The organism is Halobacillus litoralis, from assembly GCF_020524085.2.
Taxonomy (GTDB): domain Bacteria; phylum Bacillota; class Bacilli; order Bacillales; family Halobacillaceae; genus Halobacillus; species Halobacillus litoralis_E.
On the sequence record NZ_CP129016.1, the window covers coordinates 2,968,325 to 3,025,995 of the forward strand.

The window sequence follows — 57,671 nt, forward strand, 5'->3', positions numbered from 1 at the left end:
GACAAAAATGTACGCCCTTGTAAGTTAATAACGGCGACCTCACCCTTAGGGGTTTTTACAAAAGTCATCCCTTTTCATGGTGTGCCCTCAGGGAAATTGGCAGGCCGGATGAGGTATTCTGCATCATCAATAAAATCAAAGATCTCCCTTTTATCCCATGCATGGTTGCCGAGAGTTACGGCTTGTGCTCCTTTTTCAAGGAAACGACGGTAAATTTTTTCGGTAATGCCTTTTCCGGACGCTGCATTTTCACCGTTTACAATCGTCACAGCGGGCTGATATTTCTGCTTTAGTTTTGGCAGATATTCATCAATCATTTCCCGCCCCGGTGAACCTACGACATCACCTATAAATAAAATCCTCATATAACAAAAACCTTCCTTCCACAATCGTTTCTTTATTGTACCCGTAAAAACAGAAATGAAGCGACCAAGAAGGCCGCTTCATTCTTATTATTTCGCATACTCCACAGAACGTGTTTCACGAATAACGGTAACTTTAATATGACCTGGATAATCGAGTTCTCCCTCGATTCGATTTCGAATATCTCGTGCTAATCTTGTTGCTTCAAGATCATCAATTTCATCAGGACGAACCATGATGCGAACTTCGCGTCCAGCTTGGATCGCGAAAGATTTCTCTACGCCATCATAAGACTCTGAAATCTCTTCCAGTTTTTCAAGACGTTTGATGTAATTCTCTAAGGTTTCACTTCTGGCTCCAGGACGTGCCGCGGATAGAGCATCGGCAGCAGCAACAAGTACAGAAATGATTGAAGTCGGCTCTTCATCACCATGGTGGGATGCCACAGCATTGATGACCGTTTCATTCTCTTTGTACTTCATCGCCAATTCTTTACCGATTTCTACGTGGCTTCCTTCTACTTCATGGTCAATGGCTTTACCAATATCATGAAGCAGTCCCGCACGACGGGCAATGCCAGGGTTTCATCTTCTCCAAGTTCTGCAGCTAACAAACCGGAAAGGTATGCAACTTCCATTGAGTGTTTCAAGACGTTTTGCCCATAACTTGTACGGTACTTCAGACGTCCTAAAATCTTAATCAGATCTGGGTGGAGACCATGAACACCTACTTCAAAAGTCGTTTGTTCACCAACTTCTCTGATGTAATCATCAACTTCTCGTCTGGACTTGTCCACCATCTCTTCAATACGAGCGGGGTGAATACGTCCATCCTGCACTAACTTCTCAAGGGCCATTCTTGCTGTTTCTCGTCGAATTGGATCAAACCCTGAAAGGATGACAGCCTCAGGAGTATCGTCAATGATCAAGTCAATGCCTGTCAGTGTTTCTAATGTACGAATGTTCCGGCCTTCACGTCCGATGATGCGGCCTTTCATTTCGTCATTAGGAAGGTTGACTACGGAAACGGTCGTTTCAGCTACATGATCAGCTGCACATCGCTGAAGGGCAAGAGAAAGAATGCTTTTCGCTTTCTTATCTGCTTCTTCTTTCGCGCGATTTTCCGCTTCCTTAATCATTAGCGCTGACTCATGCGATACCTCTTGTTCGACGCGTTCTAAAATCATCTGCTTCGCCTGGTCTGATGTTAAGCTTGAAATGCGTTCAAGCTCTGTTTGTTGTTCTTGAAGCATAGCTTTCACTTTGCTTTCCATTTCTTCAATTTGTTGTTGTCTCTCGGCAAGAGTCCCTTCTTTCTTTTCGAGTGAAAGATCACGTTGGTCAAGCGTTCCACTCTTACGATCAAGATTCTCTTCTTTCTGAGTTAAACGATTTTCAGTTTTCTGCAGTTCCATGCGGCGCTCACGGATTTCACTCTCCGCTTCCTGGCGAAATTTCTGGTTCTCTTCTTTCGCTTCAAGAAGAGCTTCCTTCTTGGCTGATTCAGCATTGCGATGACCTTCTTCCACAATCTGTTTCGCAAGGTCCTCAGCACTGGAAATTTTCGCTTCCGCAATCGATTTCCGAATAAGATAACCAACAACAGAACCGATGATAAGGGCAAGCAAAATGAAGATGAGCGAGGATATTATATCCATAATTTCACCTCCTCTTGCTATGAACTTGGTCCGTTTGTCGGCAATTACAAACGTTTCATTTTCAGTTTCATTTGTTTAAGATAAGGGTATAAAGATGAAAATGATACACATTCATTTTATGCTTGACTATAAGGAATGTCAAGGAAACGCGCTATGTATCTGCTAACATATTCAAATATTTGAAAATGTCAGTCTATTAATTTCACATTTTCAGAGCGTATCCCTTCAAAAAAGACACTTACTCACTCCCCGGTGGTTTATTAATCTCCATTAAAAATCAACTATATTAAAAAATCGAGTATGAACCAGTGGTTTCATACTCGATTTTTCTACTTGAAGCATTAGACGTCCAGCGTTTCCTGACTTTCTTTGCTATTGGTTTCTGCAGATTCTTCATCTGCTTCCATGCCGTAATGGTCTCGAATCAATTTTTTCACTTCTTCGTAGACTTCTACGTTTTCTTTCAGGAATTGCTTGGCATTTTCACGGCCTTGGCCAAGTCTATCATCCTTATAAGAATACCAGGAACCGCTCTTTTGGATGAGATCAAGGTCTGTACCGATATCAAGCAGTTCCCCTTCACGGGAGATCCCTTCTCCGTACATAATATCAACTTCCGCTTGTCTGAAAGGTGGGGCAACTTTGTTTTTGACCACTTTCAAGCGGGTTTTATTTCCGACCATTTCATTTCCTTGTTTCAAAGTCTCCGCACGACGGACTTCAAGACGTACTGAAGAGTAGAACTTCAACGCACGGCCACCAGGTGTTGTTTCTGGGTTACCAAACATAACTCCTACTTTTTCACGAATCTGGTTGATGAAGATAGCTGTCGTTTTTGATTTGTTAATAGCTCCAGAGAGCTTACGAAGAGCCTGGGACATCAAACGGGCTTGCAAACCGACGTGTGCGTCCCCCATTTCCCCTTCAATCTCAGCTTTTGGCACAAGTGCCGCTACAGAGTCGATGACAACCATATCGACGGCGCCACTACGGACAAGGGCCTCCGCAATTTCAAGCGCCTGCTCCCCCGTATCCGGTTGAGATAGTAAAAGTTCTTCAATGTCAACACCTAACGCTCTTGCATAGACAGGATCCAGAGCGTGCTCTGCATCAATGAAAGCCGCCTGACCGCCTTTTCTTTGAGCTTCTGCAATCGCGTGAAGCGCGACTGTTGTTTTACCAGAAGATTCTGGTCCATAAATTTCTACGATTCTACCACGTGGGTAGCCGCCAACTCCAAGGGCTACGTCAAGAGCAAGTGATCCACTCGGAACCGTGTTCACTTTCTGCTCAGCGCTTTCCCCAAGCTTCATAATTGAGCCTTTTCCGAATTGTTTTTCTATTTGACGCAATGCCATATCTAATGCTTGTTTACGATCGCTCATTATATACCGCCTTTCAAAATTTCTATCCCTATCATAACTTGTTTTTCATCGTTTGCCAACTAAAAAGCGAATAAATGTTCCCTTTTTTTATAAAGAATAAAAGGTGCAATTTTTTATTTCCTCTACGTGAAATTATCAAAATTGCACCTTTTCAGCAATGAAAATCATTTTTTTAATCGATGGAAAATTAATTCGTACGCCCTTTTCACAGCTCTCACTCTCACTTGTTCCCGTCCTCCGTCGAAGTGAAATTTATGGACTTCGGGCTTTCTCTCTCCTATTTGAAGCCCGATAAAGACGGTACCTGGTTCATGTCCCTCGCTGGCATCCGGACCAGCCACACCTGTGAAACTGACAACCACATCGACGTCTAAGTTCGCTTGGGCATTTAAAGCCATCATCTCCGCACACTCTTGGCTGATGGTCCCATATTTCTTTATTAGAAATTTAGGTACCTGAAGGATTCTTTCTTTCATCTCCGGAGTATAGACAGTATATCCACCTTGACAGACGGCTGAAGCACCGGGAAGCGCGATGAGCCGCTCTAAAAATCTTCCGCCGGTGAAGCTCTCTGCTGAACCGATTTTTAATCCTTTTTCTTTTAGGAGATCTCTGACCTTTTCTTCAATAGTAATCGCATCACTGCCATAATAATACTTTCCGACATGGTCAAGAATCTCGTTTTTAAGCGTATGAATTTTCTCCTTCGCCTGTTCTGTTGATTCCCCGGTAGCTGTCAACCTTAAACCCACTTCACCTTCAGAAGCGAGTGGTGCAATAGTAGGATTGGTTTGAGTACGAATCAAGGATTGGAGCTTAGTTTCTAAATCAGACTCTCCGATCCCGATAAAACGCATCATTTCTGAAACGATTTGGGATTCAATGTGGTAATTATTCTGTAAATAAGGAATGATATACTCATCCATTATATACTTCATTTCTCTAGGGACTCCTGGGAGGAAGACCCACAAGGTATCCTCATGTTTCACCAGTTGACCAGGCGCCATCCCTTCTAAATTTTGAAAGACAGAGGAACTCTCGAACACTCGTGCCTGTTTACGGTTGTTTTCTGACATAAATTTTTGATTTCTTTGATAATAGCTCTTGATCTTTTCCATAGAATCTTCATGTTCGACCAGTTCCTCATCAAAAACGAGTTGAGCGGCATCCAGGGTTAAGTCATCTTCGGTAGGGCCAAGTCCGCCAGTGACAATTACAAGATCAGCCCTGGTTTCCGCCAATGCAAAAGAATCTGTCACCCTTTTCAAATTATCTCCGACAACGGTGTGATGATAAACAGAATGTCCGAGAGTCGCAAGCCGACTTGAAATCCACTGAGCATTTGTATTCGCAATTTGACCTAAGAGTAATTCTGTACCGACACCTATAATTTCTGCTCTCATTTAGAATCCCTCATTACATGCCAATTTTTTTTGAAGTAATCATAACCAGAGTACACGGTAATAATCAGCGCCAAGTATAGTGCTATCATTCCCAAAGGGAACCCGATGAAGGCGAATGGCCAATTATGCAAAAGCAGGAGGGAAATAGCGATGATTTGGATCCATGTCTTCAGTTTTCCCATTTGGCTTGCTGCAAGGACACTGCCTTCCCCTGCGGCTACTAGTCGAAGTCCCGTCACTGCGAATTCACGGCTGATGATCAAAATGACAATCCATGCAGGGGCCAGGCCTATTTCTACGAGTAAGATAAGCGCAGCACTGACTAAGAGCTTGTCAGCGAGGGGATCGAGAAACTTCCCTAAGTTGGTGACAAGGTTATATTTCCTTGCAATATACCCATCGATCCAGTCCGTCGTAGAAGCTAAGATAAACAAGAGGGCACCTGCTAAATGGGCGACGGGTAATTCGCGGTCTTCCATTTGGAAGGTCCCCCATTCAAATGGAACACTCATGAGGATGATAAAAATGGGAATAAGGAAAATTCTTGATAATGTGATTTTATTCGGTAAGTTCATAAAGCTCACTCTCCTAACAGTCATTTCAATACATGAAAGGCTGCCCGTCCACTAAGAGTGGCTTTACACTCTTACGATGAACCGCTGGGGCAGCCTGGTCATGATTATATTTAGTTTCTTACTTGAATTGCAACAATAATTTCTGTGTGGAAACTTCCGGGTTAGGGTAAGAAACTTCCTTTTCGCCAATCGTAACGGTAGTCCCCGGTGCATTCCCGGTCTTAATGTACAATTCATCTTTGTCTCCTAAATCAAGGGAGATCGGTGAATCTTCAGCGGTGTATTCCTTCGCTGTCACAAGGTCTTCACCATTTTTAGGAGCTCTCACTTCCATGTAGGCTCTCCCTGTCAACTCAATGGTAACGGAACGTTCAGTTGTGCCGCTTACATCATAAGTATGATCAGGGAAAGACCCTGTCCCTTCCTGAACCAGTTGAATGGCTACCTCTTCTTCACCTTCCGAAGGTGTTTCCTCTTCTTCTGTCGCTGGTTCGTCTTCGGATGCTGGTTCTTCAGATTCACTTCCATCTTCATTACCTTCCGCATCGTCCTGGTCGCTGGAAGTTTCACTTTCAGAATTCTCAGGCACGCTGATTTCATTGTTGGAACCATTGTCCGTTGCTGTATTGCCATCCTCTGCCCCGCTCATATTCTGCCATACGAGCCATACAACAAATATTAATCCAATAATTAATCCAACAGTTAAAATCGTCGGCAGAACTCTAGAAGATGGGCCGCTTTTCTGGGTCGCTTCCTTTTTAGTCCTTTGGACACGGCTGTACTGTACCGTGCTCTCCTCATCAAAGGTCGGAAGCTCCCCTTTATGTTCTTCCATGACTACTTCAGGGTCTAACCCGACTGCAGAGGCATATTCTCTGATAAATGCACGGGTGTAGAATTTTCCAGGCAGTACTTGAAACTCATTCTTTTCAATCGCCTGAAGGTAGCGTTTTTGTATTTTTGTCGTCTCTTGCAACGATTCTAAAGAAAGGCCTTTCGATTCTCGGGCTTCCCTTAGTCTTTCTCCAATCTCCATGTTAACACCATCCAATTTCTAAAAATCGAACATGGAAAAACCTTCATTCATAGACATCTCTTGTTTTTCCACAGGTTCATAAGTAATCTCTTCATCTTCGTTATTCCGAAGTTCGATAATATAATCAAAGTCATCCATTGTATATTCCGTTTCCTGAACAAAAATGTCTGGATGTTCAATGACTTTCGTTGCAGGAAGTCTCATGATCTCACGTACAAGCTGCCAGTGCTTTTCATTCGCTCGTTTAGCGGACACAATCCCATCAATGATGTAAAGGTTGTCTTCACTGTATTCTTCATCGATCAACTGGTTTCGCACCGTCTGCTTTAAAAGCGTACTGGAGACAAACAACCACCTTTTGTTTGCACAAACACTTGCTGCTACAACAGACTCTGTTTTTCCTACTCGGGGCATCCCGCGGATCCCAATCAGTTTATGTCCATCCTTCATAAAGAGCTCGGCCATAAAATCAACAAGTAATCCCAAGTCCTCCCGATTAAAACGGAATGTTTTACGATCATCCACATCGCTATGTATATAACGTCCATGTCTTACGGCTAAACGGTCTCTCAATTTTGGCCGGCGCAGTTTTGTCACTTTTATTGTATCCATTGTATTTAAAATCGATCTCAAACGAGTGATTTGTTCTTCATCTTTACATAAAAGCAGCATTCCTCGGTGTGAATTTTCTACACCGTTGATGGTGACGATGTTGATCGCCATCATTCCGAGCAATGAGGAGATGTCCCCAAGCAATCCTGGGCGGTTATATTGGATTTCATATTCTAAGTACCATTCTTTTTTTTCCATAATACAACTCCTCTGAAAAATTGTCGTTATTTGTCAAAGTCGAGTGATTTATGGAATTTTTCACTCTCTATCTATCATAAAGGATTTTTTCTAAATAGGAAAGGTTGGATGCTACATAAACATACAAAAATTGAAAAAGCTTGGTTAAATCAGAAAAATCCGCACAGACGTCTGTGCGGATTGATGACGAGGTTAAGCTTGGTTTCCTTCATTTTGGACCAGCTTCACCATCATATTGGCAATGGCGTGTTGTTCTTTTTCATCTGCTACATTCCAAAGATCACGCAAGACAGCTTCATGGTCGTTCTTCGCATCAACGGAGTTTGCTAAATAACCACCAATTTCATAAGCAAGCTCAGAAACCGCTCCTTCTTGCATACCTTGACCTTTCGCCTGATGTAAGCGATCACCCAAGAAATCTTTCCATGAATCGAAATTATTGAGAACAGACATGATGTAACCTCCTCTGAATTTTTTCATGCTTAGTATGAGAAGGAAACACGGATCTTATGCAACAGAATTAAGACCAACCACCGTCCACTTGAATCACTTGGCCCGTTATGTAACTTGATTTGTCACTCAATAAAAAACCGGCCGTATGAGCGACTTCTTCAGGCGAGCCGGACCGTCCTATAGGAATATCATCCTCTAGGAAGTCCAGTTCTTCATGGTTGAGATGGGCATTCATCTTTGTAGCAATCAAGCCAGGGGCAATACTGTTAACTCTAATTCCACTTGGTGCTACTTCTTTCGCCAGTCCTTTGACAAAACTGTTCTGTGCGCCCTTCACAGAACTGTAAACAACCTCCATACTCGCACCTTCAAGTCCGAAAATAGAACTGATGACAATAATGTTGCCATTTTTCTTTTTAATCATGTAAGGGAGCACCTTCCGGGCAATCATCCACAGTGATTTGACGTGAACGAAATACAGTTCGTCCATCTCTTCTGTTTTCATATCTTGAAATAATCCGCTATGCATATGTCCACCCGCAAAGATTACGGCATCCCATTCCCCCTCGATTTGATCTAAAAGGGAATGAATGCCTTCTAATGTGGAAAGATCCGCCCCGTATGCCCCCGCCCATTTAGAAACAGGGATTTGTTTTCTGTTTTCTTCGATGTTTCTTTTATTTTTGTTGTAATGCAGACCAACGGAAAAGCCTTGCTCGACAGCACTTTGAACGAGTGCCTGACCAATCCCACCACTGGCTCCTATAATCAGACACTTCTTATTCATCAGCTTGTGGTTTAATTTGGAAGACGGTGATCGCATCTTCTTTTAACCAGTGTTGCAAATATTCTTCTGCATCATCAGCGGTCAAGGATTCAATAATTGGCAGTACTTCAAATAAGTCTGTACCAAGTGTATGATAGTGCGTAAATTGATTAGCGATAAATTCCAACGAGTTCATTGCTCTCATGAATTGACCGATTTTCTTTCTTTTCATTCTAGTGAAGTCCTCATCGGATATCCTCTGTTCTTTTAACTCATGCAGCATTTCCTTAATACGAGCTGCCATTTCGTCAGGCTTTCTGGAGTCTCCACCAAGAATTGTGAAACCAAACTGGCGGTCAAGTTCTGTTTCAAACTGGAAACTGTCATCAATAAGGTCGTTTTTGTACAGCTCCTCATAGAAAACACCGCTTCTTGAGAAATAATAATCAAGGATCATCCCGGATAAAAGTTCTCCGCGTACCAATTCTTCGCCTGTTAATCCTTCCACATTTTCCTTAACCCCGACCATCGCTTTTGCTGTTGTCACTGGCATGGTGATCGAATGTTCCTTCTTAGCCGCAGAAGTCGGTTCTTCAGGATAGGAACGGTTGATTTCAGGAGCCTCAGGAAATTCTTTTTTGGCTTGATTGTCCCTGATTAATGTCATCATAGACTCAGGATCGATATTTCCAGCAACGAACAAGACCATGTTGGAAGGATGATAAAACGTCTCGTAACAAGTGTAAAGGTCATCTTTGGTGATCTTTTGTATACTGTCAACTGTCCCAGCGATATCCACCTTCACAGGATGGTCGTGATATAAACTTTGGATAGTTCCGAAGAAAGAACGCCAATCAGGCTGATCATCGTACATACGGATTTCCTGTGCGATGATCCCTTTTTCTTTTTCCACAGACTCCTCTGAGAAATAAGGGTCTTGCACAAAATCAAGTAGTGTCTGGACGTTCTTATCAATTTGACTCGTTGCAGAAAACAAATACGCCGTCTTTGTAAACGATGTAAAAGCGTTGGCGGATGCACCGAGTCTTGTGAAGTCCTGGAACACATCGCGATCTTCTTTTTCAAACAACTTATGCTCAAGAAAATGAGCAATTCCTTCAGGTACTGTCACCTTTTCACTTTTCCCTATCGGTGTAAACGTTTGGTCAATGGATCCGTAGTTCGTCGTAAAGATCCCATATGTTTTGGCCATTTCGGGCTTTGAAAGTAAAAACACTTTCAACCCATTATCTAATGTTTCCTGATATACCGTTTCGTTCAGCTGAGTATAGACCAGTTCTTCCATTAAGATTCCCCTCCTTCTTTACTCGTCAAAAAGTAAATCGTGTCCAATTCGATCTTTTTAGCCATTTGTACCACTTGTTCTTTCGTAACTTTTCGAATATTATCGATCAATTCATTCGCAGGCATTTCCGCACCTGATAACATTTGATGATAAAGGACTTCGATCATTCCGTTTGCATTATCCATTGTTTCCAGGAGTTGGTGAATGACCTGTTCTTTGGTCTCTTCGACTTGTTCCTCAGTGAAATCCCCGTTCTTCATTGCGTCCATCTGTTCTAAAATGATTGATTTCGCCTGATCAAAATCCTTAGGATCCACCCCACTGAAGACAAGCAGAAGACCTTTATGACTCTCAAACCTTGAAGCGGCATAATAAGCTAAGCTGTGCTTCTCACGAACGTTCATAAACAACTTGGAACTAGGGAAGCCTCCAAATATTCCATTGAATATTTGCAAGGCGTAATAATCGTCATCACCGAACTTCGTATATGTCCGGTAACCTAGATGGAGCTTACCCTGGTTGACTTCTTCCCTTTCGACAACTTCTCTCGATTCTTTCACTTCTTTCGTGACAGATACCTGGTCGTCATCCGCGTTTGTGCTTCCTTTTCTTGAAAAATACTGATCTGTCAGCTTTTCAATCGCTTTTTGATCCATATCACCAATCACATACACGTCCAACATATCGTTTGCGATCATGTCTTTATAATAAGCGTAGAGCTTTTCAGATGTAATAGTTTTGAGGTCTTCCAGGTAACCATGCACATGTAAAGCATAAGGTTCGTCTTTGCACATGTGATCCATGAGTCTCATATTGGCATAACTCATTTTGTCATCTTTGATGCTGGTTATTTTTTGCTCAAGGGTCTGTTTTTCACGATCGACGATAGAGGAATCGAAACCTTCCCCTTCTGTCTTCGGATCGAAGAGCACCTCATTAAATAATTGGACCGCTTCTTCAAGAATCGGTTCCTGATCATTCAAGTATGCTTCATTAACAACTTCCATGCGGAAACTAATGACATGGTTTTCTCCCTTTTTGGATCCATCACTTGAAAGAGCGGTGCCATATAGGTTTTCAAAAGCAGACTGAAGTGATCGTACATTCGGGTGATTGTTCGTAGCTTTTTGGAGAACATGTGGCAATAGCGCACGCTCTGTTATCCCTTCTCTTTTTAAAGGGGCTTTGAATTTTGCAACAATCGTAATGGTTTTGTATTTTTTGCTTGGTAAAATATGTAGACGATACCCTTCTTTTTCGAGTAACGTTTCTTTAGTAATTTTCATATTCATCCTCCTTATCAGTCTCTTCTATTATAGACCTACATGTCCATATTCATCCATTCTAACTAAGTCTCATGCTAAGGTATATGTGTGAAAAAGTAAAAAAATTAAGTCCGGCACATGTGTACCGGACTTAAAAGTAATCAGCGGTTGCCTTTCACATAAGCTTCTCCTAATGACTTTGGTGCTTCCGCTCTTCCGATAAATCCAGCCAGAGCAAGGATTGTCAATACGTAAGGAGCGATGAGCATAAAGACTGAAGGAACATTTTCCAAAAGGGCAATGTCTGATGAAACAATACTTAAACTTTGAGCAAATCCGAAGAAAATAGCTGCGCCGAGCGCGCCAAGGGGGTGCCATTTCCCAAAGATGACCGCTGCCAGTGCAATAAACCCTTGCCCCACGATTGTACCGTGTGAGAAGTTATGGCTTACTGTCAAGGCATACACTGCGCCACCAAGACCACCAAAGGCACCAGAGAGCATCACGCCGATGTATCTCATCTTGTAGACGTTGATTCCGTTTGTATCTGCAGCCATTGGATGCTCACCTACAGAGCGTAAACGGAGCCCAAAAGGTGTTTTAAAGATAATGAACCACACAAGGAATGCTAGGGCAATCGCTAAGTATGAAGTCCAGTACCAACCGGTGAAAAACATGTCTCCAAGTATAGGGATCTTATTAAGTAGAGGAACATTAGAAGAATAGATCGGACTTTCAATGAAATCCGTCTGTCCTTTATCATACCACTGTTTAGTAAGGAACAACCCAATACCTAAAGCAAGGAAGTTTATAGCCACCCCACTCACGACTTGATCCGCCCTGAAAGTAATCGAAGCGACCGCGTGAACGAGTGCAAATATAGCGGAAACCACCATAGCGACAAGCAGGGATATGACCGGTGTTGCTGCACCAAAAACACTATAGAAAGTCAAGTTTGAAACAATGGCTACGAAAGCACCCATGATCATTAAGCCTTCTAGACCAATATTGATGACCCCGGATCTTTCACTGAACACTCCTCCTAAAGCGGTGAAAATAAGAGGGGTGGCAAAGACAACAGATGCACCGAGAATACGGCTGATCAATTCAATAATCTCCATTTATTTCCCCTCCTTTTTAAACCGAAGAATGACCCAGCGGATCATGTAGCTTGAAGCTACGAAGAATATGATCAAAGCAATAATAATTTCTACAAGCTCTGTCGGCACACCGGCAGCTGTCGGCATATTCAAAGCTCCGATCTTCAGGATACCGAAAAGGAAGGCCGCAAGAATGACACCGAAAGCCGTGTTTGCACCTAGAAGAGCGACGGCAATTCCGTCAAATCCAATATTCGTAAATCCAGATTTAATCGACATGAAGCCGAAAGTACCTAGACCTTCCATCGCTCCTGCAAGTCCTGCAAAAGCACCGGAAATGACCATCGCCAGGATGATATTTTTACTGACATTCATCCCCGCATATTTAGATGCGTGCTGGTTGAACCCTACAGCCCTCAATTCAAATCCAGTCGTTGTACGGTTTATAATGAACCACATAACAAGTGCCATCAGTAAAGCGACAATAAAACCATAGTGAATTCTTGAGTAAAATGTCATTTCTGCAAGCCAGTTCGATTGTAAAGATGCCGTTGCTGCAACTTTTTCTGTTCGATCCGCACCGTCACTCAATAGATTACGGACGATGGAGTTACTTAAATACAGGGCAATATAGTTCATCATGATTGTAACAATAACTTCATGGACGCCTAACTTTGCTTTCAGAAGACCTGGGATAAAGCCCCAGAAAGCACCTGCAATAGCCGCCGCTAGTATGGCCAGAGGCAAATGAAGGATCATTGGCAGTTCAAAAGAAATACCAATCCAAACCGAAGCGAGCCAACCCATAAATACCTGGCCTTCCACTCCAATGTTCAACAGTCCTGACCGTAGAGCAAATGCAACCGCAAGTCCCGAGAGAATGTAAGGGGTTACCTGTCTGATCGTCTCTCCGAAGAAGTAAGCATCACCAAAAGCACCATTCCATAATGCCGCAAAGCCTGCAATGGGATTATAACCGAAGATCAACATGATGATGGCACCAGAAATCAGACCGAGCAATACAGAAATGATCGGCACTAATATATTGAATAGTCGATTGGAAAACATCATTGCTCACCTGCTTTCTGTGTTGAATTACCAGCCATCAGCAACCCGAGCTTTTGCTCATTTGTTTCTTCCGGTTGGACATCAGCAATGATCTGTCCGTCAAACATGACGGCAATCCGATCACTCAAGTTCATGATTTCATCGAGTTCAAATGACAGAAGGAGAACGGCACGACCTTTGTCTCGCTCTTCAATTAATTTTTTATGGATAAATTCAATGGCTCCAACATCCAAACCCCGTGTGGGTTGAGCAGCTATAATCAAATCCGGGGACCTGTCCACTTCCCGACCAATGATCGCTTTTTGCTGATTCCCTCCTGAAAGGGCCCTGGCCGGTGTGTAAGCATCCGGTGTGCGGACATCGTATTCGGCAATTAAATTTTTTGCTTTTTGGTAAATGTTCTTAAAGTTCATGACACCTTTTTTCGAATAAGGTTTTTGATGATAACTTTGCAGCACCATATTCTCACCAATGGGAAAATCGAGTACAAGACCGAATTTATGACGGTCCTGCGGGATATGAGAGACACCGGACTGCGTTACTTTACGAGGCGTTAAATTGGTAATTTCCTTACCATGGAGGCGGATGGTTCCGGATTCACTTCTTCTTAAGCCTGTTATCGCTTCAATCAACTCAGATTGCCCATTTCCATCTACACCTGCGATCCCAACAATCTCACCTGCACGCACTTCCAAATTCAGCCCCTTTACCATCTCGACACCACGGACGTCCTTCACGCGTAAATCTTTTATAGAAAGATAGGTTTCCTTAGGTTCAGCTTTTGTTTTCTCAGTAGAAAAGTTGACATCACGACCCACCATCAAAGAAGCAAGCTCTGTAGGGTTGGTTTCAGAGACATCTACAGTCCCGATTCCCTGTCCTTTACGTATGACCGTGCACCGGTCACAGACCTCCATAATCTCCTTCAACTTGTGGGTAATAAGGATGATGGATTTCCCTTCTTTAACGAGGCTTTGCATAATATCAATCAGCTCTTTGATTTCCTGAGGAGTAAGAACCGCTGTAGGCTCGTCAAAAATAAGGATTTCCGCTCCTCTATAAAGCGTTTTCAATATTTCTACACGCTGCTGCATCCCTACGGATATATCACGTATTTTCGCTTTTGGATCGACATTTAGACCGTATCTTTCTGAAAGCTCTCTCACCTGGTCTTCTGCATGTTTCAAGTTCACCGTTCCTGCTTTTTTCGGTTCGCTTCCTAAAACAATGTTTTCAGTGACTGTAAATGTATCAACAAGCATAAAGTGCTGGTGAACCATCCCAATCCCTTGTGCGTTTGCTACGTTAGGGTCTGTGATGTTGACTTTCTCTCCACGCACTCTGATTTCTCCTCTTTCCGGCTGATAGAGGCCGAACAGAACGTTCATCAGTGTAGATTTACCCGCTCCGTTCTCCCCAAGAAGAGCGTGGATTTCACCTTTCTTCACTTGCAAATTAATATTGTCATTCGCTACAATACCCGGAAACTCTTTTCTAATGTTCAACATTTCAATTACATAGTCCATTCGTCTCTCTCCCTCCCCCGTTCACCTTAAAAAATCACCAAAGGAAAAGGGCCGGAACAATCTTTTCATTTGATGACTTTCATTGACAGAAGAAAAGGCCGGCTCTCACCAGCCCTTTCTGACAGTTGTTACATTGAATCTAAGAATGTTTGAAGATCTTCACGTGTGCTTGGCACTTCAACTTCGCCGTTGACGATTTTCTCTTTCCACTCTTCAACAGCAGAAACGATTTCTTCTGTCATCGCTTCCTCGTTCGTGCGAGCAATGCTGATCGCATCATCAGCAAGACCAAACTCAAGAACTTCCCCTCCAGGGAACTCTCCGTTCATTGCTTGATTTGCCACTTCTTGAACAGCTATGTCTACACGTTTAACCATAGAAGTAAGTGTGACGTTGGAGTCACCGATTTGACCTTCTTCGTGTTGGTCACGGTCGACACCAATGACCCATACCTCTTCATCAGGATTACTGTTCTTGATGTCTTTCGCTTGAGCGAATACACCGTTACCTGTACCACCGGAAGCATGGTAAATGACATCAATATCTTTGGAGTACATGTTGGATGCGATGGCTTGTCCCTTTTGGGAATCGTTAAAGCTCTCTGCATATTCTACTTCAACTTCAATCTCAGGGTTTACAGATTTAACACCTGCAACGAATCCTGCTTCGAACTTGTTAATCAAGCTTCCATCTACCCCACCAATAAAGCCGACTTTATCTGTGTTCGTCTTGTTAGCTGCAGCTACTCCTGCAAGGAATGAACCCTGGTGTTCTTTAAACACGATACTCGCTACGTTATCTCCTTCTTGGACGGAGTCAACAAGAGCGAAGTTCGTATCTGGATATTGCTGAGAAACTTCAGCGATTGCCGGTTGAAGAAGGTATCCGATTCCATAAATCAAATCATAGTCCTGACGTACAAGACGGTTCAGGTTTGTTGCGTAATCGGCATCACTCTCAGATTGAGCGTAATCGATTCCCTCACCTTTGCTCATTCCATTTTCTTCACCAAAAGCCTGTAAGCCTTCCCAAGCAGATTGGTTGAATGACTTATCATCAACCCCACCCACATCTGTAACCATAGCTACAGAGATATCGCTGTTTTCTTCTCCAGAAGATTCTTCACTGCCAGAGTCATCACTGCTGCTTCCACTGGTTTCTTCCTCTCCTCCAGAAGAACCACAAGCTGCTAAAAACACACCAAAAGTTAATAAAAATACTAGAACCATAAGAAAACGACTTTTCAACAAAACGATTACCCCCTAATTGTTTAGTATGAAATGAATCAAAATCCAGCAGAATTCAAGTATTTATGACCAGCCTCACCTCCCTAAAATGAATCTGTCACACTTTTGTAAGCCCTTACACTCTTTTTCTTAGCACGTGGAAGCTGAACTTGTCAGCCCTGAAGTAATTGGAGGAAAGTAACATCGGTACATCATCCTGAGAGTAATGCATTTGTCTCAAAAGTAAGAGAGCCTGGTCAGGCTCACAATTCAGAATCGGAGAAATCCTTTCATGAAAGCCGATCGGTTCAATATGGGTGACCGCATAACCGATGGTTTTCCCTGTATAGCGCTCTAAAACATTAAATAATGAATCCGCTTCTCTAATTTGATCAATTGGGAGTAAACCTTCTGGAATTTTATCTGTACAATAAACCACTGGCTGCTCGTCGGCTGTTCTGACACGTTCGACTTTCGCAATACTATGTACTTCCAGTGGAGAGAATCGTTTCCGGTCTTCTTCTGTGGGCTCGATAAGCTCTGCAGACAGGTACTGAGACCCCGGGGTCATACCTGATTTCGCAATCATGCCTGTCACACTATCTAATTCTTCAATTCCTGATGTAAACAGAGGTTTTGGATTAACAAAAGTACCCACCCCATGCCTTCGAGTAACCACCCCTTCTTCTTCTAAAATTCTCAATGCTTCCCTCAGCGTCGCCCTGGATACCCCAAGGGACTTGGAAAGTTGGAATTCGGATGGTAGCTTTTGCTTTTCTAAAAAGATACCGTTTTCAATATCTCGTTTAATCTGCTCGATCACCTGTAAATATAGATGTCGAGTGTCTTGTCTGATGGACATCACTTTCACCCCAAGTCTATTGAACTATCGTCTAGAGATCTGACCTCTGACGTTCGACACATCACATTTTGACAATAATATAACACTATTCGATAAATAAATAAATAGAATTAGGACATTTTTATGAATTTTGACTCATTTCCATGTAAACGTTTGATAGATTTAGATCAGCATTCCATGAATGTAAAATATCTACATTTACAATAGAATAGCTCCCTTTTCTTGAAGACTCAGTTTCGAGATGCTTTCGGGTTTCGTTTGCCATAATGGGATTTAGGGGTGGATGTGAGAAAGGGACACCTTTACCAAGTTGGATTGTTTTCAGCTATCCCGATTGGAAGAGCATAAAACGCTCTGTATCAAGCTTTCAGGATTCTAATACCTGAGCAAAGGAGTTTTATTCTAATACTCCCATCAAACTAAATAGCTAATTTTTCGGAGAGTGGTTTCGTGACACTGGTATAGAAAAGGGGCGGAGGGAAATGGCGAGACTCCTACCTTAAGTGTGGAGGAGCCTCGATCAGCGGCGTATGGACTGGACTGAGCTGACGGAGATAAAGGAAACACGAAGAACGGAGTGATTCGATGTTGACTTATCATACAGAAGCGAAGGAAGTTTCACTAGCCGCTAGGCGCCGGAAACGGATATCGAAGAGGAAAAAAGTGCAGGGTGAGACCCCACAGGACGCAGTCCGAGGAGGCTCACCGCGCTCCCGCGGAAAGCGAGCTATTCCCCGAAGCCCCCATCCACTCAACAAAAGTCTCGAAACTGTATCATCAACAATCCTGCCAGTTTGTTTAATAAGTATATAAGAAAGCTTCGATTATGTCTTTATTGAAACACACAAAAAAGGATCCACCTAATTAGGTTGGATCCTTTTAAAATTTATGAAGTATGTTGTTCTTCTGCTTGCTGTGAAACAAGGACAGCACGTGGTTTACTACCTTCATAAGGTCCGACGATACCGTTGTCTTCCATGGCATCGATCAACCGGGCTGCTCTCGTATATCCGACGCGGAAGCGTCTTTGTATCATAGAAACACTGGCACTTTGCATTTCAATAACCATTTGGACCGCTTCAGGATAGAGGTCATCATCCACTTCCTGCTTCACTTCACTTTCCTCTTCAGGGATCATTTCTTCTTGGTACTGCGCTTTTTGCTGCTCCACACAGAAATTGACGATTCTCTCCACTTCCTCATCGGATAAGAAAGCGCCTTGTACCCTTGTCGGCTTGTTGGAGCCAACTGGTGTAAACAGCATATCCCCTCTTCCCAAAAGCTTTTCTGCTCCTCCAGAGTCCAAGATCGTTCTTGAATCGGTCTGTGAGGATACACTAAAAGCAATTCTTGATGGAATGTTTGCCTTGATGACTCCTGTGATGACATCTACAGAAGGACGCTGAGTAGCGATGATCAAATGGATGCCTGCTGCGCGGGCCATTTGTGCAAGGCGGGTGATGGCATCTTCCACTTCATTGGAAGCGACCATCATTAAGTCTGCAAGTTCATCTACAAGGACAACAATGTATGGAAGCTGTGGCTGTTCATCTTCATTTTCATGGTTATGCTTTTTGATATATTCATTGTAGCTTTCGATATTTCTTGTTCCTGTATCTGAAAAGAGATCGTATCTTCGTTCCATTTCAGATACGACTTTCTTCAATGCGCGTGAAGCTTTCTTAGGATCTGTGACAACCGGAGCTAAAAGGTGTGGAATACCGTTATAGACATTCAATTCAACCTTCTTCGGATCAATCATCATCATTTTCACTTCATGTGGCTTTGCTCTCATCAGAATACTCGTAATGATGCCGTTAATACAAACACTTTTACCACTTCCGGTCGCACCTGCGACAAGCAAGTGAGGCATTTTATTTAATTCTGACATAACTGCCTCACCAGAAATGTCTCTCCCCAGAGCAAAGCTTAATTTGGCATCTGGTTTTGATTTGCCCGTTTCCAACACTTCACGTAATGAGACCATGGACACTTCCTGGTTCGGTACTTCGATTCCGACCGCTGACTTTCCTGGAATAGGCGCTTCAATCCGGATATCCTTCGCCGCCAGTGCTAAGGCAAGGTCATCATTCAAGTTCACGATTTTACTGACTTTCACCCCTACATCTGGGTACACTTCGTACTTCGTTACCGACGGACCGACATGGACTTTTGTGACTTTCGCTTTCACACCAAAACTTTGGAAAGTCTTTTCAAGCTTCCTCACGGTCGCCTGGATGTGAGAACGCCCCTGACTTTGCGGAGTGGAAGTAGGTTCGTCCAATAACTCCAGGCTCGGTAACTGGTAATCCATGTTTTCAAGCTCAGCTGTTGGCATCGATTTTTCAATATTTACTTCATCGACATCCTGTTGCTCCTCCGTGCCACTTTCTTTCGGCTTATCCGTTTCCGTTTTCTCAGAAGCATAAGCAGTATCAGTAAAGTCTTGTATGATCGGCTCTTGGTTCTGCTCTTCTACCTGATCATTAGACGTATCATTTAATTCATAAACCACTGTTTCTTCTTCCTGCTCTTCTAATGCCTGCTTTTTCTTTTCTGCTTTTTGCTCTTTCTGATCCTTCATCTTTTGCACTTGTTCTGAGCTCATTTCTTTTACTTTTCGGCCAAGCTTAGCAAAGAGCTCACCTATGGATTTTTCACTGACGAAAATCACACCGATAATAAATAGGAAAAAAGACAAAATAGCTGCTCCAGCTTTCGCGAAAAGGTAATAACTGATGGAAAGAAGGATCGCACCCGTTAACCCTCCGCCAATGCTGTAAAACGGAAGTTCTCCCCTCATCATTCCTGTAATTCTATCCCAGGTCATGGCGAAAATCGAACCTTCGCCAGTCCCAAGCTCAGCAGAAAGTGTTTCAAGATGTGTGAACAAAAGTAAAGCCGTAACTATGGTGTACACGCCTAATAGGCGTTTATGTAAAAAAACAGGCCACTTTCTTTTTACCATTAAATACACACCAACAATTAGAAAGAACAAGGAGGCGATAAAGTACCATACACCAAACAAGAACTGCCAGAACCTTTCCAAACCTCCTGGAACCGCTCCATCACTGATAGCAGAAGCCCCGCTTCCAATGACAGCAATAAAGAGGAAGAATAGCCCTATAAGTTCAAACCTCAAATGGCTTTTCATATTTGATTGCTTTTTCTTCTTTTTTCTTTTCCTAGCCATGGTCTTTCCTCCCCATATGTAAAACTAAAACGAGAAAAATGCCGATGGTTCCTTCAATATTCATGAAGAAATACAGCACCGGCATCCAGTCACTCATTTATTCTATTATACCATAGCCATCTACAATGTTACGAGTCCAACCATTGTCCTGGTTGAAGATCTGGATCCATGTAATGGGAAGGGTCTGTCGACAGAACTTGCATAATCTGCTTTTTTCCATCAGCAGATTTACGACACATTAACGGACAATTGTTATGTTCATGATACACGACCGACATTTCTTCTTCCATTGGAAAAATGTCATGTTCACTTAAGGGTGTGTATAGAATGGTCATTGAACCACCTGCTGCTCAGAACCTTTACTCTGCTCTATGAGCTCGTTCAATTTTAACATGGCTTCTTTCACTCCGCCAACAGCATCAATTAGACCATGATCCACGGCTTGCTGACCGACCACATTCGTACCAATATCACGGGTGAGATTCCCTTTATCAAACATGAGCTCTTTGAATTTATCTTCGGCTACATTGGAATGCTTCGTTACAAAGCTGATGACACGATCCTGCATTTTATCCATGTATTCAAACGTCTGGGGGACACCGATGACAAGCCCCGTCATACGGATCGGATGAATCGTCATTGTCGCCGTTTCGACAATAAACGAATAGTCCGCAGAGACAGCAATAGGAACACCGATGGAGTGTCCACCTCCTAATACGATGGATACAGTCGGTTTGGAAAGGGAAGAAATCATTTCAGAGATCGCAAGCCCAGCCTCAACGTCTCCCCCAACTGTATTTAACAGGACGACCAAGCCTTCAATTTTAGGGTTTTGTTCAATCGCAATCAATTGAGGTATTAAATGCTCATACTTCGTTGTCTTATTTTGTGATGGCAACTGAACATGTCCTTCCACCTGCCCGATAATCGGCAGCACATGGATATTGGAATCAGCCGGCTGTGGGACATTGCTTTGCCCTAGTTGCTGAATTTTGTCAACGAGAGAGGATTGCGATTTGGATTGATCTTTTTCTTTGGAATCATCTTTCATGGATCGATCTCCTTTCGCTCTTTTCCCGTAGTATGACTCAAACGGTGTGAAACATACTTTCAACATGAAGCTCCTGATTACTTTCTTCACAAATCCCTCATAAAAATCGTTATTAAAGTATTTGGCAGGTTTCTTGAAGACTCAATTTCGAGACTTTTATTGAGTGGTGGGGGCTGCGGGGAATAACTCGCTTTCCGCGGGAGCGCGGTGAGCCTCCTCGGACTGCGTCCTGTGGGGTCTCACCCTGCACTTTTTTCCCGCAGGAGTCTCGCCATTCCCCTCCGCCCTTTACCTTGGAAGATTCTCGAATCCACTACTGGAAAAATCAGCTTGTATGGTTGAGGGAAATGAATGATATCATCTTCACAGTGGGCATGTAGAACGTAAACGCTTGATACAGAGCGCTTTATGCCTGCTTAGGCTGGACGAGTGGGAGCTCTGCTTCTAGGTACAGGGGTTCGTTTTTCGTTTCATGACATGGGGTGGTTGGGAAGCTGCGAGACTCCCGTGGGAGAAAGGAGATAGGCGAGATCCCACAGGGCGTTAGCCCGAGGAAGCTCGCCACTCCCCCACAGGAAAGCGAGTAGCTTCCCAGCCACCCCTGACTCCCATTATGGCAAACGAAACACGAAATCATCTCGAAGCCGAGTCTTCCACAATCGGGAGTTTATCTATAATAGGCCAATAAAAAACCAGGGCGATCTGCCCTGGTTTAGGTAATATGTTGCAAACAGTTTACAATGACTGCTTCTTCGTCTTTGGTTAAAGGAACCAATGGGAGTCTTACTCCACCGGTTTCAAGTCCATGGATTTTCAAAGCTGCTTTTACAGGAGCTGGGGAAGGAGCGCTGAACATCCCATTGAACACTGGCAACAGTTTTCGATGGAGATCTCCTGCTTCTTTCCATTTACCTTCTTCAAAAAGGGAGAGCATCGATTGCATCTGATTTCCTATCACATGAGAGGAGACCGATATAATACCGTTAGCACCTACAGCGTATGCTGGAAGGGTGAGATGATCATCTCCACTGTAAATGGAAAAGTGCTCATCTGTGTATGCACGAATTTTGGCCATTCCTTCCAGGTCCCCGGTAGCTTCTTTTAAAGATACAATGTTTTCGATCTTAGAAAGTTCCATGATGGTTTCTGGTTGGATTCGTACGACCGATCTTCCTGGTACATTATAAATCATCACAGGAAGCTTCACGGATCCTGCAATGGTTTTAAAATGTTGATAGAGTCCATCTTGATTCGGTTTATTGTAGTAAGGAGCGACAAGCATGATGGCATCTACGCCTGTGGCTTCGGCTCTTTTAGATAACTTTATGGATGATTCTGTGCTGTTACTCCCTGTTCCTGCAATAACAGGTACACGTCCGTCGACTGTTTTCACGACATGACTCCATAAGCTTACTTTTTCATCAGCTGTCAACGTCGGAGATTCACCCGTCGTTCCAGCAATGACAAGTCCGTCGCTTCCATTTTTTAATAAATATTCGACCAGCTCAGTCGTTTTATCGAAATCAATCTCACCATGCCGATCAAACGGAGTCACCATGGCTGTTAAAACCTTTCCGAAATTCATGTCAGTTGTTCCCCTTTCTTGGGTGCTTTGCTCAATCGGAAAGTTTTATGGAGAGCGTTGACCGCTTCTATAAGGTCATCTTCCTTGACCAGAACCCAGATTGTCGTATGGGAATCAGCGGATTGGAGAATCTGAATGCCACGATCAGTCAATGTTTGAACTATTTCTGCTGTTACCCCCGGAATGCCAGTAATACCAGCCCCGACTGTAGAAACTTTTGCACAGCCTTCTCTCACTTCTGGTTCATAACCGAGTTCCTCAAGAATTTGGATTGCTTTGTCTGTATAAATGTGGTTGATGGTGTAAAGGACACCGCTGGGAGATATATTGATGAAGTCTACGGATATATTGGCGGATGCCATGGATTTAAATACGTCGGATTGTAGTTTGGAAGGATCTTCTTTTGATTGAACTTTGATTTGTGAGAGTCCATCCATATGAGCGATACCAGTTACGGTTCGTTCTGAAATGTCTCTTCCTCTTCGATCTTCTTTTGTGCCCGTCACAAGGGTCCCTGGAAGATCAGAGTATGTGGAGCGTACACGGATGGGGACCTTCGCATACATGGCAATTTCTACAGCCCTCGGGTGGATGACTTTTGCTCCTTGGTATGCCAAGTTGCAAATCTCATTGTACGTGATGGTATTCAGAGGTCTCGCTTCTTGAACCAGTCGTGGATCTGCGGTCATGATTCCTTCTACATCTGTGAAAATATCGATATAATCTGAGTGTAAAGCCGCTCCTAAAGCAGCAGCTGTTGTGTCACTGCCTCCGCGACCAATCGTTGTCATTTCCCCTTGAATGGTCTGACCTTGAAACCCTGCAACAACAACGACTTCGTGTTTTTTCAGTTCTTCTAAAATCCTGCCAGGGTTTACTTGAGTAATTTTAGCTTTAGTAAAATCTCCATTGGTCATAATTCCTGCTTGAGCTCCTGTTAACGATACAGCGTTTACACCAGCCAGATTCAACTCATGAGCAAAAACGATCGAAGAAATCGTCTCTCCGCATGACATCATCAAATCCTGCTCTCTTGGCGAAACCTTTGTTTTAGGGAAGTCAATTAACCCAAGCAACGTATCTGTGGCATATGGACTACCTTTTCTCCCCATAGCTGAAACGGTAACAACGACTTTAAATCCTTCTTTCAAGCCGTTTTTTACATGGTGGATGGCCCGGGACCGACTCTCTTGGTCCCGGACGGACGTTCCACCGAACTTTTGTACAAGTAGCTTCATTTGGCCACCTCAACTCAATAAAAGTTTACAGCCACTCATTCGCAATTAAGCGTTCTGCAATTTGCACGGAATTCCATGCTGCACCTTTTAACAAGTTATCTGATACAACCCATAAATGGAATCCTTTCTCATCATCAAGATCTTTTCTAATCCTGCCGACAAAAACATCTCGCTTTTCGGCCGCACTTAATGGTGTCGGGTATGTTTGGGTAGCAGGATCATCTTCGAGAACGATTCCAGGCGCTTCATTCATCAACTGTTTGACTTCTTCAACCGTAACCCCTTCTTTTTCTACTTCAATATATACACTCTCCGCGTGAGATGTGAAGAAAGGAAGGCGTACACAAGTAGCTGCAACAGAAAGATCCGGTGCATGCATGATCTTTTTCGTTTCATTGATCATTTTCATTTCCTCGAATGTATAACCATTATCCTGAAAGACATCAATCTGTGGCAGCGCATTAAATGCAATCGGATAGTGCTTTTTATCTCCTTTCACTGGAAGGAGATTAGCCTCAAGCTCTTCCCCATTCAAGAAGGATTGCGATTGTTCCCGCAATTCCTCGGCAGCTTCATTTCCAGCTCCAGAAACAGCTTGGTATGTGGAAACAATGACACGGTTCATGCCGTAAGCTTTACGAACCGGCTCAAGAGCAGCCACCATTTGAATGGTCGAACAGTTTGGATTAGCAATGATCCCTTTATGTTCCTTCATATCTGCTTCGTTAACTTCAGGTACTACAAGAGGTACACCTTCTGTCATACGGAAAGCACTCGTATTATCGATGACCACTGCTCCATGCTTCACTGCTTCAGGAGCCAGCTTCTTAGATATAGACCCTCCAGCAGAAAACAGAGCAATGTCTACATCTTTGAAGCTTTCAGATGTCGCTTCTTCCAGCGTGTATTCTTCACCATTGAACACCATTTTCGATCCTGCAGATCGACTTGATGAGAGTAGCTTTAAGTTTCCAACTGGAAAATTCCGATCTTCCAAAGTCTCCAGCATCTTTTGTCCGACGGCCCCAGTCGCCCCGACGACGGCTACATTATATTTTTTAGTTTCACTCATATTCGGCATCCTCTCTTGTATATCATTTGTAAGAATAGTAAGACATGTCACTATTTTTGTTATTTTATCATATTTACAAGAACACCTGGTATGAAAAAAAGAATTAATTCGGATACCTTTCAATTAATACGGGTTGATGCTGCTTTCCTTCGAGAGCTGCTTCAATCGTTTCTGGGATCAATGTCATATCCGCTACCAATGAATTCGGCTTTTGGAAAGGATGGTCCTGACCTAAAGGTACAAAGTAAATGTTTTTCGTTGCCATTAGACGCATGATGTTCACACCATTCAATCCGAGAGCATCATTTGTTGATACGGCCACGACAACTGGACTTTCATTCCTCAAGGTCGCCTTAGCAGCCATCAACACAGGGGAGTCCGTCAGCGCATTTGCGAATTTACTTGTCGAGTTTCCCGTAAGTGGGGCAATAAGCATACAGTCCAAAGGACGTTTAGGTCCAAGGGGTTCTGCATCAGGAATCGTCAGAATCGGTTCTTCACCTGTAATTTCTTTTATTTTTTCTAAATGTTCAGATGCATCCCCAAAACGGGTATCCGTTTTTTGTACAGTGTAGGATAAAACAGGAACCACGGTTGCTCCGAGGTCGACGAGCTCCTGCATGACAGGAAAAACCTCATGGTACGTACAATGGGATCCAGTTAACCCGAATCCGATCACTTTCCCTTTTAATTTAGACATCATTCATTCTCCTTTCGTGAACCTTCCTGAACAATTCGAGACACGACATCTGCTATGATTCTCCCTGCCGTTTTTGGAGCTACGATTCCCGGCAGACCTGGGGCAAGTAGTGCTTTGATTCCACGTTTATCTGCATAACGAAAATCAGTTCCTCCCGGTTTGGATGCAAGATCCAAAATCATTGCATGTGATGGCAACTGTTTAATTACAGAAGCATCCACCACCAGGTGGGGAACGGTATTCAGTAAAATGTCACATGACATATCTTCATTCACTAAGTCATTCATATCAATCGGTTCTAGACCCATTTCATAAACTCTTGCCGCTGCTTTTGAAGAACGTACTCCAACAGATACTTCGGCACCAAGGTGGTCAAACGTGCGTGCAAGACTCATCCCTACCCTACCAAGACCAAGCACAATGACTTTTGATCCGTGAATCGTAAAATCGGTATGTTGAATGATCAACATGAGAGTCCCTTCTACGGTAGGAATAGAATTATAAATGGCAACATCATCCCGATCCATTAAGGGGATGAGGGTCCGATTAGTTTTAGCAGCTAAATCTCTTAAATGATCATTGGCGATTCCAGAAAACACTTGGCAATGGTCAGGTGTCCTTTTCAACCATTCTTCTGACAAATGGATGAGCTGGTTGGAGAAGATTCCTTCAATTTTTCCCTCCGAATCCGTTCATGGTACAGGAAGGATGATGGCATCCAATTTTTCCACCTGCTCGCTGTCGAAGTCAAGGTCGATGGCTTCTCTAAAGCTTTCATTCAGTTGGTCGAACCCAGCCAAATAGACGGTGGCATCCCACTCATTCAACCTTCGAATAAGTTCGATTTGCCGGGCATCGCCCCCTATGACTGCTACATGATATCCTGTTAGCATCCCGGATGTCTCCTTTATCTAGTATCTTATCTCCTTGTATCCTATGCCGGAATGCGGAGTTAGTGATTTCGATTAGCAAACAAAAAACACTGCAGCTCAGGCTGCAGTGTTCATCGTTTTTTTAAAAGGATCGTTTCCTCACCAATGGTTTCAATTTGACTCCAATCGATCGTCATTTCTTTTTTGGAAGATCCGAAACCAATGAATCCCTGATTCATGATGATCAATGACTTGATCACTCCAGAATCAGGATCAATGATCAAGTCCGCTTTTCCCAGAATACCCAATTTCTCCCCATTCTCTACATCAATCACTTGTTTTTGAGCCAAAGATTTCATTCTCACCACGGCTACTCTCCTTCTTCTCTATCTCTCTTCACTCAATAATTTTTGCAGGGAAGACAGTTTGTACCCTTTATCTTTAATTTGTTCAATTAGTACTGGAAGGCTTTCTACTGTCACCTCGGTCGGATGCATAAGGATGGTGGCACCATTATGGACCTTATTCATGACCCTTGTAATCAGTACATCCGAAGTTGGCTTTTTCCAATCGATTGTATCTACTGTCCACAAGATGGTTTCCATATCCATTTCATCTGCCGCTTCCACAGTAGCCGTATTAAAGCTGCCGGACGGTGGAGCGAAATATTTCACTTTTTCTTTAGTCAACGCGAATAATAGCTCATCCGCCTGTTCTAAGTTTGCTTTTGCTTGTTCCTTTGTCATTCTACCCATGTCCTTATGCCTGTACCCATGACTGCCGATTGTATGTCCTTCCTCTTCGATCATCTGCACGAGGTGTGTAAAATCATTCGCAAAGGCTCCATCAATGAAGAAGGTCGCTTTCACTTGGTGCTCGTTTAAAATCTCCACCATGTCCGGAATGTATTCTTCACCCCAGGAGACGTTGATTAGGAAAGAAACGGATTCTTTATCCGGGTGACCTCTATATATAGGAGAAGCCGGTAAGTCCTCTAAAGAAACCTCAGGCTTGATCAATTTATAGACATACAATTCAGGATTATACTTGCCGTGTTTTTGCATTTTCCTATAAGAGGCTTCGACATCTACTTTCCGACCAACAATCCCCGGTGTCTTTTTCCATACAGAATCGAGCTTCGCATCCTGTGCTTCCCATTCGAATTCTTCTTTTTCAGCCTGGATTTTTTGGTAGATGGTATCTTCTTTATTAACGGTTACGACATGGTCTGCAGTTAAAAAAGCCATGCCAAACCCTATAAAAAAACAGAGATTGACGCTGAATAATACGATTAATCTGAAGCTCATGGACCATCACCCCTATTCCATTCTATGGGGCATGTCCTTGTTCTAGACCAAAATTACGCACTACTCTCTATTCCCAATCTCCTTACAAAAGTTTCAAGAAGAATGTTAGGCAAAAAAAAAAGAGACTGGCAAGCCAGTATCTCTTCTTTACGTAACCTTATTAAGATTGTTCAACGTTTTCCTGCTTTTTCTTCTCATCAAGGAGAATCGCTTTTCTAGAAAGGTTGATTCGTCCCTGGTTATCGATTTCTTTTACCTTAACTTTAATTGTGTCCCCAAGGGAAACGATGTCTTCCACTTTACCAATGCGCTCTTCAGCCATTTCAGAAATGTGGACAAGCCCCTCTTTTCCTTTGAAGAGCTCAACGAAAGCACCGAACTTCTCGATACGTTTCACTTTACCATCGTAAACTTCACCGACTTCTACTTCACGTACGATATCCTCAATGATTTTCTGAGCTGTTGTATTCATGCTGGCATCTGTAGAAGAAATGAACACCGTTCCATCCTGCTCGATGTCGATTTTCACACCAGTATCATCAATGATTTTATTGATTTGTTTACCGCTTGGTCCAATGACATCACGGATTTTGTCTGGATTGATCTTCATCGTCATGATCTTCGGAGCATGGGCGGAAAGTTCTTTGCGAGTTTCAGGAATTGTTTCAAGCATGTGTCCAAGGATTTCCATACGTCCTTTTTTCGCCTGAGCTAATGCTTCTTCAAGAATTTCTCTGGAAAGACCTTCAATCTTAATATCCATTTGAAGAGCCGTTACTCCCTTTTCAGTTCCGGCAACTTTAAAGTCCATATCTCCAAGAGCATCTTCCATTCCTTGGATATCTGTCAGGATTGTATAATCATCACCTGATTTTACAAGTCCCATAGCAATTCCTGCAACTGGTGCTTTAATTGGAACACCCGCATCCATCATAGCAAGAGTACTTGCACAAATACTCGCTTGAGAGGTAGAACCGTTTGATTCCAGAACCTCAGAAACTAGTCGGATGGTGTAAGGAAATTCATTCTCAGAAGGAATAACCACTTCAAGCGCACGTTCACCTAGAGCACCATGACCGATTTCACGTCGACCAGGTCCACGGATCGGCCCTGTTTCTCCAACAGAGAATTTAGGGAAGTTGTAATGGTGCATAAAACGCTTGGACTCCTCAAGGTCAAGACCGTCGAGGATCTGTACATCTCCAAGAGCTCCAAGAGTACATACACTAAGGGCCTAGGTTTGACCACGTGTGAACAATCCGGAACCGTGTGTACGTGGAAGCAATCCTACACGGGAAGTCAGTGGGCGAATAACGTCAACACCACGGCCATCTGGACGAATTTTATCTTTCGTAATGAGACGGCGCACTTCCGTTTTCACCATATCTTCTAATATGGATCCTACTTGTTTGATTGTTTCTTCATCTGCTTCCTGCTCTTCGTAAGAAGCGACCACTTCAGCTTTCACTTGGGCAATAGCATCTTCACGGGCTTTCTTTTCTTCCGTTTTGATCGCTTGAACAATGGCGTCTGTTGCTTCTGCTTCGACTTTCTCTTTCAGTTCAGCGTCCAGATCGAACAACTGCACTTCCATCTTCTCACGACCTACAGCTTCAACGATTTCTTCATGGAAAGCGACGAGGCGCTTGATTTCTTCATGCCCGAACATGATCGCTTCAAGCATGTCCTCTTCAGAAACTTCATTGGCACCGGCTTCAACCATGTTAATGGCATCCTTTGTACCCGCTACTGTAAGGTCGATATCACTTTTCTCTTGTTGTTCAACTGTTGGATTGATGACAAATTCGCCTTCTACCCGTCCAACAATTACACCCGCAATCGGTCCTTCGAATGGAATATCAGATACACCCAAAGATATGGATGATCCTAGCATTGCTGCCATTTCTGAAGAACAATCCTGATCAACACTCATAACAGAGCTGATTACTTGTACATCGTTACGGTATCCCTCTGGGAACAATGGACGAATCGGACGGTCAATCAAACGGGACGCAAGGACGGCTTTGTCACTTGGTCGACCTTCACGTTTAATGAAACCTCCTAGGATCTTACCTACAGCGTAAAGACGCTCTTCATAATTTACTGTCAAAGGGAAAAACGGCAGGTCCTTCGGCTCTTTACTTCCGGTAGCCGTGGAAAGGACAGTCGTATCTCCGTAATGAATGAGTGCTGCACCATTCGCTTGTTTCGCCAACTCGCCAATTTCTACGGAAAAAGTACGACCGGCTACATCAATGGAAAACACTTGTTTTTCTTCTGCCATATAGAACTTAACTCCTCTCGGTTACTCTTCTTATTTCATTATAAGGGTTTATTGTCAGTTTACACCCTTCTGTATGTAAACATACAGAAAAAGCGGGAATAACTCCCGCTTTTTCCCATACATTAGCGACGCAAGCCAAGGCTCTTGATTAGCTCACGGTAACGTGTAATGTCCTTATTACGAAGGTAGTTCAATAGGTTACGACGCTTACCTACCATTTTAAGCAATCCACGACGAGAGTGGTGGTCTTGCTTGTGAGCACGAAGGTGCTCGTTCAAAGTAGTGATCTGCTCAGTTAGTACAGCAATTTGTACTTCTGGAGATCCTGTGTCGTTGTCATGAGTTTTGTACTCATTGATTAGTTCTTGTTTACGTTCTTGTGTGATAGCCATTATAGCTACACCTCCTAGTAAAATTTAGAATTCCCTTTCCCCGAGCGGACGTCGGAGTTACGTACCGCCAAGCGAAGGTTCCATATTAAAGGGTACATTTTTTTTAAGTGAAATGCAAGGAAAACCAACAAACTCTGATAAAAAACTATGAGCTGTGGCCTCTCATGTATTGCCATTCACCAATTTTTATAAAAGGGCAAGCGTTAAAATACACGTACCGGCTTTATGAGGCCGTTTTTTCGTGGATGCTGCTGGTAAATCGCCAAGACCTCACCAGCGTTCATCACTGTAAATTGCTCTTCATGGATATGAGCAGGCTTTTCGAATACTTGACCATGTTTGATTTTTTCGACCTGGTCAGCATCTACTTCCCATGAATCCATATGGACGAGTCCTTTGGATAAAGGAAGGAGCAATTGCTCTCCAGAGCTTTCATCTACAACTTGTTGGATTTCATTGAAAGTATAGCAGTCTTCTCTTGTGATATCCGCGGTTTGTGTCCGTACCAACGATGACATGTGTGCGGCATAACCAAGAGCCTTTCCAATGTCTACACAGAGTGTTCTCACATAGGTGCCCTTCGAACAGATGACTCGGAAAGAAAAGGTAAAGGTTTCCCCTTCTTGTTTAGGTTCAGGTGGCATCCTCTCAATGTGCTTAATGTGTACCTCCCTTGATGGCCTTTCCACTTCCACCCCTTCCCGGGCATACTCATAAAGCTTCTTCCCGTTAACTTTTACAGCAGAGTACATGGGTGGTGTCTGAGTAATCCAGCCTTGAAACGTCTCAAGGACGCCCTTGATCTTTTCTTTGGAAATACGTTCATGAACCGGGGTGGTTTCAACTGTCGTACCCGTTGCATCCTCTGTGTCTGTCGCAGATCCAAGCGTAACAGAAGCTTCATACACTTTGTCAGTGTCCGTCAGAAAAGGAACGATTTTCGTAGCCTTCCCTACACAGAGGGGCAGCACCCCTTCTACTTCTGGGTCAAGGGTGCCTGTATGACCAATTTTTTTTGTTTTCAACATGCCACGGGCCTTACTGACACAATCATGGGATGTAAAGCCTTTTGGCTTCCATAATGGAAGAATCCCGTCCATTTACCTCTCACCTCAAAACTTTTTATCCTATATAAAATCCGTGCTGAAACAGCACGGATTTTATTATCAATCTTCCGTATCGTTCAAATCGCGAAGGATCGTTTCAATACGATTTCCTTTTTCGATGGCTTCGTCAAACTCAAACATGATTTCCGGAGTCTTACGAAGACGGATTCGCTGGCCGATCTCTGATCGGATGAACCCTTTCGCTTTTGCAAGACCTACGAGTGTATCATGTTTCTGTTTATCATCACCCAATACAGAAATATAAACTTTCGCTTGTTGTAAATCTCCGGTCACTTTCACTTCTGTGACGGTGACGAACCCTACACGTGGATCTTTGATTTTTTTACTGATGATGTCACTCATCTCTTTTTTCATTTGTTCTCCAACGCGGTTCGCTCTTAAATCGTTCATGTATACTCACCTCTTCTAACCAGACATCATAGCCATTCCTGATGGGTTTCTGTCCGTTCAAATTCAGGAAATGAATCAATGAAAGCCAAAGCTTGCTGCATCGTTTGTTCCGCAATCACTTTATCACTAGCAATCGTGACGAGACCGATCCGGGTTCTCTGCCATAAGTCTTGATATTCAAGTTCACTTACAGCTATGTTGAACTCGTTCCTTAATCTTGTCATGATGCGTTTCAAAACCGCACGCTTGTTTTTCAGCGACTGCGCATCATAAATGATACCATCCACTTCTGCGCTTACGATCATTTACGCTCAATTTCCTGCATCTCAAATGGTTCAATGATGTCTCCCACTTTGATGTCATTGAAGTTCTTAACTGTAATTCCACATTCATATCCTTGCTGAACCTCTTTAGCATCATCTTTATAGCGCTTCAGTGCATCGATTTCACCTTCGTAAATGACGACACCATCGCGGATGACACGGATACCGGAATTCCGGCCGATTTTACCATCTGTAACGTAAGATCCGGCAATCGTACCGATCTTAGATACTTTGAAGATTTCACGGACTTCCACCTGACCGATGATTTTTTCTTCATATTCTGGATCGAGCATCCCTTTCATAGCTGCTTCGATCTCTTCCATCACCTTGTAAATGATGTTATGAAGACGGATTTCTACATCTTCCGCTTCAGCTGCTTTTCTAGCATTCCCGTCTGGACGGACGTTAAAACCAATAACAATCGCATTGGAAGCAGAAGCAAGTGCAATGTCAGATTCCGTTATGGCACCGACACCTGTGTGAATAATTTTAACTTTCACACCTTCCACTTCAATCTTCTCAAGAGATCCAGCGAGGGCTTCTACAGATCCCTGCACATCGCCTTTAACAATCAGGTTGATTTCTTTGACATCCCCTTGTTTAATTTGATCAAACAAGTCATCAAGGCTTACTTTTGCGTTAGAGCCACGGTTTTCTTCCAATTGTTTTTGAGCACGTGCTTCTCCTACAGAGCGCGCTTTCTTTTCATCATCAAAGACTAGGAAACGATCGCCTGCCTGAGGAACATTGTTTAACCCTGTAATTTCCACTGGTGTGGAAGGTCCGGCAACTTTCACGCGACGGCCGATATCGTTCACCATAGCACGTACGCGTCCCCAAGTATTCCCCACTACAATGGCATCACTGACATTCAAAGTACCGTTCTGAACCAGCAATGTGGCTACAGGACCGCGTCCTTTATCCAATTCTGCTTCAATAACCGTACCATAAGCAGCACGATCAGGGTTGGCTTTCAATTCTTCCATTTCGGATACAAGGCCGATCATTTCAACTAGATCGTCAATCCCTTCACCATTGACGGCGGACATTTTGACAAAGATCGTTTCTCCACCAAAGTCTTCAGCAATCAGCTCATATTCCATAAGCTCCTGCATCACACGGTCAGGATTCGCGCCTTCTTTATCCATCTTATTGACCGCAACGATAATCGGTACTTCTGCCGCTTTCGCGTGACTGATCGCTTCTTTTGTTTGCGGCATAACTCCATCGTCTGCAGCAACAACAAGGATGGCGATGTCTGTCACTTGAGCACCACGGGAACGCATGCTTGTGAATGCAGCGTGACCAGGTGTATCAAGGAACGTAATTTTCTTGCCATTGTCTTCGATTTGGTAAGCACCAATATGCTGGGTGATTCCACCGGCTTCGCCTTCCGTCACTTTCGTGTTACGGATCTGGTCAAGAAGCGTCGTTTTTCCGTGGTCTACGTGTCCCATGATCGTAACGACAGCAGGTCGGTCCTGCAAATCTTCCGGTTCGTCGTCGAACACCATGTTCTCAATGTCCGTCTCATCCACAATGACCTCTTCTTCGACTTCTACACCGAACTCGTCACAAATCAATTCAATCGAATCTGCATCCAGTTCCTGGTTGATGGTAGCCATTGTGCCTAGGAACATAAGCTTTTTAATAATTTCTGAAGAATCTTTGTTTAGTTTTTCTGCAAGTTCACCAACTGTCAGACTGCCTGCATACGTGATTTTTTCAGGTATCTGCTTTTTAGACTTCTTAGGTGCTTGCTGCGTTGCAGGCCTATGGTTCTTCTGGTTATTGTTTTTTTGCTTCTTGTTGTTCGCCTGCTTCTTATTGTTATTCGGCTTTTGAGACTTCGCTTTATTCTGGTTTTGACCTTTGGAAGCTTGCCCTTTCCCAAATGCCTGATCCAGCTTCTTCGCTGCATCCTCCTCCAAAGTGGACATATGATTGTTCACTTCGATATTCAGATTTTGCAGTTTTTGAATGACTTGTTTACTAGATAGTTCATTTTTCTTTGCATATTCGTATACGCGCATTTTACTCATAAAATCTTCACCCCCGAATAGATTCATCGAGTAGCGATTGCAACTTTTTCGCAAATCCTTGGTCAAGAACTGCGATCGCGACTCTCCCTGCCTTTCCGATAGCCTGTGATAATGTATCTCGATCATCGACTTCATAGCAAGGTATTTCATAGAAGCTGCATTTATCTGTCAGCTTCTTCTTTGTTTGTTTCCCTGTATCATTGGCAATGAGAACGAGCTTAGCTTTTCGTTTTTGAATGTCTCGTACGATTGATTCCTCACCGATCGTACACTTACCGGCTCTTACTGCCAGTCCCAACAGGTTCAGATAGCTGCCGCTCATGATGGGTCAGCCTTCACTTTTGCTCTCAATTCCTCATAGATGTTGTCATCCACCTTCGTTTTAAGGTGACGGTTCAACACCTGCTGCTTTTCAGCCTGCTCAATGACTTGAAGGTCTTTCATGAGATAGGCTCCACGACCATTCTTTTTTCCAGTGTCGTCCACAAAAACCTCTCCCTCTTTATTGCGCACAACACGGATCAACTGCTGTTTAGGAACCATCTCCTGTGTGACGACACATTTTCTTAACGGTTGTTTTTTGGAACGGGTCATCGTTCTCCCCCTCCTTAATCTTCAGACAGTTCTTCGTCAAAAACGTCTTCGTCTTCCATATCGGTTTCTTCTGTAGAAAGAAGGCCTTGCTCACGTGCTTCACTTTCACTCTTAATATCAATCTTCCAGCCTGTCAACTTGGCCGCAAGACGAGCATTTTGACCACGCTTACCGATGGCAAGGGACAATTGATAATCAGGAACGATCACTGTTGTAGCCTTATCTTCTTCATCTACAAGCACTTCCACGACCTTAGAAGGACTTAACGCATTCGATACATATTCAACGGGATCTTCAGACCATTGAACGATATCAATTTTTTCACCCTTCAATTCGTTGACAATTGCTTGCACACGTTGACCTCTTTGACCTACACAAGAGCCCACCGGATCGATCTCCTGATCTTCAGCATATACGGAGATTTTTGAGCGGTCCCCTGCTTCCCGGGCTACAGACATTACTTCGACGGTACCATCATAAATTTCAGGTACTTCCATCTCAAACAAGCGCTTCAAAAGCCCTAGGTGTGTACGGGAAACATAGATGTGTGGCCCTTTGTTGCTGTTTTCCACCTTCGTTACAAATACTTTGAGCCTATCGTGCACTTCATAGGTCTCTGTAGGCATTTGCTCCCCTTCTGGAAGACGCGCTTCAATTTTACCTAGATTCACATAGACGAAGCGGGGATCTTTTCTTTGGATAATCCCTGTCATGACATCTTCTTCGCGATCAACATACTCACCGTAAATGATGCCGCGTTCTGCTTCACGGACACGCTGCGTAACAACTTGTTTAGCTGCTTGTGCTGCGATACGGCCGAAGTCCATTGGTGTGACTTCGACTTCGATCACATCTTCAACCTCATAGTTCGGATCGATCTCATTCGCTTCTTCTATGGAGATTTCCTGCTGCGGATCCATGACTTCTTCTACGATTTCTTTTCGCGCAAGGACTTTCATGGCACTTTCTTCTTCATTAATATCCACACGTACGTTCGTTGCGGAATTGAAGTTTTTCTTATAAGCAGAAATCAAGGCTGCTTCAAGTGCTTCCAATAAAAGATTTTTGTCGATGCCTTTTTCCTTCTCTAAATAATTCATGGCATCAAATAGTTCACTACTCAACAGTTTTCTCCCCCTTAATTAAACGTAACAGCTAAATTAGCTTTAGCTATTTTTTGATATGGTACTTCCAGTTGTTTTTTACGTGTCTTAATACGAATTTCTACGGTTGCCACGGAATTTTCAAAGGACTTCAGTGTCCCTTCAAACTCCTTTTCCCCATCAATCGGTTCGTATAGTTTCATATACACATATTCACCCACGAACTTTTCGAAGTCTGCTTCTGTCTTTAGAGGTCGTTCCGCTCCAGGTGATGCAACTTCCAGGAAATACGGAATTTCAATGGGATCTTCTTCATCTAATTTTTCACTCAGTTGTTCAGATACTTGTCCGCATTCTTCTATGTCCACACCGCCTTCTTTATCGATGAAGACGCGAAGGTACCAGTTCTGACCTTCTTTCTTGTACTCAATTTCCACAAGTTCGAGGTTCATATCCTCAAGGATCGGCTGGACAAGACGTTCTGTAACGGATGTAACATGATTGCTCATGCTCTTCCCTCCTTCGAACACAATGTAATGGTTAGTACTTATTATTATGGGATGTATTCGCTCATTTCATTAAGTAACAGGGTTTAGAAATAGCAAGTACCATGAGAAACCGCTATGACAAAGATCATAGCGGTTCGTCTCGCGGGTACTAAAACCCCTCATGCATCGAAGTATCTCCACAAGCAAGAGGCTAGAATATGACGAAAGAGTGGGTTGCCCCACTCTTTCGTCGTTCGTATCACTCTTCTCACCATAAAAAATATATCACAGATGCGTATTCTATGCAACAAAGGAAGAAATCAACAGCTTCGCCTCCACCACTCACATGAAATTATTTCATGGAAGCTTCCTATTTTGGAGGACACAGCTTCGACGCTTTCATGTGTGATTCTAGGGCTCCGATAAAAGGTTCGCTTTCCATGGGGCGGGCGCTGAGTCTCCTCAGGCTACGCCTTCCGGGGTCTCACCTATCCCGCACACCCCATAGGAGTCTTACCGTTTCCCTCCGCCCCTTTACCATATGAGTATCTCGAAACCACTTCCGGAATAAGCTGCCTTTATGCACAACGTCAGTAGAAGGGTATTAACTTCTATGAACACTATTTTGCATGCCAAAAGCTTGTTATAGAGCGTTATGCTTATAACACCACGCTAGTTGAAGATATCCTTTTATAGTAAAAGGGCTCGTTCCTCGAATCCATCGAAAGGGTTGGTTGGGAAGCTGCGAGACTCCCGCGGGCATGGCTTGCCGTCACCCCCGCAGGAAGGCGAGTGACTTCCTAACCACCCCTGACTCTCAATATGGCAAACGGACCCCGTTTATCTTAATACTGAGCCTCTAACAACTAACAATGGATCGACAATTTTACCTGTCTTGGAGCTGAGACGTTAGAAAAGGGACAGTTGGTTTTCATCCGGCATTCCCTCTAAGCATCCGAAGTTATCCAGATACTCGAGAACGGTTTTGGAAATACGGCTGCGTTCTCTCAAGTCCTGCTTGGATAAGAATTCGCCGTCTTCTCTTGCATTGACGATATTGATGGCTGCGTTTGTTCCTAAACCGTCGACCGCATTAAACGGGGGAATAAGCTCATTGCCTTCAACAAGAAAGTCCGTAGCACTAGAACGGTAGAGATCCACGTTTTTAAATCCATACCCTCGTTCACACATTTCAAGAGATATCTCGAGGACGGTCATTAAACTCTTTTCCTTCGGAGTGGCATCGAAGCCTTTTTCCTGAATCTCTTTCATACGCTTCCGGATGGCTTCAGAGCCTTTCATCATAGTTTCCAGTTCGAAATCGCTCGCCCTGACAGTGAAATAAGCCGCATAGAAAAAGATCGGATAGTGGACTTTGAAATAGGCGATTCTTACCGCCATCAGTACATAGGCGGCAGCGTGTGCTTTCGGGAACATGTATTTGATCTTCTTACAAGAATCAATATACCAGTCCGGTACCCCATGTTTTTTCATTTCTTCAATCCACTCGTCTTGAAGGCCTCGGCCTTTACGAACAAATTCCATGATCTTAAAGGCAAGGGAAGGATCAAGACCTTTGTGCATGAGATACACCATAATATCGTCACGACACCCGATAACCTCAGGTAGTGTACATATGCCATCATTGATCAACTGTTCGGCATTTCCAAGCCATACGTCCGTTCCGTGTGACAGTCCGGATATGATGACAAGTTCTGCAAATGTTTTCGGCTTCGTATCTTCAAGCATCTGCCTTACAAATCTTGTACCAAACTCCGGTACGCCGAGTGTCCCTGTTTTACACATAATCTGATCCGCCGACACTCCAAGTGCTTCAGGACCACTGAAAATCTTCATGACTTCAGGGTCATCGACAGGAATTTCCTTTTGGTCGATCCCACTGAGGTCCTGCAACATACGAATGACGGTCGGGTCATCGTGCCCAAGTATATCCAATTTCAACAGGTTATCGTGAATGGAGTGGAAATCAAAGTGCGTCGTCTTCCACTCTGCTTTCGTATCATCCGCTGGAAATTGAATCGGAGAGAAATCATAAATCTCCATATCATCAGGAACGACAATGATCCCACCAGGGTGTTGTCCGCTTGTCCTTTTCACGCCTGTACATCCTTGTACAAGACGATCGATTTCAGCATTCTTATAAAGCAGCTGATGGTCTCCGGCGTAACCTTTTACATAGCCATAAGCGGTCTTCTCCGCTATCGTACCGATCGTTCCGGCACGGAACACACTGTCCTCACCGAACAACTCTTTCGTATAATTGTGCGCATGGGGCTGGTATTCCCCTGAGAAGTTCAAGTCGATATCGGGAACCTTGTCCCCTTTAAAGCCAAGGAACGTTTCAAATGGAATGTCTTGACCATCTTTCGTCAGGGATGTACCGCATTCCGGGCAGGCTTTTTCTTCAAGGTCAAATCCGCTTCCTACCGATCCGTCTGTGAAAAATTCATTATATTGACAGGACGGACACACATAATGCGGCGGAAGTGGATTCACTTCCGTAATGTCTGTCATCGTAGCAACGAATGATGATCCGACAGAACCACGTGAACCAACAAGGTAACCATCTTCTAGCGATTTGGTTACAAGTTTCTGTGAGATGAGATAGATAACTGCAAATCCATTTCCAATAATACTGTCGAGTTCTTTTTCCAAACGATTGACGATCAAATCAGGGATAGGCTCACCGTAAATGCTACGTGCTTTGTTGTAAGACATTTCACGGATCTCCTGGTCCGCCCCTTCGATGTTAGGCGTATATAAATCATCTTTAACCGGAGATACTTCACCAATCTGTTCGGAAATTTTATGGGTGTTCGTGACGACTAATTCTGTGGCTTTGTCTTTTCCTAAGAAACCAAGCTCATCAATCATTTCATTCGTCGTTTTAAAGTGGACCTCCGGCAGTGTCTGTCTATTCAGCGGGTTTCCATTTTGGGATGAAATGAGAATTTGACGGTACTGCTTTTCATGAGGCTCCACGTAGTGAGTGTTCCCGGTAGCAACCACTGTTTTCCCCATCCGTTCCGCCAGAGCGACAAGCCTTTTCAAGATATCGAGGATTTGCGCTTCCGTCTGGACTAAATCTTTTTCCACTAAGTGATAATAGTTCCCTGGCGGCTGAATTTCGATGTAATCATAGAATTCAGCTACTTTCTCTGCCTCTTCCTCAGATTTCTGCATCATCGTTTCAAAAACTTCGCCTTTGTCACACCCGGAACCTACAAGGATTCCCTCACGGTTCTTTGCGAGAAGAGAACGTGGAACGCGTGGAACACGGTAGAAATAATTGACATGCGCTTCTGATACGAGTCGGTAGATGTTTTTTAATCCTGTGCTGTTTGTGGCAAGCAGGGTACAATGGGAAGGACGAGAACGTTGGTACGCTTTTCCCTCACCCATATAATCATTCAGGTTTTTATGGTTCGTAATCTCTTTTTCCATGGCTCGTTTCACAAGTTTCCACAATAAATACCCCGTAGCTTCGGCATCATAAATCGCCCGGTGGTGCTGGGTCAACTCAATATCGAATTTCTTACAAAGCGTATTTAAACGGTGGTTCTTTAATTCAGGCACTAAAAAACGAGCGAGCTCTAACGTATCGATGACTGGGTTCGTAGACTTTTGCAGGCCGATTTTCTGATATCCTGCATTCAAAAAGCCCATATCGAAACTTGCGTTATGGGCGACAAGGATGTCCTCTCCTGACCATTCATGGAAGTCCTTGAGTACCTGTTCGATTTCAGGTGCATCCTTGACCATGTCATCCGTGATCCCTGTAAGGTCGATCGTTGTTTGGGATAATGGTTGATGAGGGTTAGCAAAAGATTCAAATCGATCGATGATTTCTCCGCCCTGTACTTTGACGGCAGCGAGTTCGATGATTTTATCGTACACAGCTGAAAGCCCAGTGGTCTCCACGTCAAAAACTACGTACACAGCATCCTCAAGCTCCCGGTCCTGTTCCTCATACGCAATCGGGACACCATCATCAACCAAATTCGCTTCCACACCATAAATGATTTTCACACCATTTTTCTGGCCTGCGGCATGGGCATCCGGATAAGCTTGAACGACTGCATGGTCTGTAATGGCAATCGCTTCGTGGCCCCAATCTGCTGCTTGCTTGACCAGACGGGACGGGGAAACAGGTGCATCCATCGCACTCATTGTGGTATGGGCGTGCAATTCAATCCTCTTCTCCCCTTCAGGCGCTTGATCTTCTCGCAATTTCGGCTTCACTTCATTTATGTCGTTAGCCATCATCGTCAATTCATTCGTGAAGTTATCTGTCTGGATGCCCCCTCGCGCTTTGATCCACATCCCTTCCTTCACGTGCTTAAACAGTTCAGCATGATCGTCTCCGCGTGAGAACATTTTGATTGAAAAGGAATCCGTATAGTCGGTGACTTTCAAAAGTAATAAATGACGTCCGGAACGAAGTTCTTTGATTTCGACATCGAAGATATAGCCCTGGACAGCAATCTTTTTCTCTTCTTCATGGATTTCCTCCATCGGGATGATGTCATCTTGAATTTTGTAACCAATTTCAAGAGGCCCTTTTGGTTTGGAATCGTCTTTATCTTTAGCTCTTTCCTCTTGTTCTTTCACCGCTTGCTGGACTAGTATTTTGTCTTCTTTTTGGCGTTCTTCATGGAATCGTTTAATTTGTTCCGTTTCTTCTTTCACTCGTGTTGAAAGCATGAAAGAAGGAAGCCCGCATTTGAGACAAAAGCTTTTCAATGGTTCTTCCAATTTCTTTTGAATGGCATGGCTCTCGGCTAAGTTCCTACAGGTTAACATAACTTTATTCCCGTTTACTTCAGGCTGCTGCTCCATCAATAAATCTTTATAGCTTGGTGTTAAATTCGTTAAGGTTTTTATGAAGCTCTGCCAGTATTCAAGCACATCATTCGTTGCAAGTTCTTTTTCTGATGTATCAATTGTCCACGTTACTTCTGCAATTGATCGGAAAGTGGCTACAAGTTTGCTCGTAAATAAATCGTAGACAGACGGCGGAAGCGGTTTTGGCATATGAAAATGAAAATGCCACAATTTCTGTTCACGGTAAACCACCAGCTTCTGCATGCTGCTATCTTTAAAGTGAGGTTCTATTAGATCATGCGGGAACTGAATCTGCTCCAGCAAATAGTGCATTTTTTCCTTGTTGCTGACACTCAAACGGAATTCCTCCTCTTTCCTAACCCAACACCTGACATGGAAAAACCCTTGCTCTTTCCTTTAGCAAGGGTATAGTTTTCCATAAAAAATATTAGGCTTTGTACCAGTTCTTAATATATTCTAAAACTTCACTAGTTTCTAATTCATTCTGATCGCCTGTTGCACGTTCTTTCACTTCCACAACACCTTCACCGGCACGCTTTCCTACAGTGATTCTTACAGGTACACCGAAAAGGTCGCTGTCGGCAAATTTCACACCGGCACGTTCTTTACGATCATCATATAAAACTTCGATCCCTGCATCAAGCAGTGAGTCATATAATTGATCTGCCAATTCTTTCTGTTCTTCTTTTTTAGGATTCAATGAAAGGAGATGGACTTGATACGGGGCGATATTCTTCGGCCACGTGATCCCTCTTTCATCATGGTATTGTTCTACGATTGCTGCAAGCGTACGTGACACGCCGATACCGTAGGATCCCATGATCATTGTCTTCGCTTTTCCTTGATCATTAAGGAATGTGGCGTTCATCCGTTCGGAGTAGAATTCACCCAGCTTGAAGACATGTCCGACTTCAATCCCGCGGGCAAACTTGATCATGCCCTCTCCATCCGGTGATGGATCTCCTTCTTCTATAAAACGTAAATCAGCGTACGTCTTGACTTCGAAGTCCCTCTCAGGTGTCGCATTTTTAAAGTGCCAGCCTTCTTCATTGGCTCCACAAGATACGTTCACCATGGCTTCTACCGCATGATCGGCGACTACTTCCACTTCTTCAGGAACACCAATCGGACCAAGGGAACCAAATCCTGAACCTAGCAGTCGTTTCGTGTCTTCTTCTGAAGCCAGTTCAACCATATCTGCATCATAAAGGTTTTTCAATTTAACATCATTCACTTCATGATCTCCGCGAGTAAGGGCAAGGACAAATTTCTCATCGACTTGGAAAAGAATCGACTTGATGCCTTCCTGTAAATCGTGCCCCAGGTATTCGGCTACTTCCTTCATTGTCTTTTGACCTGGCGTGTCGACTTTCTCCAACGTTTGAGGAGTCGCTTTGGACTTCTCATAAGTCGCGACGACTGGAGCCATTTCGATATTGGCTGCATAACGGGAAGTATCGGAATAGGCAATGACATCTTCGCCTACTTCAGATAAAACCATGAATTCATGGGTATCTTTCCCGCCCATCGCGCCTGAGTCTGCGATAACAGCACGGAAGTTCAATCCACAGCGTCTGAATACGTTCGAGTATGCTTCGAACATCTTATCATAGGTTTCATCAAGGCTTTCATAGGATTCATTGAATGAATAGGCATCTTTCATTAAAAACTCTCTTCCACGCAAAAGACCAAATCGAGGACGGGCTTCATCGCGGAATTTATTTTGAATTTGGAAAACCGTCAAAGGAAGCTGCTTGTAACTTTTCACTTCATTACGTACCAGGCTTGTGATGACTTCCTCATGGGTCGCACCAAGAGCGAACTCCCGATTGTGTCGGTCGTGCAGTCGCATCAGTTCTGAGCCGAACGTTGTCCAACGCCCTGTTTCCTTCCAAAGTTCTGAAGGCTCAAGTGCAGGCATCGCCATTTCATGAGCACCGATTTTCTCCATCTCTTCACGGACGATGTTTTCAACTTTGCTCAACACGCGGCGGCCGATTGGCAGGAAGCTATAGATGCCGGATGCAATCTGGCGTATGTAACCAGCACGAACGAGGAGCTGGTGGCTCTTGATTTCAGCATCAGCAGGGTTTTCTTTAAGGGTAGGTATTAACATATGACTTTGTCTCATAAATGCACCTCAGTTCTATTTAATTGAAGTTATAAAAGGAGGAGGAATCACTAGTCTTAAAGATTCCGCTTCTTTTTTTAAGTTTATAAAAGAAGCTGGAAGCCTAGGAATCGCCGATCACCTCAGGACTTCCAGCTATAATAATCACAAGAATAAACGTTGGATATCGTTCCAAGTGACGACGAGCATCAATAGCATGAGTAAAGCGAATCCGATGAAGTGAACGATCCCTTCTTTTTGAGGGTCGATTGGTTTTCCTCTAAGTCCTTCAAGTCCTACGAATAAGAGACGTCCACCATCCAAAGCAGGGAGTGGAAGCAGGTTTACAATTCCAAGGTTGATACTCAAGATCGATGTCCACATGACGAAATTCGTAAATCCTGTGCGGACCACCTGGTCTGTCGCATCATAAATGCCGACTGGACCGGAAAGCATATCCAAAGAAAATTGTCCTGTCACTAATTTACCGAGATTTGTTAATATCAGCGCTGACCACTCATAAGTTTGTGTGAATCCAAACGTTAATTTCTTCGCGAAAGACTCTTCAAAAGCACGGGCGACTCCCACTTGCCCAATGGTCGTCTCTCTACTTTCTACGGCGGCAGGTGTGACGTTCAACTGCTGCGTTGCTCCCTCACGATTGATCGTCAACGTCACTTCTTCATCAGGGTGAGCTCGAACGATGGTCGTGAACTCTTCCCACGTACTGACGGATTCCCCATCCACAGCAACGACTTCATCGCCAGCCTTTAGACCAGCCTGTGAAGCCGGTGAGTTACCCTGGATCTCTCCTAGCTTCGCTTCGTTCGAAGGGACCCCCTGGATAAAACCAAGAAGCATGAACAAGACAATCGCCAGGACGAAGTTCATCATAGGACCAGCGAAAAGCTGCATCGCACGCTGAGGAACAGATTTTGAAGCAAATTGGCGATTATAAGGAGCAATTTGTGTTTCTTTTTCATCCATGACGAACATCGCCTTCGGATCGACCTCAAAGAAGAGCTTTTCGTCTTCATCGATTTCGTACCCTTCAATGACTAGACGATGATCTAAATCCGCGCGTTCGACTTCAATGACACGCGCATGCGGATGCTTATCTTTATTGTTTACGATTATTTTATTTACTTTCCCAGCGTCATTGAATTCAAGGCCGATATGGTGGCCAGCTTTCAATTCTACGATTTCTGGATCTTCGCCTGCAACTCGAACATAGCCGCCAATGGGGAGAATACGGATTGTGTAAAGAGTTTCATTCCGAGTGAATGCAAAAATCTTAGGTCCAAATCCTATTGCAAATTCCCTTGCGAGCATTCCCGCTCGTTTGGCAAATATGAGATGCCCCCACTCATGAACGAACACCAAAAGTCCGAACATAAGAATAAATGCAACCACTGTAGTCAAATGAAGCACCTTCCTTTTTTAGCTCTGGGTCATTCTATAGGATGGGATGTTTATAGTGGAAGTGAACCATCATCATTTAGACGGCCGCATAAACGTATTCAACCACCAGAGCTTTTAATTTATTTGGAAACGAACTCTTTCCCTCGTTTCCTTATCAATAGAAATTATGGTAGACAAGTCAGGGTTATGAATCCTGTCATGTTTTTCTAATGCTTGAGCGATGTATTTTTCAATATCAAGAAAAGATATTTTGCCTTCGAGGAACTGCTGAACAGCCTCTTCGTTGGCAGCATTCAGGACTGTCGGCATCGAGCCGCCTGCTTTTCCTGCTTCAAATGCCATTCTCAAACAAGGGAATCGATCCATGTCCATCTTTTGAAAATTCAACGTAGCAATCTCTTCCAAGTTCAAGTTTTTCGTAATTGGAAGCTCTTTACGCTCCGGATAAGTCAAAGCGTATTGGATCGGCACTTTCATATCCGGCGTTCCAAGCTGGGCAATCACATTTCGATCGACATATTCAACCATAGAATGGATGACACTTTCTCTATGAAGAATAACATGAATCTGGTCATAAGGTACATCAAAAAGCCAGTGCGCCTCAATAACTTCCAATCCCTTGTTCATCATTGAAGCAGAATCGATGGTAATTTTCGCACCCATCTTCCAATTCGGGTGATTTAACGCATCATCGACTGTGACTCCGACAAGTTCTTCTCTTGTTTGGTCACGGAAGCTTCCACCAGATGCAGTAATGATGAGTTTATTGATGTCTTTCCTTTGTTCACCGTTCAAAGCCTGAAAGATAGCCGAATGCTCACTGTCTACAGGGAGAAGATTGACATCATGTTTTCTTGCTTCTTCCATGACTAGATGCCCTGCCGTCACAAGGGTTTCCTTGTTGGCAATCGCAATTTGTTTTTTGGCCTGAATGGCTTTTAAAGTAGCAGGTAACCCGATGCTTCCCATAACTGCATTGACGACTACATCTACAGGTTCGGCTATACTTGCTTCAATTAAACCCTCTCCCCCCACAAAGAATCTGGGAGTGAGAGACTTCTTTTTCCAGTTTTCTCTTCGTTTCTTCATCTTGAACGACGATCATGGATGGTTCGAACTCTCGGATCAAAGGAAGAGCTTTTTCGACGTTTCTGCCAAACCCCATGGCATATAAAGAAAATTGATCTGGGTGCAATCGAAGAACATCAAGGGTTTGAATTCCAATTGACCCCGTTGCCCCAAGTAAGGATACTTGCTTCATTGTTCCATGGCCCCTCTCTCCTAAGAAATAAAGTTAATCAAATGCAGGATCGGTAGAATAAAGATTAAACTGTCGAACCGATCTAATACTCCCCCGTGCCCAGGAAGGATTTTGCCGGAATCTTTGACCGCATAATGTCGCTTGAATGCTGATTCCACCAGATCCCCAATCTGTCCTGCCATGGATACAAGTACAGTGACCAGCAACACAATAATTAAGGAATGCTCAAGAGGATAAACCAACTGGAAAATGAGAGCGACGACACAAGCGAGAATAATTCCTCCGACGGATCCTTCAATTGTTTTCTTCGGACTGATCTGCGGCCAAAGTTTGTGTTTGCCTAATGCACGCCCGAACAGGTATGCGCCTGTGTCCGTCGCCCATACGACAAATAGTGCAAAGAAAATATATTCCAGACCTTCTTCTCTTGTTTCCATCAAATAATTGAATCCCATTCCAATATAGATGGCTGATAATAAAAGAAACCCAGCATCATCAAAAGTGAAACGGTTTTTGACAAGCACCGTGTAGCTTAACAATACAAGGACCGCGAGGAGTGTAATCTCGGATTTTGTAATGATGTCCCCTGAAGTGATCGCTTCATCGAATACCTCATACGGAAACATCAAGGCCCACATAAGAAGTAAGCCGAGTCCGGATGCTACCGAATAGCGGGCAATTTTTTTCATTCGTACTAATTCAAGCAGGGCGATACTTGCAATGATGTACACAAAAGCCTTAAAAGGCCATCCCCCCAACATGACGATTGGAAGAAATATGAGTGCTGCAACGATGGCTGTAATTGTTCTTTGTTTCATAAGTCTTTTTCACACCTTATACTCCGCCGAAACGACGTTTACGATTTTGGAAGTCATAAAGAGCTTTTTCAAAATGACTTTCATCAAAGTCCGGCCAATACACTTCTGTAAACCAGAATTCAGCGTAGGCCAGCTGCCACAATAAGAAGTTGCTCAACCTTTGTTCTCCACTTGTTCGGATAAGCAGATCAGGTTCAATCAACTCTGAGGTGTACAACTCTTGAGAGAACATGGATTCATCAATAGCTGAAATATCCACCTCTCCTTTTTGTACTTTAGAAGCAATTTGCTTGACTGCATGGACCATTTCAAAACGACTCCCATAGTTTAGCGCGAAATTGAGGATCAGCCCATCATTGTCCTTCGTTTTTTCCATCGCTTCTTTGACAGCCTTTTGAGTATGTGCCGGCAGGACGTCAAAATCACCGATGGTCCGGACTTGGACATTTCGCTCGATCAGTTCAGGCAAATATGTACTTAGAAAATCGACAGGAAGCTTCATAAGGAAGTCTACCTCATTTTTCGGGCGTTTCCAATTTTCTGTAGAAAAAGCATAAAGGGTAAGAACCTTCACACCGACATCGGAAGCATATCGAACAATTCTCTTCACGACGCCCATGCCCTCTTTATGACCGGCAATCCGAGGCATACCTCTATTCTTCGCCCATCTTCCATTTCCGTCCATAATGATCGCCACATGTTGGGGAATATGGTTTTCTTCAAGGCCTAATGGCTCGGTGCGGGGCTGCTTTTTATCTTTTTTGAATGGAAACTTGATAGGCATGTTCAATCCTCCAGTCCAATTGTTCCATCTATTTATTATATACTAAATCCAATAAAAATGCCGAATCCCTAAAAAGTGGGGAGTCGCATGTTAACCCCTAAGGGAATTCAGTTATCGATCAAGTGTTTCATTTCTTAGACTAAAATAAAAGCCGCGCTGCCAAACATCTACAGCGCGGCTTGATACACCTTAAGGCATATAGAATTGGAGAATCAAACTTCCATGATTTCCTCTTCTTTTGTTTTTGCAAGTTGATCGATTTTCTCAACGTGCTGGTCTGTAACCTTTTGAACGTCATCCTGATAAGAACGAAGATCATCTTCCGTAAGCTCTCCATCTTTTTCAAGCTTCTTCAGACGGTCGTTGGAATCACGGCGAATGTTACGGATTTGTACCTTCGCTTCTTCTGAATACTTCCCTACAACTTTAGCAAGGTCTTTACGACGTTCTTCTGTCAGTGCAGGAATGTTGATTCGAACAACATTACCGTCACTAGAAGGAGACAAGCCAAGGTCCGCTTTTTGAATCGCTTTTTCAATTTCTGCAATCGCACTCTTGTCATAAGGTGTAATGACAAGCAAGCGTGGTTCTGGTGCAGAGACTTGTGCTAGTTGATTAAGTGGAGTCGCTGCTCCATAGTAATCCACATACACGTTATCAAGGATTGTAGGATTCGCACGACCTGCGCGAACCGTTGCAAGCTGACGAGAGAAAGCTTGGGTAGCTTGTTCCATTTGTTGCTTCGTTTCATTAATTACAGCATCAGACATGATTATTTCCCCCTCACAATTGTTCCAATATTTTCGCCCATTACGGCTTTCTTGATGTTTCCGTCCTCTGTTATTGAGAATACCAATAAATCGATATCGTTGTCCATACATAATGATGAAGCTGTAGAATCCATGACACCAAGACCCTCATTCAATACGTCCATGTAAGAGAGCTGATCGTATTTCACAGCATCTTCATTAACTTTAGGGTCATCCGTGTACACGCCATCTACATTGTTCTTCGCCATTAAAATCACATCCGCTTCCACTTCTGCGGCTCTTAAAGCAGCTGTCGTGTCAGTAGAGAAGTATGGGTTCCCTGTTCCAGCCGCAAAAATGACGACGCGTTTCTTTTCTAGATGACGGATCGCTTTTCTGCGGATATAAGGTTCCGCGACTTGTCTCATTTCAATGGAAGTTTGGACACGGGTCGGAATCCCTAAGTTTTCCAGACTATCCTGAAGAGCAAGGGAGTTCATGACCGTTGCCAGCATTCCCATATAATCAGCGTTTGCACGATCCATTCCCATCTCGGCTCCTACTTTACCACGCCAGATGTTTCCACCTCCGACGACGACAGCGACCTCCACACCTAGTTCAGCCACTTCTTTGACCTGACGGGAGACTGATTTGATAATGCTGGGTTCTAGCCCGAACCCTGCTTCTCCACTTAAAGCCTCTCCACTTAGTTTTAATACGATACGACGATAGCGAGCAGTAGTCATAGTTACCTCCCGTGTTTTAACTGTATTCCTCTACATTTCCTTGCATCATCTGCAATTATGTAGCATGTTTGAAAATAGGGAACACCGGCAGTGTCCCCTATTTTTCATGTTCATTATTTTTTAACTTGGTTCATAACTTCATCCGCGAAGTTTTCTTCGCGTTTTTCCATACCTTCACCAACTTCGAAGCGATCGAAACCAGTGATTTGTCCACCAGTAGATGCTACGAATTGTTTAACTTTCTGGTCTGGATCTTTAACGAAGCTTTGGTCAAGCAGGCAGATTTCTTCGAAGAACTTGTTCAAACGGCCTTCGACCATTTTCTCAACGATGTTCTCAGGCTTGCCTTCGTTCATCGCTTGAGTTTTAAGCATTTCACGCTCTTTATCTGCTTCTTCAGCTGGGATTTCGTCACGGGAAACGTAACGAGGGTTTACAGCGGCTACGTGCATGGCAACGTCTTTCGCTGCAGACTCATCTGTAGAGCCTTCAAGTACAGTCAACACACCGATGTTTCCGCCCATGTGAAGGTAAGCACCGAATGCATCGTTATCTGTCTTTTCTTTAATTACAAAACGACGAAGGGAAATCTTCTCACCGATTTTCGCTACGCGCTCTGTAATATAGCTGCTAAGGACTTCTCCATCACCGTGAAGCTTCTGCTCTAGAGCTTCTTCAACTGTTGCAGGCTTCTGAGAAAGCAAGTGCTGACCAAGGTCTTTAAGCAAGTCTTTGAATTGGTCGTTCTTTGTAACGAAGTCTGTTTCACAGTTCACTTCGAAAAGTACAGCCGTGTTGCCGGAGATTTCGATTGCAGCAGAACCTTCTGCAGCAATACGGTCAGCTTTCTTAGCTGCCTTGGAAATTCCTTTCTCACGCAACCATTCCATTGCTTTGTCCATGTCACCATCAGTTTCAGTGAGTGCTTTCTTACAGTCCATCATTCCAGCACCCGTTTTTTCACGAAGTTCTTTTACCATTTTAGCGTTTACAGCCATTGTAAAGCCTCCTTATTAGTTGCATATAAGTATAGCTCTTGCGTTTATGGACGCTTGAGCTGTTACGGATTCTTTAAAAAAGGTGATAAAGGTATACCCCCTTATCACCTTTTGACCCATCTTACTCTTGAGCAGCTTCTACAGCAGCTTCAGTTTCTTCCGTTGTTTCTGTTTCTTCCCCTTGTTTCGCTTCAAGGACAGCGTCTGCCATCTTAGAAGTCAACAATTTAACGGCACGGATTGCATCATCGTTCGCAGGGATGACGTAATCGATTTCGTCTGGGTCACAGTTAGTATCAACGATACCTACAACTGGAATATTCAATTTGTGAGCTTCAGCAATCGCGATGCGCTCTTTACGAGGGTCGATCACGAACATTGCGTCCGGAAGGCTCTTCATTTCTTTAATACCGCCTAGGAATTTAACAAGACGATCTTTTTCTTTAAGCATATCGACTACTTCTTTTTTAGGAAGTACATCGAACGTACCGTCTTCTTCCATGCGCTCAATGTCTTTAAGACGGTTGATACGCTTACGGATGGTTTCAAAGTTTGTCAGGGTACCGCCCAACCAACGTTGGTTGATGTAGTACATGCCACAACGAGTCGCCTCGTCGCGAACTGTATCCTGAGCTTGTTTTTTAGTACCTACGAAAAGAATGTTACCGCCGTCAGCAGCGACCTCTTTTACATAGTTGAATGCTTCATCAACTTTCTTGACCGTTTTTTGTAGGTCGATGATGTAGATCCCGTTACGCTCCGTGAAGATGTATTTTTTCATCTTTGGATTCCAGCGACGGGTTTGGTGTCCAAAGTGAACACCAGCTTCAAGTAGCTGTTTCATAGAAATTACAGACATGATAGTTCCTCCTGTTTGGTTTTTTTAGTATCCTCCGCCTCTTTCATCTTCTCTAGTGAACTCTAAAAAAGAGCAACCTCACTTGAGAATCCAAAGGCGTGCGTATTGACACCGTCAGTAAATATATCATAACACACGGAGCCATTCAAGTTTTTTTCATAGGTTTTTGATGAAATTTGATGAGTAATTCGATTTCTGTCTTCCCTTTATCCATTATCTTCGCAATTTCCTCTATACTATAACCTTTTTCCTTCAGTTCGAATACCTGTGAATGAAAAGACGGCTGATAGCTTTCTTTTTCATTCAGCTCAGGCGGAGTGTAGGTGGGGGAAGCCTCGGACTTCGCGATAACTTCCCTTGCAGAGTGGCTGTTTTCTCCTTCATGTCCGTCTTCTACGTGAACATTATGAAAACCAGAATGGTCACTATTTTTCATGACGAGTCTTTCCATTCGTTTATTTTCTTCTTTAATTTCCATTAAATACGAGCTGAAAAGATCCTCGATTTCTGATGCCACTTGTTTTTGTCTAAGTTCTAGTTCTTCTGTTTTACGTACCTTTTTCATCATGATAAACAGTGCAAAAAGCAGTACACCGTCAATGATAAAGCTGAAAATCAATAAAAACACTGTCAATTCTATCCTCACCATTCGTTTCAGGTCCTATTTCTATTCATTGTCTATAACTTTCCCTACTGAAACCATCATTCAATCCTGGTCCAAGAAGGCATAAACATTACTGGAACCTTTACTGTAAGGAAGTGGTCCCTGCTAACCCGATAACTGTTTAAGCATATTATGGTCCGGTCCTTTTATGTAGTAGGGAGATGGATCATTCCACTTCCTTCTGCCTCATCCCGTGACGCCTATACGGTTACAATTTCACGCAGAGCCCCTTTCAGCTTATAGATCGCTTTCGCATGGATTTGTGAGATCCTCGAGGTAGTCAAATCTAATACCTGACCGATCTCTGTTAAGGTCAGCTCTTCATGATAGAAAAGACTGATGACCAGTTGTTCCTTTTCGTTTAGTTGTTCGATCTCTCTGGCTAATTCTTCATAGTTTTCCTTTTTGACCACCGATTCCGACGGGGTAAATGTTCGATCATCCGGAATTGAGTACCCTATTCCTTCTTTATGATCCTCACTTCCATCATTCGTTTTTTCTTCCATTGAGAGCACATTGGCAAAGAGAGAATCCTTAATCGTCTCCTCCACCTCTTCTGGAGATATCTCTAGAGCTTCGGCAATTTCATTAGAACTTACCGGACGCTGCAATTCCTGCTCAAGCTTCTCTGTCATCTGTTCGATCTTCTTAGATCGATCTCTTACTGATCTCGGAAGCCAGTCTTCTTTTCGCAAGCCATCCATGATCGATCCTCTGATACGAAAGGAGGCATACGTGTCAAATTTCAAATCTCTTGTTCGATCAAATTTTTTCAGTGCATCATAAAGCCCCAGCATTCCTAAACTTCTCACATCATCTTTGCTTACACTCTTCGGTAAATGAGCGGAGATCCGCTGGACATGGTAGCTCACTAAATAGTCGTACTGCTGAACCAATTGATTTGCGGCCTCTCCGTCCTGCTCTTGTGTCCAAAGATTCCACCACTGTTGTTCTTGAGGAGATAAACAGCTGGCCATTCCAATCCTCCCTGTCCTTTATATTGGTTATTATTACTAACCCCTTCACGCGTCTTCATTCAATAATTTCCGAACCATTTCCGATGTTTCTTCTGCATCCATATCCGTGTATGATGCTGATTGAGCCCAGTTATGATGATCTTCTGCTGTATCAACTGGCGCTGCCACAAAACTCCAAAGAGTCCGAAACACGTAAGAGATTCCAAAGAAACTAAAAAAACCTATGGTTCCCCTGTAGACCGCTGTATCAAAAGTAGTCACTTGAGCACTGATCAAAAATATGAATAAAAAACCAAATACAGCTGTCCATAAATTCCACAGAAGTGTCCCATTCATCAAATCACACTTTCCCCTTGATTTACTTTCCTTATATGCAATTCCGCCGTATCAGGATGGAATTCAATTGTACGTCCGCTTCTCCCGCCGAGATCTTCTGCCAAAATCGGTATGTGAAGAGATTGAAGGTTCTTTTTCACAGCCTCCACGTTTCTCGGGCCAATGCGCATCATGTCATTAGAAGAGGTGAATTGAAACATTTGTGCCCCACCTGCCAGTTTCGCTTTTAATCGGTAGGAAGAAGCACCGGCACCTTTGAGGCCTGCCAACAGATCTTCTATCGCTGTATCTGCGTATTTCGCTCTTTTCAGCCCCTGCTTTTTCGCAAGGGCTGCTTCAGGAAGCATAATATGTGCCATACCCGCCAATTTTTTTACTTCATCATAAAGAACGATTCCGACACAGGACCCAAGCCCTGAAGTCCGGATTAAATCCGGGGAATGAACAATTCCCATGTCACCGATACCAATTCTCAAAACTTGTCCTTCCTTAATCATCTTCACGCACTCCTAAGGAAGAAAATATCTTCTGATAAGACGGAGGATCGGGGAAAAGGAAGAAATGACCTTCTAAAAATTCATCTTCCCCTCCTTCTCCATCTCCATCTATAAGAGAAGTCTTGATGACAATGGCTGCATCACTCACTTGTGAGAGTTCAATTAAACCCATGCTTAAAATAGCCCCCACCATATCTTGAGATATCGATGGAACCGTTGATTGAAGGTCCAATTCTGTGAAATCGCAAAGGGCGGTAAGGTATGCACCTGAGAGGATATTGCCTAATTCCTGCAAAGCAGACATTGCCATTTCTGCATCATCTTCAAGATCTTCAGAAACATTTGTCATAAGCTTTACAAAGTGATGCGCTTGAGAAGGAGGCATGATGAAAAACATTGTGCCCGGCGCCTCCCCTTCCATTCTTTGAAAAACACTGACGACTTCTTTATCTGCTCCACCTGCGAGTTCCATCACTTGATCAAAGTCCACCACTTCTACACCCGGAACGTGCATCTCTATTTTCTTTTGAAGCAGTTTGGATAGGGAAGTTGCCGCATGACCCGAACCTATATTGCCGATTTCTTTCAAAACGTCCAATTGAAGAGGACCAAATCCTTCCATGAAATCTTTGGAATTAGACATAAAGCTCATTCAACTCATGAACGTCATCTTTGGCAAGAACTTTTTCCAAATTCAACAAAATGAACAAACGATGATCCATTTTGGATACCCCTTGGATATACTCCGCTTCAACCGTACCTACCACCTCTGGAGGAGGTTCGATGCTTTCTTCATCAAGGTCCAGGACATCGTTTGCGGCATCCACAATCAAACCGACATTCATTTCATGAATTTTTACTGTGATGATTCTTGTCGCATCGGAGTCGTTCACTTCTTCAATCCCGAACCTCTCTCTCAAGTCGATGACTGGCGTGACGACACCCCTTAAGTTCAGAACGCCTTTCACAAATGGTTTTGTACCTGGGACACGAGTAATCGGCATCATCCGCTCAATGGAACCTACGAGATCTACCGGTACGGTGTATTCTTCATCATTGATTTGAAATACGATCACTTTCAGTTCTTTATTCTCTTCGGCCATAATTCTATTCCCTCCTTTGTTACTTGATTAAAGCATTACTGTCGAGGATTAAAGCGACTTGTCCATCTCCTAAAATGGTTGCTCCGGATATAGCGAAAGCGCCGGATAAGTAATCACCGAGAGACTTCAAGACCACTTCTTGCTGCCCGATGAATGAATTGACGACGAGAGCGGCCGTCTTATCTCCTTTTTTAACGATAACGACGGAGTAGTAATCCTCTTCTGGTACTTCCTCCGGTACCTGCAGCACATCTATCAAAAAGACGAGAGGAACGACTTTCCCTCGGAAGTCGATGACTTTTTTATTATGGGCGTGCATGATCTCTTCTTTCTTCACAATAGCGGTTTCTATAATGGACGAAAGAGGGATCGCGTATTTTTCTTTTTGAACTTCCACCAGCATGACGGAAATGATGGAAAGAGTAAGTGGCAGCTGGATAGAGAATACACTCCCCTCACCAGGCACTGAATCGACAGAAATGTTACCGCCAAGGGACTCGATCGTACTTTTCACGACATCCAGACCTACTCCTCTTCCAGATACATCAGAAATGGTGTCAGCCGTGGAAAAACCGCTTTCCATAATCAAATCGTACACTTGAGAGTCGGTCATTGTCGCTGCCTGTTCTTCTGTGACCACATGATTGCTCACCGCTTTTTGTACGACCTTGTCCCGGGCTATGCCGCCGCCATCATCAGAGATTTCAATAAAAACATGATTTCCGCTGTGGTACGCTTTCAGCTCAAGCTTTCCTGTGGCAGACTTTCCTTTGGATTCCCTTTCTGCAGGCCCCTCAATACCGTGATCGATCGCGTTACGAATAAGGTGGACAAGTGGGTCACCAATTTCATCAATGACGGTACGATCCAGTTCTGTTTCTGCCCCGACCACACTCAAATCGATTTTCTTACTCAAATCCTTGGAGAGTTGGCGTACCATTCTAGGAAAGCGATTGAATACTTGCTCGACGGGTACCATACGCATGTTCAGGATGATGCTTTGCAAGTCCCCCCGAAATTCTTGTCATTCGTTCGACCGTTTCACGGAGTTCGTTATGCTTCAGGTCATCCGATATTTGTTCAAGACGTCCCCGATCAATCACAAGCTCCTCAAACAAGTTCATCAGAGCATCTAATCGATCAATGTTGATACGAATGGTTTTGCTCCCTACCTGCTTTCCTTCTTTCTCTTCTTTTTGAACAGGCTGCTTTTCTGATGCAACCACTTCTTTTTGTGGAGGATTCGATTTCTCATTTTTCTCTTCAGAGTTTTGATAGACAGCCACTTGCACATTGTCAATCTCGGATACTTTTCTGATTTGACTTTCTATATCTTCTGCTGAATCTTCGGTAACCAATAAAACATGGAAAGTGGTTTCAAATTCTTCATTTTCCAATGCTTCTACAGAAGGGGAAGACTTGATGACATCTCCCGCCTGCTCTAAGATTTCAAAAACCATGTAGACGCGTGCAGCTTTCAAAAGACAATCTTCTCTTAATGAGACTTCAATCTGGTAATTGTTTTTTCCTAGTTCACTAGATTGTTCCAAGGCTGCTTTTGTATATTCATCAACGGAAAGCATGGGGGCGGTTACAGTTTTCTGTGGTGCAGCCCCCACCGAAGCAACGGCTGTACCTCCCCCAACGTTTTCAATGTTCTTCAAAAGTTCGACGACCCTTTCTACATTTCTTTCTCCCGAGCCGCCTTCCGCAATATCGATGACCATTGCCTCCAGATCATCAACAGAATCAAAAACCACATCCAAAATGCCTTCATCTACCGAAACTTTTTCATTCCGTACAGCATCGAGGACATTTTCCATTTTGTGTGTCAAATTGGAGAGGTCTTGATACCCCATCGTTGCTGACATCCCTTTTAATGTATGGGCCGACCTGAATATTTCATTAACGATGGAAAGGTCTTGAGGGTTCTTTTCCAAATGTAACAGCTGGTCGTTGATGGATTGCAAGTGCTCTTTACTTTCATCAATAAAAACTTCCAAGTACTGGTTGGTTTCCATAGCACTACCTCCTTTGAATTTGAAGAGATTGTATAATACTGCGACTGATTTCATTTAATTTACACACGTCATCGGCAAGACCTGACTTGACGATTGCCTTTGGCATTCCGTATACGATGCAGGTACTTTCATCTTCTGCAATCGTGTAGACCGCCCTCCCTTGCTCCTTCGTGGCAAGGATGCCTTCCAAACCATCAGCCCCCATCCCTGTCATAATGACAGAAGTGGTGGAGATCCCTGGTAGCTTTGCAATCGAATAAAACATCACATTTACTGAAGGTCTGTGGCCATTTAGAGGGCTGGATTCGTTCAAATGAATAACAAGACGTTCGTTATGTTTTACAACTTCCATGTGATAGCCGCCGGGGGCGATATAGGCAACGCCGTTATGTATTTCCTCCATATGTTCCGCTTCCTTCACTGAAATATCAGACAGCCGATCGAGACGTAATGCCAAAGATTTTGTAAAACCTTTCGGCATGTGTTGAACGACTAAAATTGGAGCGGGGAGACTGCCAGGAAGAGAAGTCAATACTTCCTGCAGAGCTCTAGGTCCCCCGGTGGAGGTGCCGATTGCAATCAGCTGCCCTTCCTCTATCCTATCGTCAGGGAAACGAACTTTTTCATTAGAGCTTTTTAATGGAGGATTCACCCTGGCTTGCCCGGCAATCAGAATTTTGCGAACGACATCTTTGTCTACCTTTTCCATATCAAGAGAAATGGAACCGGATGGCTTTTGAATGAAGTCCACTGCTCCAAGACTCATGGCTTTCATGGTGCTTTCCGCTCCCTCCTGGGTCAAACTGGACACCATCACAACAGGGAGCGGGGAATTTTCCATGATCTTCTTTAATGCCTCTAATCCATCCATCACCGGCATTTCAATATCCATCGTTAC

At 43.6% G+C, this 57,671-nt stretch carries 48 protein-coding genes and 6 pseudogenes (2 of these 54 running past the window's edge); all 54 read right to left on the reverse strand.

Features of this window, described 5'->3' with window-relative positions:
* Window positions 1-365, reverse strand: a pseudogene (locus LC065_RS15205) (TIGR00282 family metallophosphoesterase); it reaches 433 nt to the left of the window's first position.
* A gap of 87 nt (window positions 366-452) precedes the next feature.
* Window positions 453-2,020: pseudogene (gene rny, locus LC065_RS15210) on the reverse strand (ribonuclease Y).
* A 341-nt stretch (window positions 2,021-2,361) separates the two neighbouring features.
* A complete protein-coding gene (recA, locus tag LC065_RS15215; protein ID WP_226589508.1) occupies window positions 2,362-3,405 on the reverse strand; it encodes a recombinase RecA in 1,044 nt (347 codons plus the stop codon).
* A 164-nt stretch (window positions 3,406-3,569) separates the two neighbouring features.
* Complete coding sequence (locus LC065_RS15220) at window positions 3,570-4,808, reverse strand: competence/damage-inducible protein A (RefSeq protein WP_226589505.1); 1,239 nt, start codon at window positions 4,806-4,808, stop codon at window positions 3,570-3,572.
* Window positions 4,805-5,383, reverse strand: coding sequence for a CDP-diacylglycerol--glycerol-3-phosphate 3-phosphatidyltransferase (pgsA, locus tag LC065_RS15225; RefSeq protein WP_226589502.1), 579 nt, complete (start codon window positions 5,381-5,383; stop codon window positions 4,805-4,807). Before pgsA ends, LC065_RS15220 begins: the two co-directional genes overlap by 4 nt.
* A 118-nt stretch (window positions 5,384-5,501) precedes the next feature.
* Window positions 5,502-6,419: a helix-turn-helix domain-containing protein gene (locus tag LC065_RS15230; RefSeq protein ID WP_306163536.1), complete on the reverse strand. Its 918-nt coding sequence runs from the start codon at window positions 6,417-6,419 to the stop codon at window positions 5,502-5,504.
* 18 nt (window positions 6,420-6,437) lie between these two features.
* Window positions 6,438-7,229, reverse strand: coding sequence for a DUF3388 domain-containing protein (locus LC065_RS15235; RefSeq protein ID WP_146816339.1), 792 nt, complete (start codon window positions 7,227-7,229; stop codon window positions 6,438-6,440).
* Between the two features lie 192 nt (window positions 7,230-7,421).
* Window positions 7,422-7,682, reverse strand: a complete 261-nt coding sequence (locus LC065_RS15240) for a DUF3243 domain-containing protein (RefSeq protein ID WP_306163537.1) — start codon at window positions 7,680-7,682, stop codon at window positions 7,422-7,424.
* A gap of 67 nt (window positions 7,683-7,749) precedes the next feature.
* On the reverse strand, window positions 7,750-8,505 hold the full coding sequence (gene ymfI / locus LC065_RS15245; protein WP_306163538.1) for an elongation factor P 5-aminopentanone reductase: 756 nt from the start codon (window positions 8,503-8,505) through the stop codon (window positions 7,750-7,752).
* Window positions 8,462-9,754, reverse strand: coding sequence for an EF-P 5-aminopentanol modification-associated protein YfmH (yfmH, locus tag LC065_RS15250; RefSeq protein ID WP_226589495.1), 1,293 nt, complete (start codon window positions 9,752-9,754; stop codon window positions 8,462-8,464). Before yfmH ends, ymfI begins: the two co-directional genes overlap by 44 nt.
* Window positions 9,754-11,040 (reverse strand): EF-P 5-aminopentanol modification-associated protein YfmF, encoded by a 1,287-nt coding sequence (gene yfmF / locus LC065_RS15255; protein WP_306163539.1) that lies wholly within the window; start codon window positions 11,038-11,040, stop codon window positions 9,754-9,756. The genes yfmH and yfmF overlap by 1 nt, the downstream gene beginning before the upstream one ends.
* Before the next feature lie 140 nt (window positions 11,041-11,180).
* Window positions 11,181-12,140 (reverse strand): ABC transporter permease, encoded by a 960-nt coding sequence (locus LC065_RS15260; protein WP_226589492.1) that lies wholly within the window; start codon window positions 12,138-12,140, stop codon window positions 11,181-11,183.
* Window positions 12,141-13,187, reverse strand: coding sequence for an ABC transporter permease (locus LC065_RS15265; protein ID WP_226589490.1), 1,047 nt, complete (start codon window positions 13,185-13,187; stop codon window positions 12,141-12,143).
* A complete protein-coding gene (locus tag LC065_RS15270) occupies window positions 13,187-14,713 on the reverse strand; it encodes an ABC transporter ATP-binding protein (protein ID WP_226589488.1) in 1,527 nt (508 codons plus the stop codon). Before LC065_RS15270 ends, LC065_RS15265 begins: the two co-directional genes overlap by 1 nt.
* A 128-nt stretch (window positions 14,714-14,841) precedes the next feature.
* Complete coding sequence (locus tag LC065_RS15275) at window positions 14,842-15,963, reverse strand: BMP family lipoprotein (protein WP_306163540.1); 1,122 nt, start codon at window positions 15,961-15,963, stop codon at window positions 14,842-14,844.
* Window positions 15,964-16,075: 112 nt separating this feature from the next.
* Window positions 16,076-16,801, reverse strand: a complete 726-nt coding sequence (locus LC065_RS15280) for a GntR family transcriptional regulator (RefSeq protein WP_220583204.1) — start codon at window positions 16,799-16,801, stop codon at window positions 16,076-16,078.
* Between the two features lie 886 nt (window positions 16,802-17,687).
* Window positions 17,688-19,994, reverse strand: a complete 2,307-nt coding sequence (locus tag LC065_RS15285) for a DNA translocase FtsK (protein ID WP_306163541.1) — start codon at window positions 19,992-19,994, stop codon at window positions 17,688-17,690.
* 128 nt (window positions 19,995-20,122) lie between these two features.
* A complete protein-coding gene (locus LC065_RS15290) occupies window positions 20,123-20,329 on the reverse strand; it encodes a YlzJ-like family protein (protein ID WP_220583206.1) in 207 nt (68 codons plus the stop codon).
* On the reverse strand, window positions 20,326-21,045 hold the full coding sequence (locus tag LC065_RS15295) for a ClpP family protease (protein ID WP_226589483.1): 720 nt from the start codon (window positions 21,043-21,045) through the stop codon (window positions 20,326-20,328). Before LC065_RS15295 ends, LC065_RS15290 begins: the two co-directional genes overlap by 4 nt.
* 712 nt (window positions 21,046-21,757) lie before the next feature.
* A complete protein-coding gene (gene dapA / locus LC065_RS15300; RefSeq protein WP_226589480.1) occupies window positions 21,758-22,630 on the reverse strand; it encodes a 4-hydroxy-tetrahydrodipicolinate synthase in 873 nt (290 codons plus the stop codon).
* Window positions 22,627-23,868 carry an aspartate kinase gene (gene dapG, locus LC065_RS15305; RefSeq protein WP_226589477.1) on the reverse strand — a complete coding sequence of 414 codons (1,242 nt, stop codon included), beginning with the start codon at window positions 23,866-23,868 and terminating at the stop codon, window positions 22,627-22,629. The genes dapA and dapG overlap by 4 nt, the downstream gene beginning before the upstream one ends.
* A 25-nt stretch (window positions 23,869-23,893) precedes the next feature.
* A complete protein-coding gene (gene asd / locus LC065_RS15310) occupies window positions 23,894-24,940 on the reverse strand; it encodes an aspartate-semialdehyde dehydrogenase (RefSeq protein ID WP_226589475.1) in 1,047 nt (348 codons plus the stop codon).
* A gap of 103 nt (window positions 24,941-25,043) precedes the next feature.
* Window positions 25,044-25,643 carry a dipicolinate synthase subunit B gene (locus tag LC065_RS15315; RefSeq protein WP_226589473.1) on the reverse strand — a complete coding sequence of 200 codons (600 nt, stop codon included), beginning with the start codon at window positions 25,641-25,643 and terminating at the stop codon, window positions 25,044-25,046.
* Window positions 25,640-26,533 (reverse strand): annotated as a pseudogene (gene dpaA / locus LC065_RS15320) (dipicolinic acid synthetase subunit A). Before dpaA ends, LC065_RS15315 begins: the two are co-directional and overlap by 4 nt.
* A 110-nt stretch (window positions 26,534-26,643) precedes the next feature.
* Entirely contained in the window at window positions 26,644-26,871 is a 228-nt protein-coding gene (locus LC065_RS15325; RefSeq protein WP_226591635.1) for a YlmC/YmxH family sporulation protein, read from the reverse strand.
* A 27-nt stretch (window positions 26,872-26,898) separates the two neighbouring features.
* A complete protein-coding gene (locus tag LC065_RS15330) occupies window positions 26,899-27,819 on the reverse strand; it encodes a polysaccharide deacetylase family protein (RefSeq protein WP_226589469.1) in 921 nt (306 codons plus the stop codon).
* A 160-nt stretch (window positions 27,820-27,979) separates the two neighbouring features.
* Window positions 27,980-30,103: pseudogene (gene pnp / locus LC065_RS15335) on the reverse strand (polyribonucleotide nucleotidyltransferase).
* 122 nt (window positions 30,104-30,225) lie between these two features.
* Complete coding sequence (rpsO, locus tag LC065_RS15340) at window positions 30,226-30,495, reverse strand: 30S ribosomal protein S15 (protein WP_128522718.1); 270 nt, start codon at window positions 30,493-30,495, stop codon at window positions 30,226-30,228.
* A gap of 203 nt (window positions 30,496-30,698) precedes the next feature.
* Window positions 30,699-31,595, reverse strand: coding sequence for a tRNA pseudouridine(55) synthase TruB (gene truB / locus LC065_RS15345; protein ID WP_226589465.1), 897 nt, complete (start codon window positions 31,593-31,595; stop codon window positions 30,699-30,701).
* A gap of 66 nt (window positions 31,596-31,661) precedes the next feature.
* Window positions 31,662-32,012, reverse strand: coding sequence for a 30S ribosome-binding factor RbfA (gene rbfA / locus LC065_RS15350; RefSeq protein WP_226589462.1), 351 nt, complete (start codon window positions 32,010-32,012; stop codon window positions 31,662-31,664).
* A 26-nt stretch (window positions 32,013-32,038) separates the two neighbouring features.
* Window positions 32,039-32,317, reverse strand: a complete 279-nt coding sequence (locus LC065_RS15355) for a DUF503 domain-containing protein (protein WP_089652373.1) — start codon at window positions 32,315-32,317, stop codon at window positions 32,039-32,041.
* On the reverse strand, window positions 32,314-34,377 hold the full coding sequence (infB, locus tag LC065_RS15360; protein WP_226589459.1) for a translation initiation factor IF-2: 2,064 nt from the start codon (window positions 34,375-34,377) through the stop codon (window positions 32,314-32,316). The genes LC065_RS15355 and infB overlap by 4 nt, the downstream gene beginning before the upstream one ends.
* 7 nt (window positions 34,378-34,384) lie before the next feature.
* Window positions 34,385-34,699 (reverse strand): YlxQ family RNA-binding protein, encoded by a 315-nt coding sequence (locus LC065_RS15365; RefSeq protein ID WP_226589457.1) that lies wholly within the window; start codon window positions 34,697-34,699, stop codon window positions 34,385-34,387.
* Window positions 34,696-34,971 (reverse strand): RNase P modulator RnpM, encoded by a 276-nt coding sequence (gene rnpM / locus LC065_RS15370; protein WP_226589455.1) that lies wholly within the window; start codon window positions 34,969-34,971, stop codon window positions 34,696-34,698. Before rnpM ends, LC065_RS15365 begins: the two co-directional genes overlap by 4 nt.
* Window positions 34,972-34,985: 14 nt before the next feature.
* On the reverse strand, window positions 34,986-36,095 hold the full coding sequence (nusA, locus tag LC065_RS15375) for a transcription termination factor NusA (RefSeq protein ID WP_306163542.1): 1,110 nt from the start codon (window positions 36,093-36,095) through the stop codon (window positions 34,986-34,988).
* A 14-nt stretch (window positions 36,096-36,109) separates the two neighbouring features.
* Window positions 36,110-36,583, reverse strand: coding sequence for a ribosome maturation factor RimP (gene rimP, locus LC065_RS15380; protein WP_226589451.1), 474 nt, complete (start codon window positions 36,581-36,583; stop codon window positions 36,110-36,112).
* Between the two features lie 888 nt (window positions 36,584-37,471).
* On the reverse strand, window positions 37,472-41,764 hold the full coding sequence (locus LC065_RS15385; RefSeq protein WP_306163543.1) for a PolC-type DNA polymerase III: 4,293 nt from the start codon (window positions 41,762-41,764) through the stop codon (window positions 37,472-37,474).
* Between the two features lie 91 nt (window positions 41,765-41,855).
* On the reverse strand, window positions 41,856-43,559 hold the full coding sequence (locus LC065_RS15390) for a proline--tRNA ligase (protein WP_226589447.1): 1,704 nt from the start codon (window positions 43,557-43,559) through the stop codon (window positions 41,856-41,858).
* Window positions 43,560-43,703: 144 nt separating this feature from the next.
* On the reverse strand, window positions 43,704-44,960 hold the full coding sequence (gene rseP, locus LC065_RS15395) for an RIP metalloprotease RseP (protein WP_226589445.1): 1,257 nt from the start codon (window positions 44,958-44,960) through the stop codon (window positions 43,704-43,706).
* A gap of 114 nt (window positions 44,961-45,074) precedes the next feature.
* Window positions 45,075-46,221, reverse strand: a pseudogene (gene dxr, locus LC065_RS15400) (1-deoxy-D-xylulose-5-phosphate reductoisomerase).
* 20 nt (window positions 46,222-46,241) lie between these two features.
* The gene (locus tag LC065_RS15405) at window positions 46,242-47,039 is read right to left on the reverse strand and encodes a phosphatidate cytidylyltransferase (protein WP_226589439.1); all 798 of its coding nucleotides are present in this window, start codon (window positions 47,037-47,039) and stop codon (window positions 46,242-46,244) included.
* A 16-nt stretch (window positions 47,040-47,055) separates the two neighbouring features.
* A complete protein-coding gene (locus LC065_RS15410; RefSeq protein WP_226589436.1) occupies window positions 47,056-47,823 on the reverse strand; it encodes an undecaprenyl pyrophosphate synthase in 768 nt (255 codons plus the stop codon).
* Between the two features lie 212 nt (window positions 47,824-48,035).
* Window positions 48,036-48,593 (reverse strand): ribosome recycling factor, encoded by a 558-nt coding sequence (gene frr, locus LC065_RS15415; protein WP_226589432.1) that lies wholly within the window; start codon window positions 48,591-48,593, stop codon window positions 48,036-48,038.
* Between the two features lie 2 nt (window positions 48,594-48,595).
* Window positions 48,596-49,318 (reverse strand): UMP kinase, encoded by a 723-nt coding sequence (gene pyrH / locus LC065_RS15420; protein ID WP_146816405.1) that lies wholly within the window; start codon window positions 49,316-49,318, stop codon window positions 48,596-48,598.
* Window positions 49,319-49,431: 113 nt separating this feature from the next.
* The gene (gene tsf, locus LC065_RS15425) at window positions 49,432-50,316 is read right to left on the reverse strand and encodes a translation elongation factor Ts (RefSeq protein ID WP_146816407.1); all 885 of its coding nucleotides are present in this window, start codon (window positions 50,314-50,316) and stop codon (window positions 49,432-49,434) included.
* 121 nt (window positions 50,317-50,437) lie between these two features.
* Window positions 50,438-51,175, reverse strand: a complete 738-nt coding sequence (gene rpsB / locus LC065_RS15430) for a 30S ribosomal protein S2 (RefSeq protein ID WP_074734064.1) — start codon at window positions 51,173-51,175, stop codon at window positions 50,438-50,440.
* A gap of 145 nt (window positions 51,176-51,320) precedes the next feature.
* Complete coding sequence (locus tag LC065_RS15435) at window positions 51,321-51,809, reverse strand: DUF6115 domain-containing protein (RefSeq protein WP_226589429.1); 489 nt, start codon at window positions 51,807-51,809, stop codon at window positions 51,321-51,323.
* A 230-nt stretch (window positions 51,810-52,039) separates the two neighbouring features.
* On the reverse strand, window positions 52,040-52,816 hold the full coding sequence (locus tag LC065_RS15440; RefSeq protein WP_226589426.1) for a FliA/WhiG family RNA polymerase sigma factor: 777 nt from the start codon (window positions 52,814-52,816) through the stop codon (window positions 52,040-52,042).
* A 45-nt stretch (window positions 52,817-52,861) separates the two neighbouring features.
* On the reverse strand, window positions 52,862-53,155 hold the full coding sequence (locus tag LC065_RS15445) for a hypothetical protein (RefSeq protein WP_226589423.1): 294 nt from the start codon (window positions 53,153-53,155) through the stop codon (window positions 52,862-52,864).
* A complete protein-coding gene (locus LC065_RS15450) occupies window positions 53,152-53,649 on the reverse strand; it encodes a chemotaxis protein CheD (protein ID WP_226589422.1) in 498 nt (165 codons plus the stop codon). Before LC065_RS15450 ends, LC065_RS15445 begins: the two co-directional genes overlap by 4 nt.
* Complete coding sequence (locus LC065_RS15455; protein ID WP_226589420.1) at window positions 53,642-54,292, reverse strand: chemotaxis protein CheC; 651 nt, start codon at window positions 54,290-54,292, stop codon at window positions 53,642-53,644. Before LC065_RS15455 ends, LC065_RS15450 begins: the two co-directional genes overlap by 8 nt.
* Complete coding sequence (locus LC065_RS15460) at window positions 54,285-54,752, reverse strand: chemotaxis protein CheW (protein WP_226589418.1); 468 nt, start codon at window positions 54,750-54,752, stop codon at window positions 54,285-54,287. The genes LC065_RS15455 and LC065_RS15460 overlap by 8 nt, the downstream gene beginning before the upstream one ends.
* Before the next feature lie 19 nt (window positions 54,753-54,771).
* Window positions 54,772-56,773 (reverse strand): annotated as a pseudogene (locus tag LC065_RS15465) (chemotaxis protein CheA).
* A gap of 4 nt (window positions 56,774-56,777) precedes the next feature.
* Window positions 56,778-57,671: the 3' portion of a protein-glutamate methylesterase/protein-glutamine glutaminase gene (locus tag LC065_RS15470; protein WP_226589414.1), read on the reverse strand. The gene runs 156 nt beyond the window's last position; the window shows 894 of its 1,050 coding nt (coding positions 157-1,050); its start codon lies off the right edge, out of view; it ends in the stop codon at window positions 56,778-56,780.

What these genes read in the sequence shown, in the direction of transcription:
- recA (WP_226589508.1), bottom strand. Translation starts at nt 3,405, where the DNA reads ATGAGCGATCGTAAACAAGCATTAGATATGGCATTGCGTCAAATAGAA.
- LC065_RS15220 (WP_226589505.1), bottom strand. Translation starts at nt 4,808, where the DNA reads ATGAGAGCAGAAATTATAGGTGTCGGTACAGAATTACTCTTAGGTCAA.
- pgsA (WP_226589502.1), bottom strand. Translation starts at nt 5,383, where the DNA reads ATGAACTTACCGAATAAAATCACATTATCAAGAATTTTCCTTATTCCC.
- LC065_RS15230 (WP_306163536.1), bottom strand. Translation starts at nt 6,419, where the DNA reads ATGGAGATTGGAGAAAGACTAAGGGAAGCCCGAGAATCGAAAGGCCTT.
- LC065_RS15235 (WP_146816339.1), bottom strand. Translation starts at nt 7,229, where the DNA reads ATGGAAAAAAAAGAATGGTACTTAGAATATGAAATCCAATATAACCGC.
- LC065_RS15240 (WP_306163537.1), bottom strand. Translation starts at nt 7,682, where the DNA reads ATGTCTGTTCTCAATAATTTCGATTCATGGAAAGATTTCTTGGGTGAT.
- ymfI (WP_306163538.1), bottom strand. Translation starts at nt 8,505, where the DNA reads ATGCGATCACCGTCTTCCAAATTAAACCACAAGCTGATGAATAAGAAG.
- yfmH (WP_226589495.1), bottom strand. Translation starts at nt 9,754, where the DNA reads ATGGAAGAACTGGTCTATACTCAGCTGAACGAAACGGTATATCAGGAA.
- yfmF (WP_306163539.1), bottom strand. Translation starts at nt 11,040, where the DNA reads ATGAAAATTACTAAAGAAACGTTACTCGAAAAAGAAGGGTATCGTCTA.
- LC065_RS15260 (WP_226589492.1), bottom strand. Translation starts at nt 12,140, where the DNA reads ATGGAGATTATTGAATTGATCAGCCGTATTCTCGGTGCATCTGTTGTC.
- LC065_RS15265 (WP_226589490.1), bottom strand. Translation starts at nt 13,187, where the DNA reads ATGTTTTCCAATCGACTATTCAATATATTAGTGCCGATCATTTCTGTA.
- LC065_RS15270 (WP_226589488.1), bottom strand. Translation starts at nt 14,713, where the DNA reads ATGGACTATGTAATTGAAATGTTGAACATTAGAAAAGAGTTTCCGGGT.
- LC065_RS15280 (WP_220583204.1), bottom strand. Translation starts at nt 16,801, where the DNA reads ATGTCCATCAGACAAGACACTCGACATCTATATTTACAGGTGATCGAG.
- LC065_RS15285 (WP_306163541.1), bottom strand. Translation starts at nt 19,994, where the DNA reads ATGGCTAGGAAAAGAAAAAAGAAGAAAAAGCAATCAAATATGAAAAGC.
- LC065_RS15290 (WP_220583206.1), bottom strand. Translation starts at nt 20,329, where the DNA reads ATGACCATTCTATACACACCCTTAAGTGAACATGACATTTTTCCAATG.
- LC065_RS15295 (WP_226589483.1), bottom strand. Translation starts at nt 21,045, where the DNA reads ATGAAAGATGATTCCAAAGAAAAAGATCAATCCAAATCGCAATCCTCT.
- dapA (WP_226589480.1), bottom strand. Translation starts at nt 22,630, where the DNA reads ATGAATTTCGGAAAGGTTTTAACAGCCATGGTGACTCCGTTTGATCGG.
- dapG (WP_226589477.1), bottom strand. Translation starts at nt 23,868, where the DNA reads ATGAAGCTACTTGTACAAAAGTTCGGTGGAACGTCCGTCCGGGACCAA.
- asd (WP_226589475.1), bottom strand. Translation starts at nt 24,940, where the DNA reads ATGAGTGAAACTAAAAAATATAATGTAGCCGTCGTCGGGGCGACTGGG.
- LC065_RS15315 (WP_226589473.1), bottom strand. Translation starts at nt 25,643, where the DNA reads ATGATGTCTAAATTAAAAGGGAAAGTGATCGGATTCGGGTTAACTGGA.
- LC065_RS15325 (WP_226591635.1), bottom strand. Translation starts at nt 26,871, where the DNA reads ATGAAATCTTTGGCTCAAAAACAAGTGATTGATGTAGAGAATGGGGAG.
- LC065_RS15330 (WP_226589469.1), bottom strand. Translation starts at nt 27,819, where the DNA reads ATGAGCTTCAGATTAATCGTATTATTCAGCGTCAATCTCTGTTTTTTT.
- rpsO (WP_128522718.1), bottom strand. Translation starts at nt 30,495, where the DNA reads ATGGCTATCACACAAGAACGTAAACAAGAACTAATCAATGAGTACAAA.
- truB (WP_226589465.1), bottom strand. Translation starts at nt 31,595, where the DNA reads ATGGACGGGATTCTTCCATTATGGAAGCCAAAAGGCTTTACATCCCAT.
- rbfA (WP_226589462.1), bottom strand. Translation starts at nt 32,012, where the DNA reads ATGAACGATTTAAGAGCGAACCGCGTTGGAGAACAAATGAAAAAAGAG.
- LC065_RS15355 (WP_089652373.1), bottom strand. Translation starts at nt 32,317, where the DNA reads ATGATCGTAAGCGCAGAAGTGGATGGTATCATTTATGATGCGCAGTCG.
- infB (WP_226589459.1), bottom strand. Translation starts at nt 34,377, where the DNA reads ATGAGTAAAATGCGCGTATACGAATATGCAAAGAAAAATGAACTATCT.
- LC065_RS15365 (WP_226589457.1), bottom strand. Translation starts at nt 34,699, where the DNA reads ATGAGCGGCAGCTATCTGAACCTGTTGGGACTGGCAGTAAGAGCCGGT.
- rnpM (WP_226589455.1), bottom strand. Translation starts at nt 34,971, where the DNA reads ATGACCCGTTCCAAAAAACAACCGTTAAGAAAATGTGTCGTCACACAG.
- rimP (WP_226589451.1), bottom strand. Translation starts at nt 36,583, where the DNA reads ATGAGCAATCATGTTACATCCGTTACAGAACGTCTTGTCCAGCCGATC.
- LC065_RS15390 (WP_226589447.1), bottom strand. Translation starts at nt 43,559, where the DNA reads ATGAGACAAAGTCATATGTTAATACCTACCCTTAAAGAAAACCCTGCT.
- LC065_RS15405 (WP_226589439.1), bottom strand. Translation starts at nt 47,039, where the DNA reads ATGAAACAAAGAACAATTACAGCCATCGTTGCAGCACTCATATTTCTT.
- LC065_RS15410 (WP_226589436.1), bottom strand. Translation starts at nt 47,823, where the DNA reads ATGCCTATCAAGTTTCCATTCAAAAAAGATAAAAAGCAGCCCCGCACC.
- frr (WP_226589432.1), bottom strand. Translation starts at nt 48,593, where the DNA reads ATGTCTGATGCTGTAATTAATGAAACGAAGCAACAAATGGAACAAGCT.
- pyrH (WP_146816405.1), bottom strand. Translation starts at nt 49,318, where the DNA reads ATGACTACTGCTCGCTATCGTCGTATCGTATTAAAACTAAGTGGAGAG.
- tsf (WP_146816407.1), bottom strand. Translation starts at nt 50,316, where the DNA reads ATGGCTGTAAACGCTAAAATGGTAAAAGAACTTCGTGAAAAAACGGGT.
- rpsB (WP_074734064.1), bottom strand. Translation starts at nt 51,175, where the DNA reads ATGTCTGTAATTTCTATGAAACAGCTACTTGAAGCTGGTGTTCACTTT.
- LC065_RS15440 (WP_226589426.1), bottom strand. Translation starts at nt 52,816, where the DNA reads ATGGCCAGCTGTTTATCTCCTCAAGAACAACAGTGGTGGAATCTTTGG.
- LC065_RS15450 (WP_226589422.1), bottom strand. Translation starts at nt 53,649, where the DNA reads ATGATTAAGGAAGGACAAGTTTTGAGAATTGGTATCGGTGACATGGGA.
- LC065_RS15455 (WP_226589420.1), bottom strand. Translation starts at nt 54,292, where the DNA reads ATGTCTAATTCCAAAGATTTCATGGAAGGATTTGGTCCTCTTCAATTG.
- LC065_RS15460 (WP_226589418.1), bottom strand. Translation starts at nt 54,752, where the DNA reads ATGGCCGAAGAGAATAAAGAACTGAAAGTGATCGTATTTCAAATCAAT.